Source organism: Anaeromyxobacter sp. (genome assembly GCA_016718565.1).
Lineage (GTDB): Bacteria > Myxococcota > Myxococcia > Myxococcales > Anaeromyxobacteraceae > JADKCZ01.
Genome location: JADKCZ010000002.1, coordinates 624,559 through 680,867, shown reverse-complemented (window position 1 = coordinate 680,867; position 56,309 = coordinate 624,559). Strand labels below are relative to the sequence as shown.

The following is a 56,309-nucleotide window of genomic DNA, read 5'->3' as shown; positions in this document are numbered from 1 at the left end:
AGGACCGGCACGGCTTCGTGTCGGGTGGCTCGGCCGGGTCGAAGCCCCGTCCCAGAGACGTTCGGAAGCCCGGAAGCCCCGTCCCAGAGACGTTTCCGCGGACCCTCTGGTCCGCGGCGCGGACCAGCAAGCGCCAGCCATCGCTCCAACCCATCTGAACCACTCGGGCTGGCCTCCGGTACGCTCCGTGCGATGCCGAAGGTACATGACCGCACCGCGACAAGTGCTGCCCGGCGTCACCTACCTCATCTCGCGACGCTGCTTCGGCCGGATGCTCCTGCTCCGGCCGTCGCCGCTGGTGAACGCGGTGTTCGAGTACGTCCTCGCCGCCAAGGCGAAGGAGTACGGGATCCTGCTCCACGCCTACGTGGTCCTCTCGAACCACTGGCACTGCGTCCTCACCGACCCGCGCGGCCTGCTGCCGGAGTTCCAGCGGGACCTGGGCTCCACGGTGGCGCGGGCGCTCAACGCGGCGCTCGGGCGGTGGGAGTCCTTCTGGGCGCCCGGGTCCTACAGCGCCGTGGCGCTGCAGTCCGCCGAGGACGTGCTCGACAAGATGGCCTACGTGCTGGCGAACCCCGTGGCGGCCGGCCTGGTGCGGCGAGGGGCGGAGTGGCCCGGGCTGTGGTCGGCGCCCTCGACGGTCGGGGCCGGTACGCGAGAGGTGAGGCGCCCCGACCACTACTTCCGCAAGGAAGGACCAGCGCCCAGGACCGCGCCGCTCAAGCTGGTCTGCCCGAAGGGACTCGGATCGGTCGAGGCGCTGCGGCGACGCCTCGCCGATGCGCTCACCGAGCGTGAGGACCGCGCCGCCCGTGAGCTGGCCGAGGCGGGACGGTCGTTCATGGGGGCGCGAAAGGTGCTCGCCCAGAGCCCGTTCGCGAGGCCGGCGCCCGGCGAGCCGCGGCGGGGACTGAAGCCGCGCGTGGCCAGCCGGGACAAGTGGAAGCGCCTGGAGGCCATCGGGCGGCTCAAGGCCTTCCTGGCGGAGTACCGGGAGGCCTGGAGAGCCTTCAAGGCCGGCGCGCGGGAGGTGGTCTTCCCGGACGGGACCTACGGGATGCGCCAGTGGTGCGGGGTGGCCTGCGCATCGAGCGCCTGACGGTCCAGGTTCCGGACCTGCACAGCATCATGAGGCGAAGCGCCGCTGCGCCTCGCCTGGTGGTGCTGGCGCAGCCCCGCCAACGGCGGAGGCTCCAACGGGAATCGGTCGAGCGAGGACCCGCTTCGCCGCCGCATGGTGGCCTGAGGAGCCGCGCCCCGGTTGGTCGGTGGCCTCCCGGCGCACGATACGTTCGGTGTACGCGGGCGTGCCGGGTGCGCTACGACAACTTCTCTGGGACGGGGCCTCCCTGGGACGGGGCCTCCTGGGACGGGGCCTCCCGGGACGGGGCCTCCACTTCTCTGGGACGGGGCCTCCAGTTACTGCTTCGTCAGGACGAAGGCCTCGTCGAGCACCGTGGGCCGCAGGGCCGGGGTGCTGCCGTCGTTGGCGCCGCTCGAGTCGCCCGTGTAGAGGAGATCCGGGGTGGCGGCCGTGTCGACGTAGACGAGGTCGTAGAAGGTCCCGACGCCGGTGGTGGCCGTGAGCTCGTAGGCCGTGACCGGAGCGCCGCCGAGGAACGTGGTGAGGGCCGCACCGAAGGCGAGGGTGCCTGCGCCGGAGCCCTCTTCGGTGCCCGTGCCGGTGCAGGTCTCGTTGGCGTAGGAGCGGGAGGACTGGGTGAAGCCGCTGCCGCTGACCACCAGGCCGATCTTGTAGGAGGTGCCGAAGCCCACCTCGCACCTGCTCCAGTTGCCCTGCATCGCCGCCCGGAGTGCGCCGCCGGCGGCGTCATCGCCGCCGCCTCCACAGGCCACGGCTCCCACCATCGCCGCTGCCGCGCACATCGCCACGAGTTGGTTCGTCGGCCTCATTTGGCTCCCCCACCGAGGTGGTGGCCTGCCAGGCAGGTTCACGATCGGTAGTGGATTGCGGGATGGTGGGTCAAGCGCGGTCGAACCCGCGACCGTTCCGTGCCCGGTGGACGGAGGTGGATTGCCGCGCCAGGCCAGTGCCGGTACGGGTACCGCGGCCAGGCCCAGGTTCCCTTGGCCGGCCCGGCTGGCGGCAGTTCACACGCACGAAGCGATATCGCTTCGGATGTGTAGGGCGGGGGAGCGTGCAGGCGGTCCGAAGCCGAAGCCTGCCCCTTCCGCGAGAACCCTATTGGCCAAGCTGCCGCGACTTGTCCTCCCACCTCGGCCACGGCCACACTGGCACTCTCAGTCTCAGTGAGGTTCCATGACGTCGATGCGGGTGCTGCGGCGCCGCTGAGACACCCACTGGCCGGCAGGGGGCACTCCATGGTCGGGCATCGCGACACCGGACACTCGAGGTGGCGGCGGATCACGGCGCTCGCCTGGGCGCTCGCCTGTGGGGGAGGGTGCGTGGGCGGCGAGCAGGACGAAGGGCGTTGCACGGGCGTGACGTGCGCGCCCGCGGGGCCATGTCACGCGGCCGGGCGCTGCGATCCTGCGACCGGCAACTGCAGCAGTCCGGCGCTTCCCGATCTCTCTCGTTGCGACGACGGAGATGCCTGCACGCTCGAGGACGCCTGCTTCCTCGGAGCGTGCCTGGGCGCTCGCCACGTGACCTGCGCCTCGGCCGACGCCTGCCACGTCGCAGCCACCTGCGACCCGGCCACCGGCCGCTGCGTCGGCGCCGCGCTCCGCGATGGGACCTCGTGCAGCGACTCGGACGCGTGCACGGAGGGAGACCACTGCGTGGCCGGCGCCTGCCGCGCCGGGGAGGCGGTCGTCTGCGCCGGCTCGACGGACTGCCTCGCCAGCGGCACTTGCAACCCCGCCTCCGGCCAGTGCGTGGCGACCGCTGCCGAGGAGGGCCTGGCCTGCGCCGGGGGAACGTGCGCCGCGGGCGCCTGCAGGTCGAGTGCCCCCCGGGAGGTCAGCGCGCGGGTCGACGCATCGCTCGGGGCCGAGCTGGTGGTCAGCGACGGCCTTGGCAACACCATCACGCTGATCATCCCGGGGTGGGCCCTGCAGCGCGCCACCTGGGTGACCCTCCGCGGTCTGGCCGCTGGCGCATCGGAGCTGTCGAGCTCGGTCGGCCCGGGCATCGAGCTCGAGCCCGCCGGCCTAGAGCTCGCACGGCCCGGGCGCCTGCGCGTCCGGTTCGCCGCTCCTCGCTCCCACCCCGAGCGGGCCGCGTTCGTCCGCACGTCCCTGGGTGGACCCCCAGCGCTCGTCGGGGCCCAGTCCGGCGGCCCCGACGGCGCGGAGACGAACCTCATCAGGCTGGGGCGGCACGAGCTCGTGGACGTCGCGGCCGCGCTCCTTGCAGGTGAATTCTCCTGGCCTCCCGCGGCACCGGCAGCCGCTGGTGCGCTGCTCGACCTGGCGTTCGGGGCGGAGACCCTCGCGGCCATCGCCTTCGCCGAGCCCTGCGCGGGCGCGCCCGGCTGCCACCTCGCCACTCCCGCGGTGTACCGCTCGCAGGCGAGACAGTACCTCGAGAGCGCAACCACTTCGCTCGTCGCGATGGGGGTTCCCGCAGACCCGGACCTCTTCCTGCGCGACCTCTACTCGGCCGAGTCCCTGGCCGCTGCGCTCGGCGCGCCCGACACGACCCTGGCGGGCGTCAAGGGTGCGGTGGGTGGCTCGGACGCCGCCACGGGTGGCCTGGCCGGAAGACGCTTCGCGGCCGAAGCGGCCTACTGCGCTCCTGCCGCCTGCGCCGTGGGTTGCAACGAGTGCCCCGACGTGGGTGCCTGGGCGGTGAGGTGGCTACACGCCTATGGCGGGACCGGCTCCTGGGACGAGGTGAACCCGGGCTACTGGACCAGCAACGTGACCGGCAGTTACTCGCGCTCGCATGACGGGTTCGCACGTGTTCACGCGGGATCTGGCTTCATGAGCGACATCTCCCTCGTCGGGAGCCAACGCTCGAGCCGCCACGAGGAAGGGAACTATGTCGTACCGCCCACTTGCACGGCCTCGGCCGGGTGGACCTCGGACCAGTCCCTGGCCTGCACCTTCTCCGAGGCGAAGGGCCTGGCAGAGGCCCTCTCGGCAGCCTTCGGCGGCGCGCTCCCCCTGGTGTCGCACCTCGCTGATCCCTTCCACCTGGCGGTCACCGACTACGGCTTTGGGTCATGCCATCAGGAGACCCACGCCCAGGGAACCTTCTGCTCCAGCTCTTGCGGGATGAACGAGTTCTACCCGCCCGAGACGGCCTGCAGCCCGTTCGAAGTTCACCAAGCCCCGCCGCCGGTGGAGATGGGCTTTGGACCGAGCGTCCCGGGACTCACCGCGACCCCCATGCTCCCCACCGGACCGGAGGGGCTCGCCTACGCGAAGTCCGAGCCCTACTTTGGCTTCATCGACCCAGGCGGCACGGTCCCCGCCTCCGGCGTCTGGCAGGTCGAGGCCGCCTGGGAGGGCCCGCCGCCGCGGAAGCGCTGTGGACCCTGTGCTCTGGCGACCGAGTGCACCACGGCCCAGGTCTGCAATCCTCGAACGGGGGCGTGTGAGGGAGGGGACCCTCGGCCGGGTCCGTGCCACAGCGACGACCGATGCGCCGCGTACTCCTGTCAAGCCGGCGCCTGCGTGCTGGGGCGAGTCAAGACCTGCCCCGGCACCGACTCATGCAACGCCGCCTTCTGCGACCCGGCATCGGGCGCTTGTCTGCGCGAGCCCTTGCCGGCGGGCGTCCCGTGCGATGACCGGAACAGCTGCACGTCGCCAGACACCTGCGATGGTGATGGCGGATGCGTCGGCCGGCCGGTGGCCAGGGGGGTGCCGTGCACCTCGGCCTCCGTCTGCAACGTATGCAACGGCGCAGGTGCCTGCGAGCGCCTCACCCAGCGAACGCTGGATTTCACCTGCCAGGGACTCATCGAGGCGACGCTGTCGAGGTGCCAGCCCAACGGGAACACCTGGCGTGTCGACGCTGTGCGCTCGAACGCCGACGGCAGCACCACCAACATGGTGGCCTGCGCCGCGACGGGCGGGGTCGTCGTGGAGGCGAATGCTCCGGGGGCGGCGGGGTGCAGCAACGCGGGAGGCAGCGGGTGCTCAGGCGCCGTGCGCTCGGAATCCGCCGCGTCGGACGTGCAGTGCGCCTCGGTCAGGGACCCGACCCAGGGCCAGTGCGAGGCCATCTGCACGGCCTGCGCGAAGCCCTGACCACCGGCCCCCGAGCGGCCTCCGTTCGCGGGCCTTTGGTCCACCTGTGGGGTATTCCACAGTACAAAAGGCCGGAACCCGTCGAGGAATCCCTCGCAAGTTCCGGCCTCGGAAGTGGCGCGCGGTACAGGATTCGAACCTGTGGCCTTCGGCTCCGGAGGCCGACGCTCTATCCAGCTGAGCTAACCGCGCGTGGAGCGGGGTATCTAGGGCATCCCTCCCCGAAAGGCAAGTCGGTTCGGGGGCATCCCTGGCCTGCCCGGCGGCGCCGCGGCGGGTCGCGCGGGCGCCCGCCTGGGGAGGGTGGCCGCACCGTGGGTCGCAGCCGGCAGGGGGCCGCCGACCCGCCCGAAACGGCTGCGCCTGCCCCGGTTCACGGTGCGTACAAACCCCAGCGCGCAAGCACCAAGAGGGTTGAACCCTCACGGACCTACATGCTACAGAACGCCGCACCGTGCACGAACTTCACTCCACCGAAGACGTCCTTCGCCTGGCGGCGCTCGTCTCCGCCCTGATCTCCATCGCGATCCTGGCCTGGTACCTGGTCAAGCGGCCGAGCCTGGGACGCTCCACCAAGATCGTCCTGCTCTTCGGCCTGGGGGTCATGCCCTTCGCCGTGGCCCTGGCGGGCAACATCGCCGGGTTCGAGTACACGCTGAAGCGCGAGTTCTGCGGCTCCTGCCACGTCATGCTGCCCTACACGCAGGACGCGGCCGACCCGACCTCCACCAGCCTGGCCTCGATCCACAGCCGGAACAGCACCTTCGGCCACGAGTCCTGCTACACCTGCCACGCCGACTACCAGATCTTCGGCGCCATCTCGACCAAGATGAACGGCATGAAGCACCTCTTCATGTACGTCACCGAGTACGGCAACACCGGCCCGCTCGGCGAGGGTGGCCCGCCCATCCACCTCTACAAGCCCTTCCAGAACAAGATGTGCACCCGCTGCCACTCCACGGAGGCCGTGAGCTGGCTCAAGGTCGAGGACCACGGGGGCATGCTGGAGGACATCCGCAAGGGCGACGCCAAGTGCATCGACTGCCACGGCGGCGAGAAGATCCACCCGCGCGCCTTCGCGCACGGCGGCAACGGCAAGAAGCCCGAGGCCCAGGCCGGCGACGCCGGCGAGAAGAAGGAGTAGGCCATGCTCGCCATCACCAAGATCACCATCCGCCGGCTGGTCCTCGTCTCCACCTTCATGACCCTGGTGTCCCTGGGCCTGATGGTGGCCTCCATCCTCTTCCCCGGCCCCTTCCTGCTGGTGCTGGCCATGAGCCTGGGGCAGTTCTTCGGCACCGCCTCGCTGGCCCTCTACCTGCTGGCCATCGCCTTCGACCTGCAGGGGTACGGCGAGCACGACGAGGTCGGCACCGAGGAGTGACGCCACCCGGGTGGACCCGAGTGCGCCGTTGCCTCGATCGGGGCCGGCTGGTAGGTATCGAGGCCGCCCGAGGTGAGGGGCGGCTGCTCCAGGGGTAAACGCATGGCAATTCGGGCGATCGCGGTCGAGGACGACGAGGCCGTCTCACGCCTCATCGCCCAGGTGCTGACCTCCCACGGGTTCGAGGTGGTCGGCACGGCCGCCACCGGCGAGGACGGCGTGGCGCTGGCTCGCCAGACCCGGCCCGACGTGGCGCTGGTGGACCTCGGCCTCCCCAAGATGAGCGGCGAGGACGTCATCGCCACCATCCGCCGCGACCTCCCCAAGACGGCCTGCATCGCCCTCACCGCGGTGGACATCCCGGCGCGGGTGCTGAACGCCATGCGCTGCGGCGCGGCCGGCTACATCCTCAAGCCCTTCCACGCCTCCGACCTGGCCCGCGCCGTCGAGGACGTGCTCTCGGGCGAGGCCGCCCCCATCAGCCCCCGCGCCGCCAAGGTGCTGCTCTCCGAGCTGCGCGGCGACGCCCCCGACCAGAAGCCCTCCGCCGGCCCGGCGCTCTCCAAGCGCGAGCTCGAGGTGCTGCAGCTGCTGGTCCACGGCCACACCTACGCCGACGTGGCGCAGGCGCTCGGCATCGCCGAGGGGACCGTGCAGACCTACGTGAAGCGCATCTACGAGAAGATGGACGTCTCGACCAAGGCCGAGGCGGCGCTCCTCGCGGTGGCGCGCGGGCTGGTCAAGCCGTAGGGCCGCGGGCGGCGTTTGACGCACCAGGTCACCCCGGTGGCCCGGCGCGCCTTGACTTGCGGGGGTCGCTCCCTATAATGAGCCCCCTTTACGCCCCGGAAAAGCAGCGCAAATGCGCGTCAATATTGATGAAATCAAAGAAGCCGGCCTGGACCGGCGCTGGGACGTGACCCGCCAGGACCTCGATTCCATGGTCCAGGGCGACCGGTCCGGCTGGCGTGCGCGCGGCGCGGCCCACGTCGACGTCCGCCTCGAGAAGGTGGAGCGGCGGGTGCTGGTCAAGGCCTCGGCCCGGGCCGAGCTGGCCGCCGAGTGCAGCCGCTGCCTCACCCCGGTGACCGCCGACGTGCCGGTGGAGTTCGTCCTCACCATGGTGCCGGCCGACGAGTACCAGGACGAGGGCGGGGCGGCGGAGGACCGGTCGCACCACCCGGTGGCGGGCAGCTTCGACGCCAAGGCGGCAGAGGAAGACGTCTACACCGGCAAGGTCATCGACCTCGACCCGGTGCTGCGGGAGCAGGTGCTGCTGGCGCTGCCGGGCTACCCGGTCTGCCAGGAAGGCTGCAAGGGGCTGTGCAGCGTCTGCGGGACGAACTTGAACGAGCGCGAGTGCGGCTGCGTCCGCAAGGTGCCGGACCCTCGGTGGGCCGGCCTCGCCAAGGTGAAGCTGCAGTAGCAGTCCATTCGAAGCATCGAGAACGAAGGAGCATCACGTGGGCGTTCCCAAGAAGCGTACTTCCAGCATGCGGCGCGATCGCCGCCGCGCGGCCAACTTCAAGCTGAAGGGGGTCAACGTCATCAAGTGCCCGAAGTGCAAGGAGCCTGTGCTCCCGCACCGCGTGTGCCCCTCCTGCGGCACCTACAAGGGCGCGCAGGTCACGGACGCGACGTAGCCCTCGATGAGCGAGCGCCTCGCGCCCGTCGCCGTCGATGCGATGGGGGGAGATCACGCCCCCAGCGCCATCGTGCAGGGTGCGATTAACGCAGCGCGCAAGGGCCTGCCGGTCGTGCTGGTGGGCCCCGAGGCGCTGGTGCGCCAGGAGCTGCACAAGCACCACGCGCCCAAGTCGCTCCCCATCACCGTGCACAACGCCACCGAGGTGGTCGACTTCCACGACCACCCCGGGCAGGCGATGCGCCGGAAGAAGGACAACTCCATCCGCGTCTGCTTCGACCTGGTCAAGGCCGGGGCGGCCTGCGGCATGGTGTCGGCCGGCAACTCCGGCGCGGTCATGGCGGGCGCCATCTTCGTGCTGGGCCGCCCGGACGGCGTGGAGCGCCCGGCCATCGTCTCGGTGCTGCCGGCCCTCAAGGGCACGCCGCTGCTGCTCGACATGGGCGCCAACGTGGACTGCAAGCCGGTCCACCTGGTGCAGTTCGCGCTCATGGGGGCGGTCTACTCGCGGCGCGTGCTCGGGGTGCAACGGCCCAAGGTGGCCATCCTCTCCAACGGGGAGGAGGAGACCAAGGGCACCGACCTGACCCGGGCCGCCTCCGCCGCGCTGCGGCGGTCCGCCCTCGACTTCGCCGGCTACTGCGAGGGGCGCGACCTCATGACCGGCGAGTTCGACGTCATCGTCACAGACGGCTTCACCGGCAACGTGGCGCTCAAGACCATGGAGGGCACCGCCAAGGTGGTCGGCGAGCTGCTCAAGAAGGCCATCATGAGCACCACCGCCAGCAAGATCGGCGGTCTCCTCGCCAAGAAGGCCCTCGAGGGCATGAAGCGCTCCATGGACTGGCGCGAGATCGGCGGCGCGCCCCTGCTGGGCGTGGCCGGCGTGGGCTTCATCTCCCACGGCCGCTCCGACGCCCTGGCCATGGAGAACGCCATCCGCCGGGTCCGCGACGCGGCCCGCTCGCACTTCACCGACGAGATCGCGTCGGCCGTGGCACCGGCCGAGGCGCTGCTCGCCCCCTAGAGAACGGGAGACTCGGACATGCGCTCGCTCATCGTCGGCACCGGCAGCTTCGCCCCGGCCAAGGTCGTCACCAACGCGGAGCTGGAGAAGCTGGTCGACACCACCGACCAGTGGATCCAGGAGCGCACCGGCATCAAGGAGCGCCGCGTCGCCGGGCCCGACCAGGCCACCAGCGACCTGGCGGTCGAGGCCGCCAGGAAGGCGCTGGAGATGGCCGGCCTGGCCGCCGCCGACGTGGAGTGCATCGTGGTGGGCACCATCACCCCCGACTACCCGTTCCCCAGCGCGGCCGCCGTGGTCCAGGGCAAGCTGGGCAACAAGAAGGCCTTCGCCTTCGACGTCTCGGCCGCCTGCGCCGGCTCGCTCTACGCCCTGGCGGTGGCCGACCGGTTCGTCGCCTCGGGGCGCGGTCAAGAACGCCCTGGTCATCGGCGTGGACACGCTGACCCGCATCACCAACTGGAAGGACCGCAACACCTGCATCCTCTTCGGCGACGGCGCCGGCGCCATGGTGCTCACGCCCACCGACGACCCGAAGCGCGGCATCTGCACCACCCGCCTGCACACCGACGGCTCGCTGGTGCACATCCTGCTGCAGCCGGGCGGTGGCTCGAAGGACCCCATCTCCGCGGAGATGGTGGCGGCGGAGCGCCAGTACGTCTCCATGAACGGCCGCGAGGTCTACAAGGTGGCGGTCCGCTCGCTGGTCGACAGCTGCAACGAGGTGCTGGCGGCCGAGGGGCTCACCACCACCGACGTCACCCACGTCATCGCCCACCAGGCCAACAAGCGGATCCTCGACGCCACGCTGGAGCGGCTCGCCGTCCCGGCCTCGAAGTGCTGGATGAACCTGGAGAAGTACGGCAACACCTCGGCGGCCAGCGTCCCCATGACGCTCGACGAGGCCAACCGGGCCGGCTGGTTCAAGCCGGGCGACGTCATCCTCACCATGGCCATCGGCGGCGGCATGGCCTGGGGCGCCTCGGTCATCCGCTGGTGAGCGCGGCAGGAGCGAGATCATGAGCAAGCTGGCATTCCTCTTCCCCGGCCAGGGGTCCCAGAAGGTCGGCATGGGCAAGGACCTGGCCGAGCGCTTCCCCGAGGCGCGCCAGGTCTTCGACGAGGTGGACGGCGCGCTCGGCGAGCCGCTCTCGACCATGTGCTTCGAGGGGCCGGAGGAGGCGCTCAAGCTGACCGCCAACACCCAGCCCGCCATCCTCACCGTCTCGGCCGCGGCCGCCGCGGTGCTGGCCAACTCGGGCGTGGTGCCGGACTTCGTGGCGGGCCACTCGCTGGGCGAGTACTCGGCGCTGGTGGCGGTGGGCGCCCTCTCGGTGGCCGACGCGGCCCGCGCGGTGCGCGCCCGCGGCACCTTCATGCAGGAGGCCGTGCCGGCCGGGCAGGGCGCCATGAGCGCCGTGCTGGGCCTGCCGCCGGCCGCGGTGACCGCCATCTGCGCCGAGGTGGCCGCCGAGACCGGGCTGGTGGTCTCGCCCGCCAACTTCAACGAGCCCGGGCAGACCGTCATCGCCGGGGCCGCTGCGGCGGTGGAGGCGGCCGGGGTCAGGCTCAAGGCGGCCGGCGCCAAGCGCGTCCTGCCCCTCCCGGTGTCCGCCCCCTTCCACTGCGCCCTCATGGCGCCGGTCAAGCCGCGCCTGCAGCAGGTGCTGCAGCAGGTGGCCTGGAGGCCGCTGCTCCGGCCGGTGGTCACCAACGTGGAGGCCACCGCCAACGCCGACGTGGCCCGCGCCCTGCCGCTGCTGGTGGAGCAGGTGACCGCGCCGGTGCGCTGGATCGAGTGCGTCGAGGCGCTGGCCCGCCTGGGCGTCACCCGGGTGGTGGAGGTCGGCCCGGGCACGGTGCTGGGCGGGCTGGTGAAGCGCATCGCCCCGTCCATCGAGGCGTTCGGGGTGTCGGACGCCGCCTCGCTCGAGAAGACCCTGGCCGCGCTGAGGGGGAGCTGATCATGTTCGACTTCAAGGGCAAGGTGGCGCTGGTCACCGGCGCCTCGCGCGGCATCGGGCGCGCCATCGCGGTGGAGCTGGCCCGGGGCGGCGCCTCGGTGGCCCTCAACTACGCCGGCAACGAGGCCGCCGCCGCCGAGGCCCTGGCGCTGGTGCTGGCCGCCGGCGCGCCGCAGGCGCGGCTCTACCGCTTCGACGTGGCCGACCCGGCCGCCTGCAGCGCCGCGGTCGAGGCGGTGGTGGCCGACCTGGGCGGGCTGCACGTGCTGGTCAACAACGCCGGCATCGCGGTGGACCAGCTCCTCATGCGGCTCAAGGACGAGGACTGGCAGCGGCAGCTGGACGTCAACCTGACCGGCGCCTTCAACCTGACCCGCGCCGTGACCCGCCCCATGATGAAGGCCAAGGGCGGCGCCATCGTCAACCTGTCGTCGGTGGTGGGCGAGATGGGCAACGCCGGCCAGTCGGCCTACGCCGCCACCAAGGCCGGCCTGATCGGGTTCACCAAGAGCGTGGCCCGCGAGCTGGCCTCGCGCAACGTGCGCTGCAACGCCGTCACGCCGGGGTTCATCGACACGGACATGACCGCGGCGCTGCCCGACGCGACCAAGCAGAAGATGAAGGAGGGCATCCCGCTGGGGCGCCTCGGCTCGGCCGAGGACGTGGCCCGGGCGGTCTGCTACCTGGCCAGCGACCAGGCGGGGTACGTGACCGGCGAGGTCTTGAAGGTCAACGGCGGGATGTACATGTAGCTGCGGGTCTCCCGCGGCGAAGCACCCCGGGGCCGGTGAGCGGCCTCGGACTCAACCACCGAGGAGGAAGCACCATGTCGGCATCGATCGAGCAGAAGGTGAAGGCCATCATCATGGAGAACCTGGGGAACAGCGAGGACGAGATCAAGAACACCTCCCGGTTCATCGAGGACCTGGGCGCCGACTCGCTCGACATCGTCGAGCTGGTCATGCAGATGGAGGAGGAGTTCGAGGTCGAGATCCCGGACGACGAGGCCGAGAACATCAAGACCGTCCAGAACGCCATCGACTTCATCGCCGCCCGCAAGAAGTAGGGGCGGTCGTCACCCCCCGGGATGCCCGGGGGCGCGACGAGCACGGGCCGGGGGCGCGCGCGGCGTGCCCCGCGGATCCCCTCTTTCGCCGCAGCAGGAGTCTCCATGAGCAGGCGCCGTGTCGTGGTCACCGGGATCGGCCTCATCTCCCCCGTCGGTGTCGGGGCGGAGGCCTCGTGGAAGGCGCTGCTGGCCGGCCAGAGCGGGGTCGGGCCCATCACCCAGTTCGACTGCTCCACCTTCCCCACCCGCATCGCGGGGGAGGTCAAGGGCTTCGAGCCGGGCGAGTTCATGGACAAGAAGGAGGCCCGCCGCAACGACCGCTTCATCCAGTTCGGGATGGCGGCGGCCGAGATGGCCATGCGCGACTCCGGCCTGGACATGGCCAAGGAGGACGCCGACCGGGTGGGCTGCATCGTCGGCGCCGGCATCGGCGGCCTCGGCACCATCGAGGAGACCGCCAAGATCTACGCCGAGAAGGGCGTCCGCAAGATCAGCCCGTTCTTCATCCCCAGCCTGATCATCAACCTGGCCCCGGGCCAGATCAGCCTGCGCTACGGGATGAAGGGGCCCAACTTCTCCCCGGTGTCGGCCTGCGCCACAGGCAACCACTCCATCGGCGACGCCCTCATGTACATCGAGCGCGACATGGCCGACGTGATGGTCACCGGCGGCTGCGAGTCCACCATCACGGCGCTCGGCATCGGCGGCTTCTGCGCGGCGCGCGCCATGTCGGAGCGGAACGACGCCCCGGAGAAGGCCAGCCGGCCCTACGACAAGGACCGCGACGGGTTCGTGGCCGGCGAGGGCGCCGGCATCCTCATCCTGGAGGAGTACGAGCACGCCCGGAAGCGCGGCGCGCGAATCTACTGCGAGCTGGCCGGCTACGGCGCCACCGCCGACGCCTACCACGTCACCTCGCCGGCGCCCGAGGGCGAGGGCGGGCAGCGGGCCATGCGGATGGCGCTCAAGGACGCCGGGCTGGCCCCGGAGTCGGTGGGCTACGTCAACACCCACGGCACCTCCACGCCGCAGGGCGACGTGGCCGAGTGCCAGGCCATCAACAAGGTCTTCGGCGCCCACGCCCAGGCCCCGGGCGGCCTGGTGGTCTCCTCCACCAAGTCGATGACCGGCCACCTGCTGGGGGCCGCCGGCGGCGCCGAGGCGGTCATCGCCATCCTGGCCCTGGCTCACGGCGTGGTGCCGCCCACCATCAACGTGGAGTCGCAGGACCCGGCCTGCCAGCTCGACGTGGTGCCCAACGTGGCCCGCCAGAAGAAGCTGGACGTGGTCATGTCGAACAGCTTCGGCTTCGGCGGCACCAACGCGGTGCTGGTCTTCAAGCGGGTCTGACCCGCGGGGCGGCCCGCCGCACCGGCCCCGCCCGAAACGGTGACGCCCCCGCCACGGCTCGTGGACGGGGGCGTCGGCGTCTCCGGCCCGGTGGTGGGGGAGTCGCCAGGCTGGTCAGCGGCCGGAGCCGCTGGAGCCGTGGTGGTCCTCGTCCCCGTCCCCGTCGTCGTCGTGCAGCACGCGGATGGAGGCCCGGATGTTGGCCAGGATGGCGCCCTGCGCCGTCGCGTCGGCCGGGTCGAGCAGGCTGCCGTCGGCCGCCTTGAACCAGCCCGACGGGTCCACGTCGAGGGTCACGTTGGCGCCGGTGGCCGGGTCCACCACGATGGCCCCCTCGCGCTTCTGCGCCACCTCCATGGAGGTCTGGAAGGTGAAGGGGGCGGTGACCGTGGCACCGGCCACCGTGGTGGTGCGGGTGCCATCCACCAGGATGGAGGCGTGGGCCTCCGCCATGGCCAGCAGGCCGGGATCGGCGCCGGCCTTGGAGGCGGGCAGGGTGTTCAGCTTGAACTTCAGCTCGTGGTAGGTGCCGGCCGGCACGTCGACCGCCGCCACCCAGTGGACGCCGCTGGCCAGGTCGGCGCCGGAGAGGTCCACCAGGAACGGACCGGCCTCGATCTCGCACCCGTCGCCGTCATCGTCACCCGAGTCGTCGGAGCTCCCCGACCCGCCGGAGCCGCTGCCCGAGCCGCCGTGCGCCAGGGCCTCGCCTGCGGCGCGTGCGGTGCCGGTGGGGCCGGTCGGCCCGGTCGGGCCGGTGGGGCCAGTCGGCCCGGTCGGGCCCGTGGGTCCGGTTGGTCCGGTCGGTCCAGTGGGTCCGGTTGGTCCCGCCGCGCAGGCCGCCGAGCCCTCGACCTCCACCTCACGCACCAGCAGGCGAAGCCGCTCGATGGTGAGGCCGTTGCCGGCGTCCACCGAGGCCACCGCCGGCCCGGTGCCGGCTGCGCCCGGACTCCGGCCGGTGGCGCTCACCGAGAGCCCCTTGCCCGAGTCGCCGCAGGCGGCCAGCAGCGCGGCGGCACCCAAGATGGCCAGCGCTGAATGTGGCATGGAACGCATCGCGTCTCTCCTTCTGCGGTGCCCGGTGAGGCCGGCGCCGCTGTGTGGTCCGTGTGCTTGACCCGCGACGCGGGCTGGCGGGCCACTCGGGAGGGGCGTCCGCCCCACCAGAGGGTCAGCGGGCGCTGACGGCCTGCGCCGGGCAGCAGGCGCCGGGCAGCAGGCGCCGGGCAGCAGGCGCCGGGGAGGCAAGGCGCCCCTCCTCCGGGGGCGACCGCGCGACCCGGGCGTGCCAGAATGCCCGCCTTCCCAGGAGGCAGGCATGGCGGATCGAGTGGTGGCTGCCTCGGACCACGCGGGGCTCACCCTGCGGGCCGAGGCCGTCAAGGCGGCGAAGGGCGCGGGCTGCGAGGTGGAGGACCTGGGACCCCACGCGGCCGACAGCGTGGACTACCCGGACTACGCCCGCCTGGTGGCCGAGGCGGTGGCCGGTGGCCGGGCGCGGCTGGGCATCCTGGTGTGCGGCACCGGCATCGGCATGTCGATCGCCGCCAACAAGGTGGCCGGGGTGCGCGCCGCGCTCTGCCGCACCGAATACGAGGCCCGCATGGCGCGCGCCCACAACGACGCCAACGTGCTCTGCCTGGGCGAGCGGGTCACCGGCGGCGGGCTGGGGGCCGCCATCGTGCTGGCCTTCCTGGCCACGCCCTTCGAGGGCGGCCGGCACGCCCGCCGCGTCGACCTGCTCGGCGCGCTCGACCGCCGCTGAGCCGCCCTACCGCTTGACCAGCGCCTTCGCCGCGAGCCGCACGGCCGCGGGGTAGGCGGTGATCTGCGGCACGAGCTGCAGCTCGTCGCGGGGGAGGAGCGCGAGCACCTTGTGGACCATGTCCGGCGTGAGGCGGGGGTTGGCCAGGAGCGCGCGGCGGACCTGGGGGACCTGCAGCCAGGCGGGGTTCCCGACGATCAGCTCGAGGAGGGGGCGGGGCAGAGTGCCCAGCCTGGCCAGGCGGGCCACCTCGGGGACGGTGACGTGCGTGTTCCTGAGCAGCGCCTCCCAGACGATCTTGCCGTAGAGCCGCTCCAGGACGACCCGCTCGGTGACGGAGCCGCCGCGGGCGACGCGCAGCTGCTCGGCCACCGAGAGGCCGCGGAGCCGCTCCTGGACGTTGGCCGGCGCGTGGTCCTCCCGGCCTCCCTCCACCTCCTCGTCGAAGGGCGCGGGCTCGGGCGCCGGGGCCGGGGCGGCCAGGTGGCGGACCAGCGCCTCGCGGTCGAAGGCCTCGAAGGCGAAGACGGTGCCGGTGTCGGAGGTCAGGACGGCGCGGGCCGGCACCGTCAGCCGCTGGCCCGAGGGGAAGACCAGATCGACGTCGCAGAAGGCGCCCCGCGCCAGGCCGGCCACGCCCGCGCCGACGACCGAGCCGCGCGTGAGGTTGGGCCGCTCGCGCTCGAGGTCGGCGGCGGTGAGGGTGACGACCACGCGGGGGTGCACCGGGCCATCCTAGCCGGGCCCGGGGCGGGGTCGAAGCCGGGGGTGAGGTCGAGGTCGGGGCCTCCCGGGACCGGCCCGTCCCGGGGCGCCTCGGGGTGCGGCGTTGTGTCGCCGATCGCCCTTTCGAGGGCGATTCCTGGGGCTGACTCCGCGGAGCGCTCGGGGGCCTGCCGTGAGGCCCGTCCGGCCCACGGTCACGGTCGGCCCGGATGGTCTAGAGTGCCCTGGTGTCTGCCAGCGCACACGCCAGGCGACCACCGGATGCGTCGAACGGCCCCGCGCCGTCGAGGGGGCCCGACGTCGCCAGCCGCTCGGTCCTGGTGGTCGGCGCGGCGGTCCTGGCGTACGTGGTGGCCCAGGCCGGCCTGGCCTATCACCTCGCCGCGGCGGCGCCCGACGGGGCCGTGCCGGCGCTCGGCTGGTACCTGGGGGGCGCCGCGCTCGGGCTGGTGCTCCTCGCCGGCGTGGCCTGGAGGGAGGCGCGCCGCCTGGCCCTGCGGCTCCGGAGGAGCCAGCTGGAGCTCCACGAGAGCGAGGAGCGGTTCCGGCTGGCCTTCAAGACCAGCCCGGAGCCACTCACGCTGACCCGGCTCGACACCGGGGTGCTGGTGGCCTGCAACGACGGCTTCCTGAAGCTGCACGGGCTCGAGGAGTCCCAGGTCGTCGGCCGGCGCACGGTGGACCTGGGGCTCTGGGTCGACCCCGCGGAGCGCGAGGCCGTCCGGCAGGCGGTCGAGCGCGGCGAGGTGGTCTCGGCCCGCGACGTCCGGGTGCGGGGCGCGGCCGGCGACGTCCGCATCCTGGCCTTCTCGGCCAGCGCCCAGGTCAGCGGCGGCGTCCGTCACATGCTGGCGCTCGGCCGGGACGTCACCGAGGAGCGCGCCGCCGCGGCCCGGCACGAGGCGCTCTCGACGGCGCTGCGACAGAGCGAGGCGCGGTACCGTTCGGTGGTCCGCAGCGTGCCGCTGGTGCAGTGGGCCATCGGCACGGACGATCGCTTCACGCTCTCGGAGGGGCGCGGCCTGGCGGGGCTGGGGCTCGCCCCGGGCCAGGTGGTCGGCCGCACGGTCCAGGAGGTCTACGCCGCCCACCCGGGCGTGCTGGCCGACTACCAGCGCGCCAAGGCCGGCGAGACCTTCATGGCGCTCAACGACTTCGGCTCGGTGGCGTTCGAGAGCCACTGGGCGCCACTCCGCGACGAGGCCGGCCGGATCATCGGCGTGACCGGCATCGCGCTCGACGTGACCGCCCGGCGAAAGGCCGAGGCGCAGCTGCTCCAGGCGCAGAAGATGGACGCGGTGGGGCGCCTGGCCAGCGGCATCGCCCACGACTTCAACAACCTGCTGGTGGTCATCCTGGGCGGCTGCGACTACCTGCAGACGCAGCCGGGCCTGCCGGCGGGCGTGACGGCCATGGCCGGGGACATGGCCGAGGCCGGCCAGCGGGCCGCCACGCTGGTCCGGCAGCTCCTGGCCTTCGGCCGCAAGGGGCGCGCCGAGCCGCGCCCGTGCACCCTGAACGCGGTGGTGGCGGGCTTCGAGCGGCTCCTGCGCCGCACCATCTCCGAGAACATCGCGGTCGAGGTCCGGCTGGTCGAGGCGCCCTTCACGGTGCGGATCGACACCCAGCAGCTGGAGCAGGTGCTGCTCAACCTGGCCGTCAACGCCCGCGACGCCATGCCCGGCGGCGGGACGCTCCGCATCTCCACCTCCAACCAGGACGACCCCGCGGGCGGTGGCCGCTGGGCCTGCCTGACGGTGGCCGACACCGGGACCGGCATGGAGCCCGAGGTGCGGGCGCACCTCTTCGAACCGTTCTTCACCACCAAGGGGACGCGCGGGACCGGCCTGGGGCTGGCCACGGTCTTCGGCATCGTGCAGCAGGCCGGCGGGCGCCTCGAGGTGGAGTCGGCGCCGGGGCGCGGCTCGACCTTCCACGCCCTCTTCCAGGCCGTGGACGTGGCCGCCGACGACCTCGTGCCGGAGGCCCCGGCGGCCGAGGTGCGCGGCGCCGGGCAGCTCGTGCTGGTGGTCGAGGACGAGCCCGGCGTCCGCCGCAGCACCGTCCGGATGCTCGGCGAGTGCGGCTTCCAGACCCTGGAGGCCGAGGGGGCGGAGGAGGCCCTGCAGCTGGCCCAGGCGCCCGGGGTGGCCCTGGTGATCACCGACGTGGTGATGCCCGGTATGCCGGGCACGGCGCTGGCCAGCTGCCTCGCGGAGCTGCGCCCCGGGCTGCCCGTCCTGTTCGCCACCGGGTACATGGACCGTCACCTCCACGAGGTGCCGCCGCAGGCGCTGGTGCTCGAGAAGCCCTTCACCCGCGAGGCCCTCGGCCGCATGGTGATGGCGGCCCTCCGGAGCCCGGACTGAGCGAGGGCGGTCCGTCCGGGCGGAGACGTCGCGCGCGTGGCCCGCCGGCACCGCTGCGCCGCCGTTGCCCATCCCGGGCCCGCCGCGCTATGAAAGCGCCCGTCCTTCCGCCACCTTGAGGAGCCCCCACCCATGATGCCCACCGCGCACCTCTCCGAGGCCGACCCCGACGTCGCCCGCCTCATCCGCGAGGAGACCCGCCGCCAGGCCGAGGGGCTCGAGCTCATCGCCAGCGAGAACTTCGTCTCCCCGGCCGTGCTGGAGGCGGCCGGCTCGCCGCTCACCAACAAGTACGCCGAGGGCTACCCGGGCAAGCGGTACTACGGCGGCTGCGAGGTGGTGGACCAGGTGGAGCAGCTGGCCATCGACCGGGTCAACCGGGTCTTCGGCTCCACCTACGCCAACGTGCAGCCGCACTCCGGCTCGCAGGCCAACATGGCGGCCTACTTCGCCCTGGGCACCCCGGGCGACACCGTGGTGGCCATGAGCCTCAACTTCGGCGGCCACCTGACCCACGGGTCGCCGGTCAACTTCTCCGGCAAGCTCTTCAAGATCGTCCCCTACGGGCTGAACCAGGCGGACGAGCGGATCGACATGGCCGAGGTGGCCCGCCTGGCGCGGGAGCACCGGCCCAAGATCCTGGTGGTGGGGGCCAGCGCCTACCCGCGCACCCTGGCGTTCGACCTGTTCGCCGAGATCGCCCGCGAGGTCGGGGCGTCGCTGATGGTCGACATGGCCCACATCGCCGGCCTGGTGGCGGCCGGCCTGCACCCCAACCCGGTGCCGGTGGCCCAGGTGGTGACCAGCACCACCCACAAGACGCTGCGCGGCCCGCGCGGCGGCCTCATCCTCTGCCGCGACGCCGACCTGGCCAAGAAGCTCAACAGCCAGATCTTCCCCGGCATCCAGGGCGGGCCGCTCGAGCACGTCATCGCCGCCAAGGCGGTGGCCTTCGGCGAGGCGCTGCGCCCCGAGTTCAAGGTCTACCAGCAGGCCATCCTCGACAACGCCCAGGTGCTGGCCGAGGGGCTGCTCGAGGCCGGGCTGCGCCTGGTCTCCGGCGGCACCGACAACCACCTGATGCTGGTGGACCTGCGCCCCAAGGGGCTCACCGGCAAGGTGGCCGAGGAGGCGCTCGGCAAGGCCGGCATCACCGTCAACAAGAACATGATCCCGTGGGACCCCGAGAAGCCCTTCGTCACCTCCGGGGTCCGCGTCGGCACGCCGGCGCTGACCAGCCGCGGCTTCGGCACGGCCGAGATGGCGATGGTGGCGGCGCTCATCGGGCGCGTCCTCGACGCCCCGGCCGACGAGGGCTCGCTGGCCCGGGTGCGCGCCGAGGTCAAGGCGCTGTGCGCCAGCTTCCCCATGTACGCCGACCGGCAGTGACGGCCCGCCGATGCGCTGCCCCTACTGCGGCCACCTGGAGGACAAGGTCGTCGACTCCCGCGAGGCGGGAGAGGGCCAGGCCACGCGCCGTCGCCGCGAGTGCCTGGGCTGCAGCCGCCGCTTCACCACCTACGAGCGGATCGAGGAGATCCTCCCGGCGGTGGTGAAGAAGGACGGGCGCCGCGAGCCGTTCGACCGGAAGAAGATCCTGGAGGGGCTGACGCGCGCCTGCCAGAAGCGGCCGGTGTCGGCGGCGCAGATCGAGTCGCTCATCTCGGCGGTGGAGCGGCAGGTGCAGGAGCTGGGCGAGAAGGAGGTGCCCAGCCGGGTGGTGGGCGAGGCCGTCATGGCGCGCCTCCGCGCGCTCGACCCGGTGGCCTTCGTGCGCTTCGCCTCGGTCTACCGGTCCTTCGAGGACGTGGGCGACTTCATGAGCGAGCTCGAGGGGCTGGCCGGCGGGAAGGGCGGCGCGTGAGCGGTCGCCGCGCCGGGCCGGACGCACAGCGCTTCATGCGGCTGGCCCTCGCCGAGGCGGCCCGCGGCCAGGGGCGCACCAGCCCCAACCCGGCGGTGGGGGCGGTGCTGGTCAAGGGCGGCCGGGTGGTGGGCCGCGGCCACCACGCCCGCGCCGGCGGGCCGCACGCCGAGATCGTGGCGCTGCGCGCCGCCGGGGCCCGCGCCCGCGGCGCCGACCTGTACACCACGCTGGAGCCCTGCGATCACCACGGCCGGACCCCGCCCTGCAGCGAGGCGGTGCTGGCGGCCGGCGTGTCCCGGGTCTTCGTGGGCTCGGCCGACCCCAACCCGCTGGTGAACGGCCGCGGGGTGCGCCGCCTCGAGGCCGGGGGCGTGGTGGTGGCCAGCGGCATCCTCGAGGCCGAGTGCGACGCCCTCAACGCCCCCTGGTTCACCTACATCACGGCGGGCCGCCCGCACGTCACGCTCAAGGTGGCCGCCACCCTGGACGGCCGGCTGGCCACCCGCGCCGGCGACTCGCGTTGGGTGAGCGGCCCGGAGGCGCGCGCCTGGGTGCACCGGCTGCGCGACCAGGTGGACGCGGTGCTGGTGGGCCGCGCCACCGCGGCGCTGGACGACCCGCGCCTCACCACCCGCCTGCCCGGCGGCGGCGGCCGGGACCCGCTGCGGGTGGTCCTCGACACCCGCCTCTCGCTCCCGCCGGCCCTCAGGCTGTTCCGGCAGCGCTCGGCGGCCGCCACCCTGGTGGCCCACGCCGCCGGGGCCGCCGCCCTGGCCAGGGCCAGGCGGGAGAAGCCCCGGGCCGAGCTGCTGGCCTGCCGCCGGGGCGCCGGCGGGGTGGACCTCCGCGACCTGCTCACCAGGCTGGCGGCCCGCGGCGTGACCCACCTGCTGGTGGAGGGGGGCGGGGCGGTGGCCGGCGCCTTCCTGGCGGCCGGGCTGGTGGACCGCCTGGCGCTCTTCCTGGCGCCGGTGGTGCTGGGCGACGGGCGCGGCTGGGGCCCGGCGGCGGCGCCGGCCCGCATGTCCGACGCCCTGCGGCTGGCGCAGGTCTCGGTGGAGCGGCTCGGCCAGGACCTGCTGGTGCAGGGCAAGCCCGTGCTGGCGCGCCCCCGCGGACGGGTCTAGGATCCCGCCCCCTATGTTCACCGGGCTCATCTCCGACGTCGGGGTGGTCGAGCGCCTCTCGCCGCGCTCCGGCGGCGCCCGCCTCACCCTGCGCCCCACCTCCCTGCCGGTCGACGACCTCGCCCTGGGTGAGAGCGTGGCCTGCTCCGGCGCCTGCCTCACGGTGGTGGAGCGCGGGGGCGGGCTGGTCTCCTTCGACGCCGTGCCCGAGACCCTGTCGCGCACCACCCTGGGCGGCTGGAGCAGCGGCACCCGCGTCAACCTGGAGCGGGCGCTGCGCCTGTCCGACCGGCTGGGCGGCCACCTGGTGGCCGGCCACGTCGACGCGGTGGGCGAGCTGCTGGCGCGGGTGGCGGAGGGGGAGGGGGCGCGCCTCACCTTCTCCCTGCCGGCCGCGCTCGGGCCGCTGGTGGCCGAGAAGGGCTCCATCGCCATCGACGGCGTCTCGCTGACGGTGGCCACGGCCGGGCGCGACCGCTTCGAGGTGGCGCTCATCCCGGAGACCCTGGCCCGCACCACCCTGGGCCTGGCGCGCCCAGGCACCCGGGTCAACCTGGAGGCCGACGTGGTGGCGCGCCACGTGGCGCGGCTGCGCGAGTGGGCGCCCCTGGGCGCCGAGGCGCTGGCGGGCTGGGGCTACGGCGGAGGTACGGCGTGAAGGTGGGGACGGACAAGTCGGTGGAGCGGGTGGAGCGCGCGCTGGAGTGGATGCGCGCCGGCCGCATCGTCATCCTGGTGGACGACGAGGACCGCGAGAACGAGGGCGACCTCTGCATGGCGGCCGAGAAGGTCACGCCGGCGGCGGTCAACTTCATGGCCAAGCACGGCCGCGGCCTCATCTGCCTGTCGCTGGCCGAGGAGAAGGTGGCCAGGCTGCGCCTGCCGCTCATGGTGGACGAGGGGGCCAACACCAGCAGCTTCGGCACGGCCTTCACGGTCTCCATCGAGGCCAAGACCGGCGTCACCACCGGCATCAGCGCCAAGGATCGGGCCCACACCATCCTGACGGCGGTGCGCGACGACTGCCGCCCGGACGACCTGGCCCGGCCCGGCCACGTCTTCCCGCTCAGGGCCCGCCGCGGCGGGGTGCTGGTGCGGGCCGGCCAGACCGAGGGCTCGGTGGACCTGGCGCGGCTGGCGGGCCTCAAGCCGGCCGGGGTCATCTGCGAGGTCATGAACGACGACGGCAGCATGTCCCGCCGGCCCGAGCTGGAGGTGCTGGCCGCCGCCCACGACCTGCCCATCGTCTCGGTGGCCGACCTGATCGCCTACCGCATGCTGAAGGACGCGCTGGTGCACCGCGCCGCCGAGGCGCCGCTGCCCACCGCCTGGGGCGGCTTCCGCGCCGTGGCCTACGAGAACGACGTGGACAAGCACCAGCACGTGGCCCTGGTGAAGGGCCGCTGGCGGCGGGGCGAGGCCGTCATGGTGCGGGTCCACTCCAAGTGCCTGACCGGCGACGTCTTCGGCTCGGCCCGCTGCGACTGCGGCCCCCAGCTGCACGCCGCCATGGCGCAGATCGAGAAGGCCGGCAAGGGCGTGCTCCTCTACCTCGACCAGGAGGGGCGCGGCATCGGGCTGGCCAACAAGCTCAAGGCCTACAACCTGCAGGACCAGGGGTTCGACACCGCCGAGGCCAACGTCCAGCTGGGCTTCAAGCCCGACCTGCGAGACTACGGCCTGGGCGCCCAGATCCTGCGCGACCTGGGGGTCCGCAAGATGCGCCTCCTCACCAACAACCCGAAGAAGATCGTCGGGCTGGAGGGGTACGGCCTGCAGGTGGTGGAGCGCCTCCCCATCGAGACCGCCCCCACCGCGCGCAACCGGGCCTACCTGCGCACCAAGCGCGACAAGATGGGCCACCTCCTCACACTCGAGCCGGCCCGCCCGGCGCGCCGGGCCACCCGCCCGGCCGCCAGGGCGCGCCACGGAAGGAAGCCATGAAGGTCCACGAGGGTACGCTGATCGCCACCGGCCTCAAGGTCGCGCTGGTGGTGTCCCGCTTCAACTCGCTCATCACCGAGCAGCTGCTGGCCGGGGCCGTCGACACCCTGCGCCGCCACGGCGCCGCCGACGCGGACCTGGAGGTCTTCCGCTGCCCCGGCACCTTCGAGCTGCCGGCGGTCCTGAAGCGGGTGGCGCTGAGCGGCCGCTTCGACGCGGTGGTGGCGCTGGGCGCCGTCATCCGCGGCGGCACCCCGCACTTCGACTACGTGGCCGGCGAGGCCACCAAGGGCGTGGCCCAGGTGGCCATGGAGGCCAGCTGCGCCGTCTCCCTGGGCGTCCTCACCTGCGACACCATGGAGCAGGCGCTGGAGCGGGCCGGGGTGAAGGCCGGCAACAAGGGGGCCGAGGCGGCCGCCGCGGCCATCGAGCAGGCCCAGGTGCTCCGGCTGGCCTCGGCCGGGCCGGCGCGCCGCGGCGCGGGGCGCGGATGATCGGCCGCCGTACCCGGGCCCGCGAGCGGGCCCTGCAGGCGCTCTACCAGATCGACGTGGCCGCGGCCGGCATCGACGAGGCGCTGGCCACCTTCTGGAAGAGCTTCGAGCCGACCGAGCGCGAGGTGCAGGGGCTGGCCGAGCAGCTGGTGCGCGGCGTGGCGGCCGACCGGCGCGAGGTGGACGAGGTCATCGAGGGGGTCTCCACCAACTGGCGGCTCGACCGCATGGCCAAGGTGGACCGCAACGTGCTGCGGCTGGCGGTGTGGGAGCTGGTCAAGGGCGACGCCCCGGTCAAGGTGGTCATCAACGAGGCCATCGAGCTCGGCAAGAAGTACGGCTCGGAGTCCACCGGCGCCTTCGTCAACGGCGTGCTCGACAAGGTGGCGCAGGGGCTGCCCCCGGCGCGCCGCGGCGAGGCGTGATGACCGGCCGCTGCCGGCGCGGGGCGCCCTGATGCGCCGGGTGGAGGTGGCCGACCTCTCGCTCGCCACGCTCGACGCCCTGGACGTCGACGCGCTGCTGCTGCTGGTCGGACCGGAGCGGCCGCTGCCCGGGCTGGCCGGGCTGGTGGACTGGCGCCTCTGCGGGGCCCTGACCCGGGCGCTGCAGGGCGGCCTCTACGCCGCCTCGCCGGGCGAGGCGCTGCTGGTGCCCACCGGCGGCCGCCTGCCGGCCCGCCGGGTGGTGGCGCTGGGGCTGCCGGCGCAGGCCGGTCCGGCCGAGTTCTCGGCGGCGGCCCGGCACGCCTGCCAGGTGCTGCACCGGGCCGGCAGCGCGGCCTTCGCCACGGCGCTGCCGCTCCTGGAGGGCGCCGACCAGGCCACCCTGGCCCGGCTCTGGCTGGCGGCCGGCGACGCGGCCCCGGGCAGCCGGCAGGTGCTGCTGGGCGACGCCCGGGCGCTCTCGGCCGCCCTGGCCGCCGCCCGCGACGCCGGCGGCGCGGCCGTCGAGCTGGCGTCCTTCACGGCGCGCCCCGGCCCGGTGCTACGATGAGCGACGGTCGCCACGGGGCGGCCGACCCGACTCATGGCCGACCGTTCCCAGAAGGCGCTCTCCGACTTCGTCTCCGAGGCACAGGAGACCATCGACGCGCTCGGCAAGGACCTGATGCGCCTGGAGGCGCACGGGGCCGAGCCGGATCCCGACCTGCTGAACGCCGTCTTCCGCGCCTCCCACTCGCTCAAGGGGCTCTCCTCGATGTTCGGGGTGGAGCGCATGGCGCGCCTGGCGCACGCGCTGGAGGACCTGCTCGACGACGCGCGCATGGGGCGGCGCCTGCTCGATCGTGGCGCCATGGACCTGCTGCTGGAGGCGCCAGAGGTCTTCTCGCGGATCATCGCCGAGGAGTCGGCCGGCACGCCGCCCACCACGCAGGACGCCGCGGTGCGCCTCACCGACCGGCTGCGGGCCGGCGAGCAGCTGGGAGCCGTGGTGGCCGAGGACCCGCTCGACGCGGTGGCCATCGGGCCCGAGGTCCGCAAGGTCCTCACCGAGTACGAGGAGCACCGGCTGCGCGCCAACGTGCTGAAGGGGCTGGACCTCTTCCGCGTGCGGGTGGCCTTCGACCTGGCCGGCTTCGACCGCGAGCTCTCCGAGCTGACCGCGAGGCTCAAGGCGGTGGGGGAGGTGGTCTCCACCCTGCCGTCGTCCGACGCCCACGATCCGGCCTGCATCGCCTTCGAGCTGCTCTTCGCCTCCAGGGAAGGGCACGCGGCCGTGGTGCTGGAGGCCGGCCCGGCCGCGGCGGTGGAGCCGGTGGCGCGGCTGCGCCCGGTGGCGGCCAGCGCCCCGCCGGTGCCTGGCCCACCCCCGCGCGCCACCCCTGCGCCCACCGCGCCCCCGGCGCGGACCTCGACCCGGTCTTCGGCCCCGACCTCGGCCCCGACCTCGGCCCCGACCCCGGCCCCGGCCCCGACCCCGACCCCGGCCCCGCCCCGGCCCCGGCCCCGGCCCCGGCCCCGGCCCCGGCCCCGGCCCCGTACCAGCCCCCGGGCCCCGCCTCCGTCCCCCCCGAGGCCCTGGCCGTGCTGGACCGCGCCGGCACGCTCGCCCCGCTGCCCGAGGCGCCCCAGGAGGTCGAGACCGGCTCGCTGCGCTCCGCCTCCCAGGCCGTGCGGGTGGACATCCACAAGCTCGACCGGCTCATGAACGTGGTGGGCGAGCTGGTGCTGGTGAAGTCCTCGCTGCTGGCCATCGCCGAGCGGCTCAAGACCGAGGGCGGCGACCCGGCGCTGACCGCCGAGCTGCACCGCACCAACCGCGGGCTGGAGCGGAAGCTCGACGAGCTGCAGAGCGGCATCCTCGAGGTCCGGATGGTGCCGCTCGACCAGGTCTTCGACAAGCTGACCCGCATGGTGCGCAAGCTGGCCCGCGAGGTCGGCAAGGAGATCGAGTTCGACGTCTCGGGCGGCGACGTGGAGCTCGACAAGCTGATCGTCGAGGACCTCTCGGATCCGCTCATGCACCTCATCCGCAACGCCATCGATCACGCCATCGAGGCGCCCGACGTGCGGGCCCGCCTGGGCAAGCCGCGCGCCGGCCGGGTCACGCTGAGCGCCAGCCAGCGGGGCAACCACGTGCAGATCGTGGTGGCCGACGACGGCGCCGGCATCGACGAGGACCGGGTGCGCGAGGTGGCGGTGGCGCGCGGCCTGGCCCGCCCCGAGGAGGTGGCGGCGCTGGGGCGGCGCGAGGTGCTCAACCTGATCTTCGTGCCCGGCTTCTCCACCGCCCGCCAGGTGACCAGCCTGTCCGGCCGCGGCGTGGGCATGGACGTGGTCAAGAACAACATCGCCAACCTCTCCGGCATCATCGACCTGCAGAGCGAGCGGGGGCGCGGCGCGCGCATCGAGATCACGCTGCCCGTGACCCTGGCCATCATCCGCGCGCTGGTGGTGTCGGTGGCCGGCCGCATCTACGCGGTGCCGCTCAACAGCGTGCTGGAGATCCTGGAGGTGCGGGCCAGCGAGCTGCGCACCGTGTCGCGGCGCGAGGTGCTCACCCTGCGCGGCGCCACGCTCCCCATCACCCGCCTGTCGCGCCACTTCGCCCTCTCCGGCGATCGGGCCGCCGAGCCCTTCTTCGTGGTGGTGGTCGGCCTGGCGCAGGAGCGGCTGGGCGTGGCGGTGGACGACCTGGTGGGCCAGCAGGACATCGTGGTCAAGCCGCTGGGCCGGGCGCTGCAGGGGGTGCGCGGCATCGCCGGGGCCACTGACCTGGGCAACCGGCGCACCGTGCTGGTGCTGGACGTGGGGGCCATCATCGAGGACGTGGTGGCCGGCGAGGGGACGCGGGAGGCGGCCGGGTAGCGCCGGCCCGCCATGTACCTCGAGCACTTCGGCCTGACCCGGAAGCCCTTCGCCAAGACGCCAGACCCGGCGTTCCTGTTCCCGTCCCGCCAGCACGCCGAGGCGCTGGCGCGGCTCTCCCACGCGGTGGAGGAGCGGGAGCTGGCGGTGCTCACCGGCGAGGTGGGGGCGGGCAAGACCACCCTGTCGCGGGCCCTGGTGGACGCCTTCGCCGACCGCTGCCGCTTCAGCTTCATCGTCAACCCGGCCCTGCCGCCGGCCCAGCTCCTGGGGGCCATCGCCGAGGGGTTCGGGCTGCCGCCCACCCGGCGCAAGGCCGACACCTGGTCGGCGCTGGCCGAGCGCCTGGGCGAGCTCGACGCCGAGGGGCAGTTCCCGGTGGTGGTGATCGACGAGGCCCAGCTGCTGGCCGGGCGCGCCGCCTTCGACGAGCTGCGGCTCCTCACCAACCTGGCGGCGGACGACCGGGCGCTGGTGGGGCTGCTGCTGGTGGGCCAGCCGGAGCTGCGGCAGCGGGTGCGCGACCGGGGCGGCGAGGCCTTCGCCCAGCGCATCGGCGTGGCCTACCACGTCGGGGCGCTCGACCTGGCCGAGACCGGCGCCTACCTGGCCCACCGCCTCGGGGTGGCCGGTCGCCAGGCCCCGCTCTTCACCCCCGAGGCGGTGGCGGCGCTGCACCACCACGGCGGCGGCGTGCCGCGCCGGCTCAACCAGCTGGCGGGGAGCGCGCTGCTGGAGGCCTTCGGGCGCGACGCCGACGAGGTGGGCGCGGCGGCGGTGGAGGCGGCGGCGGCCGATCTGGCGGCGTTTCTGGGCGGTCCAGGGGGGGCGCGGTAGACTCGCGGCCCGGCATGGACTTCCTCGAGATCAGGCGCAAGGCGAAGGAGCGGGCGGCGGCGCGCGCCGCCGCCGCGCGCCCAGCCGGCTCGCCAGGCGGGTCCGCGGACGCCGCCCCAGCCGGCGAGGGCGCCCCCGCGTCCCCGCACCGGGCGCTGGCCCTCGACCCGCTCCCGCTCCCCCCCGAGGCTGGTGCGGGCGGTCCGGCCGAGGGCGGCCAGATCCCGCCGGCTCGGGCCGAGGCCGGGCCGGCCTGGCCGGAGCGGCCGGAGGAGCTGCCTCCTTCACACCAGGAGGTGGAGGCGGCGCTGGCCTGGAGCGCCGGCCCGGCCGAGGGCCCGCTCTCCTCCCCGCCAGCCGAACCCATCGGGGCGGAGGAGGCGGACCGGCTGGCGCGGGAGGCCCAGCTCCGCGCCGACGAGCAGGCCCAGGCCGAGGCCGAGCTGGAGGCCAAGCTGCGCGACCTGCAGGCCGCGCCGGACGCCCGCTTCTCCACCTACCGCCCCCGCGGCGGCCCGCAGCCAGGGGCCGAGGTCGGCCTGGAGGGCGACCGCGCCCCCGGCCCCGACGCCGAGCCGGGTCGGGGGTGGGCCCAGGCGCCCGCCGGGGGCCAGGCGCTCGCCCCGGCGCCGCCGGCGGGCCTGGTGGCGCCCGCCACGCCGGCCGGCGCCGATCCCCTCGACGAGTTCTTCTACCGCCCCGACGAGCCCGGACCGGACCTGGGGTCGATGGCCGCGCCGGCCCAGGCCGCGGCGGCCGCGCCGGAGCCGGAGCAGCGGGTGGAGTACCTCACCTTCCTGCTCGGGGCCGAGGTGTACGGCGTCGAGATCGGCCGGGTGCGCGAGGTGATGCGCTCCCCGCCCATCACCGAGGTGCCCAGGGCGCCGGCCGACGTGCTGGGCGTCATCACGGTGCGCGGCGAGGTGGTGGCGGTCTTCGACCCCCGGGCCCGGCTCGGCCTGCCGCCCTCCGGCCCGAGCGAGGGCGGGCGGGTGGTCATCGTGGACGACGGGGCCGGTCCCTGTGGGCTGCAGGTGGACGCGGTGGCCAGCGTGGTGCGGCTCCTGCCGGGGGCCGTCGAGGCCTGCCCGCAGGGCATCGGCGGCGCCGCCGGCGACTGCCTGGAGGGGATCGGGCGGGACCGGGACCGCATCTTCACCATCCTCTCGGTGGCCGGGCTGCTGCGGGCCGGCCGCCGGCCGGCCGAGGCGAGGGGCTGATGGCGGCGACGAACGAGCCGACGGCCGCCGACCGGGGCGCCAAGCAGGTGCAGCTGTGCACCTTCCGCATCGGGGGAGAGGACTACGCCGTGGACATCATGCGGGTGCAGGAGATCGTCAACCCGCTCCCGGTCACGCCGGTGCCGCGCGCCCCGGCCTTCGTGGACGGCGTGGTCCGCCTGCGCGGCGAGGTGGTGCCGGTGGTGGACGTGCGCAAGCGCTTCGGGCTCCCGCCGGTGGCCCACGGCCGCAAGACCCGGCTGCTGGTGGTGCACGTGGCGGGGCGGCGCCTCGGGCTGGTGGTGGACGAGGTCTGCGAGGTGCTGCGGCTGCCGCGCTCCGAGATCCGGCCGGCGCCCTCGCTGGTGGACCAGGGCGGCCCGCGCTTCTTCCTGGGGGTGTGCGGGGGCGACGGCAGCCAGCCCACCGGCCGCCGCGGCGGCTCCGGGCGGCTCCGGCTGCTCCTCAACGTGAAGGCGCTGCTCGACCCGGTGGTGCCCGGCGAGGCCGAGGCGGCCAGGGCGCTGGTCGAGGCGGTGCGACAGCCATGACGCTGCCCGGCCACCCCGAGGCGCGGCTGGCCAGCGCCCGCCACCCCGACGAGGAGACCCGCTACCGGGCCGTCCTGGAGCTGGACGGCGCCCACCCGGCCGAGCTCGACGAGCTGTTCGCCCGCCTGGACGACGAGAGCTGGCGGGTCCGCAGCGCGGCGGTGGAGCGCCTGGGGGCCCTGGCCGAGCCCGCCCCGGCGCTGGCCCGGCTGGTGGCGGCGCTCACCGGCGCCGACAGCCCCGGCGGGCGGGCCGCCGCCGGCGCCGCCCTGGTGCAGCTGGGCGGGCTGGCCATGCCGGCCCTGGTGGAGCGGCTGGGCAGCGGCGACGTCGAGGTGGTCCTGGCCGTGGCGCCGGTGGTCGGGGCGCTGGGCGACCGGCGCGCCGTGCCGGCGCTGGCGGCCCGGCTGGCCGCCGCCGACCCCAACGTCCGCGCGGCCGCGGCCGCGGCGCTCGGCCAGGTGGGCGGTCCGGAGGCGGCGGCCGGGCTCCTGGCGGCGCTCGACTCCGACGACGTCACGCTCCAGGGGGCGGCGCTGGACGCCCTGGCGGGGCTGCGGGTGGCCCCGCCGGTCTGGCGCCTGACCCGCCTCATGGGCGACCGGGCGCTGCGTCCCGCCGCCTACCGCACCCTGGGCCCGAGCGACGACGCGGCGGCGCTGGAGGTGCTGGCCGGCGGCCTGTCGGAGCGGTCGCGCTCCGCCCGCGAGGCGGCCCTGGGCGCCATCGGCCAGCAGCGCGCTCGGCGCGGGCCGGAGGCCCTGGTCCGCCTGGCCGCCGGCGCGCGCGCCGCCGCCGCACAGGATCCGTCGGTGGCCGAGGCCTGCGTGGCCGCGCTGGCCTCGGAGGAGCCCTTCGTCGCGGCGGGCGCCCTGACGGTGCTGGCCTGGGTGGGCGACGCCCGCCACGGCCCGGCCATGGCCAGGCTGGCCGGCGACGACCGCCACCGGCCGCTGGTGGAGGAGGCGCTCGACGCCCTGCCGCGCGGCAGCGAGCTCCTGGCCGCGCTGGCCGGCGTGCTGCCGGAGCTCTCGCCGCTGGCGCGGGTCACCGTCCACGGGGCCCTGGCCGGCGCGGGGCAGGCCGAGGCGCTCCAGTCGCTGGTCTACGGGGCGAGCGACCTCGACCCGCAGGTCCAGGCCGAGGCCATCGCCGCCCTGGGCCGCCTGGGCGACGCGCGGGCCGTGCCGGCCCTGGGCGGGCTGCTGGGCGACGACCTGCCGGCGCTCTCCGGCGTGGCGGCCTCGGCGCTGAGTCGCATCGCCCAGCGCTCGCCGGAGGGGCGCAGCGCGGTGCTGGTGGAGTGCCGGACCCGCGCGGCGGCCAGCCCCTCGGCGGCCATCTATCGCATCCTGGGGGCGGCCGGCGAGGGCGAGGACCTGCGGCTGGTGCGGCAGGGGCTGGCGGGCGGCGCCGTGGTGCGGCGCATGGCGGCGGCCGGCGCGGTGGCGGCCATCGGCCAGCGCGGCCTGCTGCGCGGCGAGCACGTGCCGGAGCTGATCGACGCCCTGTCGGACCCCGCCTGGGCGGTGCGGGCCTCGGCGGCGCGCGCCTTCGTGGCGCTGGCCGAGGCCAACGCCGACCGGCGGCTCGGCGATCCGGAGGAGGGCGAGCACCCGCTCTGCGTCCACGCCATGGCGGCGCTCACCGTGGCCCTCACCGACCCCGAGCCGGCCGTCCAGGCCGCGGCGGTGGACGCCCTGGGCGCCTGCGGCCGGCCCGAGCACGCCGCCCGCATCGCCGCCGTGGTGACCGGGACGGCGCCACCCCAGGTGGTGGTGGCCGGCCTGCACGCCCTCTCGCGCTTCGGCCCGGCGCCGGTCGAGCTGGTGGAGCGCGCCCTGGGCCACGCCGACCCGGAGGTGGCGAAGGAGGCCGTGGCCGCGGCCGGGGGCCTGCCGGGCCAGGAGGGGCGCCGCCTGCTCGGCCTGGCGGCGGCCAGCCCGCGCTGGGACGTGCGCCACGCGGCGGCCCGGGCCATCGGGGCCCGCGGCGACGCCGGCCTGCGCCAGCTGGCGGCCCGGCTGGCCGCCGACGATCCGGATCCCCTGGTGGCCAGGGCCTTCGAGGAGGCCGTCCGGGCGCTGGCCGGGCCGCCGCGGGGATGACGCCGCCCCCTACGTCGGGCCTGGCCCCGGCCATGACCGAGGAGGAGTTCCGCCTCCTGCGCGACCTCATCCACGCGCACTGCGGCATCTGGTTCCGCGACGACCTGCGGTACCTGCTGGAGCGGCGGCTGGCGCCCCGGCTGCAGATCCACGGCCTGCCCAGCTACCTGGACTACCACCGCTTCGTGCGCTTCGACCCCCGCGGCCTGGGCGAGCTCGACGAGGCCACCGACCTGCTCACCACCAACGAGACCTACTTCCACCGCGAGCCCATGCAGCTGCGGGCCTTCACGCGCCAGATCCTGCCGGAGCTGGCGCGGGAGCGCGCCCGCGAGCGGAGCCTGCGCGTCCTCTCGGCCGGCTGCGCCACCGGCGAGGAGGCCTACACCATCGCCATCCTGCTGCGGGCCTCGGGCCTCTTCGAGGGCTGGGAGCTGGAGGTGGTGGGCGCGGACATCTCGCGGCGCTGCCTGGCCGTGGCGCGCGCCGGAGCCTACGGCGAGCACGCCTTCCGCAGCCCGGAGGGCAAGGCCATGCGGCGCTGGTTCCACCTGCGCAGCGGCAAGTGGGTGGTGGACGAGGCGGTCCGCCGCACCGTCCGCTTCACCGCCGCCAACCTGCTGGACGACCGGGGCCTGGCCGGGGTGGGGCGGGTGGACGTGGCCTTCTGCCGGAACGTCATGATCTACTTCGAGGTGGGCGCGCGGCGCCGCACCCTCAAGCGGCTGCACGAGCGGCTCCGCCCGGGGGGCTGGCTGCTGCTGGGCCACTCGGAGTCGCTGCTCAACGTCTCGGCCGACTTCGAGCTGGTCCACCTCGACGACGACCTGGTCTACCGCCGCCCCCAGGCGGCCGGCGAGGTGGGCCCGTGACCGGCCCCGGGCCCCTGGACGGCCTGCGCGTCCTGCTGGTGGACGACTCCGAGGCCAGCCGCGGCGAGCTGCGGCGCGTGCTGGAGGACGAGGGCGCCCAGGTGGTGGGACAGGCCCGCGACGGCGAGCAGGCGCTGCAGCTGGCGCTGTCGGCCCGGCCGGACGTGGTGCTGCTCGACCTGCAGATGCCCCGCATGGACGGCTTCACCTTCCTGCGCCTCCTCATGGCGCGCCGGCCCACCCCGGTGATCGTCCTCTCCTCGCTGTCGCGCAAGCAGGACGTCTTCAAGACCCTGGAGCTGGGGGCGCTCGACTTCGTGGCCAAGCCGGAGGGGGGCGGCCTGCAGGCGGTGCGCCAGGAGCTGCTGCAGAAGTTCGGCGTGGTGCGGGCGCTGCGCGTCGACAACCTGGCCACCCGCCTGGCCGCCGAGCACGATCCCGCCGCGCCCCTCCCGCCCATCGAGCCGCCGCGCCTGATCGTGATCGGCGCCTCCACCGGCGGGCCCGGGGCGCTGCAGGCGCTGCTGGCGGCCCTTCCCGGCGACCTGCCGGTGGGCCTGCTGGTGGCGCAGCACATGCCGGAGAAGTTCACCCGGGCCTTCGCCGACCGGCTGGCGCGCACCACCCCGTTCTCGGTGACCGAGGCCGAGGACGGCGACCTGGTGGCGGTGGGCCGGGTGCTGGTGGCGCCGGGCGGCAGCCACCTGGAGCTGCGGCGCGACCCCGGCCCGGACGGCGCGCTGCGGGCCCGCCTGGCCGCCCCGGATCCGGTCGGCACCCCCGGGCGGATCTGTCCGTCCATCGACCGGCTCTTCACCTCGGCGGCGCTGGCCTTGCCGCGCCGGCTGTGCGGCCTGATCCTGACCGGCATGGGGAGCGACGGCGCCGCCGGCATCCGCGCCGTCAAGTCGGCCGGCGGCCTGACCCTGGCCGAGTCCGAGGCGTCGGCCGTGGTATACGGCATGCCACAGGCCGCGCAGGCCGGCGGCGCGGTCGACGAGGTGCTGCCCCTCGAGGCGCTGGCCGCCCGCCTGATCCGCTTCGCCCGCGACACCTGACCCAGGCCCCCGCTTTGGCCCTCCTCCACGCCCTGGTCGTCGACGACAGCCCCTCCATGCGGCGGCAGCTCTGCTACGCGCTGGGGCGGGTGGACGGGATGGCCACCTCGGAGGCGGGCGATGGCGCCGAGGCCTGGCGCAAGCTGGCCTCGGGCCGCTACGACATCCTGCTCACCGACATCAACATGCCGGTGCTGGACGGGCTCAAGCTGGTGGGGCTGGTGCGCCAGGGGGGGGTGCACCAGCGCGTCCCCATCGTGGTCATCACCACCGAGGGGGCAGAGGCCGATCGGCGGCGGGCCATGGCGCTGGGCGCCAGCCAGTACCTGGTGAAGCCGGTGCAGGCGCCGCAGGTGGTCGAGGCGGTGCGGGCGCTGCTCGGGATGGGGTAGGCCGCCGGCCTACGGCGTGATGCGCTCCATCATGCGGGCGAACGGGATGGTCTCGCGGACGTGGTGCAGGCCGCAGATCCAGGCCACGCAGCGCTCCACGCCCATGCCGAAGCCGGCGTGCGGCACCGACCCGTAGCGGCGCAGGTCGAGGTACCACTCGAAGGCCTCCTTGGGCAGCTGGTGGTGGGCGATGGCCGCCTCCAGCGTGGCCAGGTCCTCCTCGCGCTGCCCGCCGCCGATGATCTCGCCGTAGCCCTCGGGGGCCAGCACGTCGCAGCCCAGCGCCACCTTGGGGTCGGCGGGGTCCTTCTTGAAGTAGAAGGCCTTCATCTCGGCCGGGTAGCGGTGGACCATGACCGGCCGGTCGTAGGCGTTGGCGATGACCGTCTCCTCGTCGCCGCCGATGTCGTCGCCCCACCGCATGGGGTGGCCGGCCTTCTGCAGCACCTCCACCGCCTCGGTGTAGGTGATGCGCGGGAAGGGCGGCTTGACGTTGCGGAGCTTCTCCACGTCGCGCTCCAGCACCGTCTTGAGCTCGACCTCGTGCTTGGCCAGCACCGCGCCCACCACCGAGGAGACGAACTGCTCCATCAGCTCCATGTCGCCCTCGAGGTCCATGAAGGCCACCTCCGGCTCGACCATCCAGAACTCGGTGAGGTGGCGGCGGGTCTTGGACTTCTCGGCGCGGAAGGTCGGCCCGAAGCAGTAGACCTTGCCGAGCGCCATGGCCGCGGCCTCCATGTAGAGCTGGCCGGACTGGGTCAGGTAGGCCTTGCCGAGGTCGAAGTAGGGCACCTCGAAGAGGTTGCTGGTGCCCTCGCAGGCGCTGGGCGTGAAGATGGGGGCGTCCACCAGCGTGAAGCCGCGGTCGTCGAAGAAGTCGCGGATGGCCTTGACCACCGAGGCGCGCACCTTGAGGACCACCGTCTGGCGCTGGGAGCGCAGCCACAGGTGGCGCTGCTCCATCAGGAAGGCCACCCCGTGGTCCTTGTGGCCCAGCGGGTACTCCTGCGACGGCCTGGCGACCACGGTGAGGTCGCGCACGTCGAGCTCGTAGCCGAGCGGGGAGCGCTCGTCCTTCTTGACCAGCCCCTTCACCGTGATGGAGGTCTCCTGGGGCAGGTGGTCGGCCTCGAAGAAGACCTCCGGGGTGACGTTGCCCTTGAAGACCACGCACTGGATGACGCCGGTGCCGTCGCGCAGCTTGAGGAAGTGCAGCTTCCCCTTGGAGGCGCGGTGGTGGAGCCAGCCGTGCAGGGTGACTTCCTGGCCTTCGTGCTTCGCGATGTCGGCGACGTGGACGGGCGGGAACATGGGGGCGCACGATAGCAGAGGGACGGCTCACGGGAACCAGATCAGCTCCAGGGTGAGGCCGCCCTGGAGCGCGGGCGTCAGGCCGGGGTCCCGGTCGGGCGGGTAGTGCTGGTGCTCGTCGAGCCGCCGCTCGGCCGCGGGGAAGACCGTCAGCCCGGCCGCCACCGCCAGCGCCAGGTGCGCCGACCGGTCGTAGAGGAGCCGCACCCCGGCGCCGCCGCCGTGACCCAGGACCGTGTTGTACTTGTAGCCGAGGAGGAGCCGGGCCTCGGAGCGCTCCCGGATCGCCAGCGGGACGCCCAGGTCGGCGCCCACCTGGAAGGCCGAGTAGCCGTTGAAGCGGATCGACCTGCTGGCGGTCCTGGCGTTGGAGAAGACCAGCACCGGCGCGTAGCCGGCCGTGACCCACCCCTTCACGGTCCGGCCCCCACCGCCGGCGATGAGGCCGGCGCCCGCCCAGGAGCCGAGGGTCGCGCCGACGCCGAAGGTGCGCTGGCCGCGGGGCAGGGCAGGGGGTGGGGCGGCCTCGGCCGGGGTGTCCGGGCCAGGCTCGGCGGTGGCCTGCCCCGCTGCGGCCTGGCCGGGCGCGGCGGTGGGCGCCTCGGCCACCTGGGCGCGGGCGCGTCCGGACGGCGCGGACAGCAGGAGGAGGGCGGCGACCGCGAGGTGGCGGGCGCGGCGGGTGGTGCGGGCGGGCATGTCGAGCTCCCTGGCGCCGGCCGGCGCGGTCGACGCGACCGACAGCCTGGTCCTGCCGGCGCCCGCAGGGAAGCGATTCCTGGCCGCAAGGCGCGCCGTCCGGCCACACGACGCAAATGGGTCGGAGCATTCCGGGCTGCGCCCTCCGTTCCCGGGGTAACCTCCGGGGTGCCTCACTCGGACAAGGGCGGACCCCATGCGCGTCGCCATCATCGGCTCCGGACCCGGCGGGTTCTACGCCGCCGAGCAGCTCCTCAAGCGGACGGAGGTGGCCGCCGAGGTCGACCTCTTCGACCGGCTGCCCACGCCCTACGGGCTGGTGCGCGGCGGGGTGGCCCCCGACCACCAGAAGATCAAGGCGGTGACCCGCGTCTTCGCCGGCACCGCGGCCCGCCCGAGCTTCCGCTTCCTCGGGAACGTGCGGCTCGGCACGGACCTCACGGTCGCGGACCTGGCCCGCCACTACCACCAGGTGATCTACGCCACCGGCAACGAGGCCGACCGCCGCCTCGGCATCCCGGGCGAGGGGATCACCCGCTGCACGCCGGCCACGGTCTTCGTCGGCTGGTACAACGGCCACCCGGACTACCGCGCAGCCCGCTTCGACTTCTCGGCGGAGCGCGTGGCGGTGGTGGGCAACGGCAACGTGGCCGTGGACGTGGCCCGCATCCTGCTGCGGTCGCCGGCCGAGCTGGCCCGGACCGACATGGCCGCGCACGCCCTGGAGGCGCTCCGGCAGAGCCGGGTGCGCCAGGTGTTCCTGCTGGGACGGCGTGGCCCGGCCCAGGCGGCCTTCACGTCGGGCGAGCTGGAGGAGCTGGGCAAGCTGGAGGAGGCCGACCCGGTGGTCGACCCGGCCGACCTCGAGGGGCTGGACGCGAAGGACGCCAACCTGGACCTGCTCCGCCAGTTCGCGGCGCGGCCGCTGCGGCCGGGGGCGAAGCAGATCCACTTCCGCTTCCTCCGCTCCCCCACCGAGGTGCTGGCCGGCCAGGACGGCGGCGTGGCCGGGCTGGTGCTGGAGCGGAACCGGCTGGAGCCGCGGCCAGACGGGGCGCCAGCCGCCCGTGGCACCGGCGAGACCGAGCGGCTGGAGGTGGACATGGTGCTGCCGGCGGTGGGCTACGCCGCCGACCCCATCCCCGGCGTGCCCCACGACGAGGAGCGGCGGGTCATCGCCAACCAGGACGGCAGGGTGGTCGACCCGGTGACGCGCCAGGTGATCCCCCACCAGTACGTGGTGGGCTGGGCCCGCACCGGGCCGCAGGGGCTCATCGGCGAGCACAAGCGGGGCTCGGGCCAGGTGGTGGCCCACCTGGTGGCGGACGCGGCGGGCCTGGAGGCGCGGGAGCTCCCGCCGCGCCAGGCCATCGACGAGCTCCTGCGGCAGCGCGGCGTGCGGCCGGTCACCTTCTCCGACTGGAGCCGGCTCGACCAGGTGGAGGTGGAGCGCGGCGCCCGCCGCGGCGCCCCGCGCGACAAGATCGTCGACGTCCAGGCGATGCTGGAGCTCCTGGGCGGCTGACCCCGGGCCGCCTGGGCGGCTGGCGATCGTCGGGTGCCTGGCCGCGGCCGCCCGCCCCGCCGGCTGCCACCGGACACGGGCAAGCCGCCCGGTTCTCGGCTAGAATCCGCGCCCCCTATGAGCATGAACGAGCGCTACGAACCGCTGGAGATCGAGGGCCGCTGGCAGCGCCGATGGGAGGAGGCCGGCACCTTCCGCGCCGGCCGGCACCCCCAGGCCGAGCCGCGCTACGTCCTGGAGATGTTCCCGTACCCCTCGGGCGCCATGCACATGGGGCACGCGCGGGTCTACACCATCGGCGACGCCCTGGCCCGCTACCTGCGCATGCGCGGCCACGACGTGCTGCACCCCATCGGCTTCGACGCCCTGGGCCTGCCGGCCGAGAACGCCGCCATCAAGGACGGCCGCCACCCGGCCGAGCGCACCGCCGAGAACATCGTCTCGTTCCGCGCCGAGATGAAGCGCATGGGCTACGCCTTCGACTGGGAGCGCGAGGTGGTGACGTCCGACCCCTCGTACTACCGGTGGAACCAGTGGTTCTTCGTCAAGATGCTGGAGAAGGGGATCGTCTACCGTCGCCAGGGCAAGGCCAACTGGTGCACCGGCTGCCTGACGGTCATCGCCAACGAGCAGGTGGTGGACGACAACCTGTGCGAGCGCTGCAGCTCGCCGGTGCTGGAGAAGGTCATCCCGGAGTGGGCCTTCCGCATCACCGCCTACGCCGAGCGGCTGCTGGCCGGGCTCGACGGGCTGACCGCCTGGCCCGAGCGCATCACCACCATGCAGCGCAACTGGATCGGCAAGAGCACCGGGGCCGAGGCCGACTTCGCGCTGGTGGGCGGCGCGGCCAGCATCAAGGTCTTCACCACCCGCCTCGACACCATCTACGGCTGCACCTACGTGGTGCTGGCGCCGGAGCACCCGCTGGTGGCCCAGGTCACCACCCCGGCGCAGCGCGCCGAGGTGGAGGCCTTCGTGGCCCGCATGCGCAAGACCGAGGCGGTGGAGCGGACCGGGGAGGGGGCGCCCAAGGAGGGCGTCTTCACCGGCGCCCTGGCCGTCAACCCCTTCACCGGGGAGCAGGTGCCGGTCTGGATCGCCAACTTCGTGCTGGCCGAGTACGGCACCGGCGCGGTCATGAGCGTGCCGGCCCACGACCAGCGCGACTTCGAGTTCGCCAGGAAGTACGCCCTGCCCATCCGCACGGTCATCCAGCCCGCGGCCGGGGAGCGCGTCCCGGCCGGCGACCAGCTGCAGGCCGCCACCACCGAGGACGGCGTCACCGAGGCCTCCGGCCCCTTCACCGGCCTGCCCTCGGCCGAGGCGCGGGCTCGCATGGGCGCCCACGCCGCCGCCGGCGGCTTCGGCCAGGCCACGGTGCGCTGGCACCTGCGCGACTGGGGCTTCTCGCGGCAGCGCTACTGGGGCACCCCCATCCCCATCATCCACTGCGAACGGCACGGGGCCGTCCCGGTGCCGCTGGACCAGCTGCCGGTCAAGCTGCCGCCGCAGGCCCTCATCACCGGCACCGGCGAGCCGCCGCTCGCCAAGGTGCCCGAGTTCGTCGACACCACCTGCCCCACCTGTGGTGGGCCGGCGCGGCGCGAGACCGAGACGATGGACACCTTCGTCGACTCGGCCTGGTACTACGCGCGCTACCTCTCGCCGAAGGACGCGACGCAGCCGTTCGACCCGGCCATGGCGCGCCGCTGGCTGCCCATCGACGTGTACGTGGGCGGCCCCGAGCACGCCGTGATGCACCTGCTCTACTTCCGGTTCTGGCACCACGTGATGCACGAGCTCGGCCTGGTTCAGGAGCCGGAGCCCTGCCAGCGGCTGGTCACCCAGGGCATCGTCAACGGGCCGGACGGCCGCAAGATGTCGAAGCGCTGGAACAACGTGGTGGCGCCCGGCTACATGGTGGACAAGTTCGGCGCCGACACGGTCCGCATGTTCATGCTCTTCGCCGCCCCGCCGGAGAAGGACATCGACTGGTCCGACGAGCAGGTGGACGGCCTGTTCCGCTTCCTGACCCGCGTCTGGCGGCTCTTCGTGGCCCGGCAGGCCAGCTTCGGCGCGCCGGAGGCCGCCCTGGCGCAGGCGGCCGGGCCCTGGCTCGAGCTGCGGCGGCGCACCCACCGGACCATCAAGCGCGTCTCGGAGGGCATGGAGGGCGACCTCAAGTTCAACACCGCCATCGCCGCCCTGATGGAGCTGGTGAACGAGCTGCAGGGGCTGGAGCCCGCCGCCGACGCCGAGCGCGCCGCGGTGCGCGAGGCGCTGCTGGCGCTGGCGACGCTCATGGGCCCGTTCGCCCCGCACGCCGCCGAGGAGCTCTGGCACGAGGTGCTGGGCCCCGCCGCGGGGGCGCGGCTGCTGGCCGACGAGCCCTGGCCGGCCTTCGACGCCGCGCTCTGCCTGTCCGACACCGTGACGGTGGCGGTGCAGGTGAACGGCAAGCTGCGCGGCACGGTGAGCGTGGCGGCCACCGCCGGCGAGGCCGAGGTGCGGGCCGCCGCCGAGGCCGACGAGAAGGTGGCCGGGTACCTGGCCGGCAAGGTGGTCAAGAAGGTGGTCTTCGTGCCGAAGCGGCTCCTCAACTACGTGGTGGCGGGGTAGGTCGGGTGGCCCGGACCCTCCAGCGGGCGCCTGCGGCGCCGCCGCGTTCCCCCGGGCGGGGCTCCGGTCCGGCCCGGCGCGCCCTCGCCGCGGGCCTGGCGCTGGCGGCGGCCGCCCTGGCGCCGGCGACGCCGCTGGTCCTGGCCGGCGCGCTGGGCGGCTGCGGCTACGCCGTCTCGGCCGGCCTCACGCTGAAGGGCGGCGCGGCGCGGGCGGCGGTCCGGCCCTTCGAGGACCTCTCCTCGGATCCAGGGGTGGGCGCCGAGGTGGCGGCGGCGCTGCGGCGGGAGCTGGCGCGGCGCGACGCCGAGGGCGGCGAGGGGGCGGTCCTGGAGGGCGAGGTCCGCACCGGCGCGGCCACCCCATCGCTGCCCGGCGGGGCCATGCTGCGGGTGGCGCTGACGGTGACGGCGCGCCTGACGGTCGGCGGCGCGGTGGTGGCCGAGCGGACGGTGCGGCGCGAGGCGGATCACCTCGGCGGCGCCGACGCGCTCGAGGGCGAGGCCCGCCGGGCGCAGGCGCTCCAGCGGCTCGCGGCCGAGGTGGCCCGCGAGCTGGTGGACGGCTTCGAGGAGTGAGGTGGAGCGGCCCGCGCCCCCTCGGGGAGGGCAGCGGGCGCGGCCGGCGGAGCGGCTAGGCCTTGGGCGCGGCGAGCTTCGCCACCGCGTGGGCCAGGCGCCCGATCTTCCGGGAGGCGGCGTTCTTGTGGACCACGCCCTTGGAGGAGGCCTTGCCGATGGTCCGCTCCGCGGCATGCAGCAGGGTCTTGGCGGTGGCGCCGTCGCCCTTCTCGATGGCCTCGCGGACCTTCTTGACGGCACTCTTCATGCCGGTGCGGACCTGGACGTTGCGGGCGCGACGCTTCTGCGCCTGCCGGTTGCGCTTCGTGGCTGATGCGGTGTTCGCCAAGACGGACTCTCCCTGCGTGTTTGGGGCGCGCTATGTACCGCCCGTGCCGAGGAGAGTCAAGGGGTTGCGAGACCACCCGCGGCCGCCTGCCAGCGGGGCGCCCACCCCGCCCGCGCGGGACGTGCGCGGCGCGCCTTAGAGCGGTGGGGCCGCGCGACACGCCCGCTCGGCGAAGGCATGTCCGGCAAGGGGTCGCGGAGCGGCCATCCCGCAGGCCCTTGTGTTTCAAGCGACCGGGGGCTCTCTGCGCCGCAACGCCGCGCCGCAGAAGCCCCCGGCAATCCGTGTGCCCGGACGAGTTATCCACCGGGAGGCGATCTGCGACTGACCCGGTCGGGATCCGGTGGAAGACCTGTGGATAACCATGTGGACGGGATCGGTCAACCAGCTGGAACAACAGAAGAAAGTGATGAGAGCCCAGGTTTCAGGCAGGTGTCGGGCTCGAAACGGTGCCGCTCCGCGGCAGGGGCTCGACAGAGTTATCCACCATCTTTCCCCGGCGGCGGGGGTACCTCTCCTGACGGGGCGGAAGCGGCCGATTTCGCTTGACGCTCCAAACGCTTCGCCTCGTCCCAGAGTCCGTCCATCTCGGCCAGCGTGGCGCCGCCATGCGGCACGCCGCGGCGCGCCAGCTCGTCCTCCACGAAGGTGAAGCGGGCCACGAAGCGGCCCACCGTGGCCCGGAGCGCCTCCTCGGGGGCCACGCCCAGCTTGCGGCCCAGGTTGGCCAGGGCGAACAGGGCGTCTCCCAGCTCGTGCTCGATCTCGGCGCGGCCGCCGGCGGCGATGGCCTCGTCCAGCTCGCCGATCTCCTCGGCCACCTTGGCGCGCGCCCCGGCCGCGTCGGGCCAGTCGAAGCCGATGCGGCTGGCCTTCTCGGTGAGCCGGTCGGCCCGCGCCAGGGCCGGCATCTGGCGGGGCACGCCCTCCAGCACGCTCTTGCCGGCGCCCTTCTTCAGCCGCTCCTCTCGCTTCAGGGTGGCCCACTGCCGCAGGACGCCCTCGGCGTCCTTGACGTGGCCGTCGCCGAAGACGTGCGGGTGGCGCGACACCAGCTTGTCCGAGATGGCGTCGGCCACGTCGGCGAACTCGAAGGCCCCCTCCTCCTGGCGGAGCTCGGCCTGGAAGACGATCTGCAGCAGCAGGTCGCCGAGCTCCTCGCGGTGGCCCGCCACGTCGCCGGCGTCGATGGCCTCCAGCACCTCGTAGGTCTCCTCGAGGGCGTAGGGGCGCAGCGAGGCCAGGGTCTGCTCGCGGTCCCAGGGGCAGCCGCCCGGGGCGCGCAGGCGGTGCATGATGGAGAGCAGGCGCTCGATGGACTCGGAGGCTCGCGACATGACCGCTCCTTAGCGCGAGCGGGGGCGTGCTACCATCCGCTTCTCGCGTGCCGACCCGGACGACGCCCCTCCTCACCATCACCCTCTGGCTGGCCGCCGCGCCGGCCCTGGCCCAGATCCAGGCGCCGACGCCGGTCGACGAGGGCGAGCCCACGGCCGCCGAGCAGGCCGCGCCGCCGCCGCTCGAGCCCGGCCGCCAGCCAGCCGCCAGGCCAGGTGGGCGCCCCTCCGCCACCGAGCGCGACCCCTCGCCCGACCCCGGGCCGGCGCCCGACCCGTCCAGCCTCGGCGCGCCGGACACCCTGCCGGCTCCGCCGGCGCCCCCGGCCCCCCCGCCGCCGGAGCGCCCGGCCGCCCGGGCCATCGAGCCGGTCACCGCCAGCTACCCGGCGCTGCTCGAGCACTGGGCCGCCCGCCGCCGCGCGCTGCGCGAGCAGGATCCGGCCGGCGCCAGCGCGGCGGCCACCGCCATCCTGGACGCCAAGCGCCAGCTGGCCATCGAGAACCTGTTCCCCATGGCCGCCAGCGAGGCCCGCCAGGCGGCCCGGTCGCTGGGCGCCAACCTCCCGGGCGAGGCGCTGGCCCACGCCGAGGTGGCGGTGCGGCTGGCCCCCGACCTGGCCGACGCCCACCTGGCGCTGGCGCGGTCCCGCCTGGCCCGGGCTCCCGGCGACCCGGGGCCGGCGCTGGGGGCGCTGTGGGACGCGGCGGGGGCCGCCGTCCGGGAGCCACACACGGTGCGCGCCTTCCTGGGCGACCTGGCCAGCGCGCTGCTGGCGGCGCTCTTCACCGCCTCGGCGGCCACCCTGCTCCTGCTGGCGCTGCGCAGCCTGCGGCTGGTGCTGCACGACTTCCACCACCTGCCGCTCCTGCGCGGCTCGGCCGGCGTGCAGGCCGCCTTCCTCGGCCTGGTGCTGCTGCTGGCGCCGGTGGCCTTCGGGCTCGGCCCGTTCCTGGTCCTGGCCACCGCCCTGCTGGCCGCCTGGCTCTACCTCTCCACCTCGGAGCGGGTGGTGGCCTCGGTGGCGCTGGCGCTGGTGGCGGCCCTGCCCTGGGCCGCCGAGGGCGCCGCCCGCCTGACGGCCTGGACCGGCACCGCCGCCGAGCAGGTGTACGAGCTGGAGCACGGCGCCCTGGACGACGCCGAGGTGGCGGCGCTGGTGGCCGAGGCCGGGGAGGCCCCGCCGCCGGACCTGGCGGCCGCCCTGGGCCGTCACTTCAAGCGGCGCGGCGACCTGCCGGCGGCCCTGCGCTGGTACGGACTGGCCTCGCGCGGCGAGGACCGGGGCGGCGAGGTGCTGGTCAACGTGGGCAACGTGCGCTTCCTGCAGGGTGACCTGGAGGGCGCCAAGGCGGCCTACCTGTCCGCCAGCGACCGGGCCGGCGCCGACCTGACCGTGCAGGCGGCGGCCCACTACAACCTCTCCAAGGTCTACCTGCGCGGCTCCGACATCGAGCGGTCCAGCGCCGCCCGCGACCGGGCCGAGCAGGAGGACGGCGCCTTCCTGCGCCGCTACGGCGCCGACGACGACTTCTCCGCCAACCGCTACCTGGTGGACGTGCCGGTGCCCGGCGCCCGGCTGCGGGCGCTGGCGGCCCTGGATCCGGCGCCGGCCCTGATCCGCGGCGCGGTGCTGGGCCGCCTGGCCGGCCCGGTGCCGCAGGCCGCCTGGCCCTGGCTGCCCCTGGGCCTGCTGGCGGCGCTGTGGGGGCTGGCCCTGGGGGCGCGCCTCCTCGTCCCATCCCGCGCCTGCGACCGGTGCGGCCGCCCCGCCTGCCGCCGCTGCGACGCCGGCGGCGGGCCGCTGTGCGGCCAGTGCGTCAACGTCTTCGTGAAGAAGGGCGTGGTGGACGCCCGCGACCGGCTCCGCAAGGAGTCCCAGGTCCGGCGCCACCGCCAGGCCCGCCAGGCGATCACCCGCATCCTGGCGCTGGTGGGCGGGGGCGCCGGGCACGTGGTGCACGGCCTGGCCGGGCGCGGCCTGGCCGCGCTGGTGGCGCTGCTCTTCGCCGGCTTCCTGGTCTGGTTCTGGCGCGGCATCCTGCCGCCGCCGCAGCCCTCGCCGTACGTGCTGTGGGGCAAGCTGGCGGTGGCGCTGCCGCTGGCCCTGGTGGTCTACCTGCTGGTCGTGCGGGACGCCTTCCGCCGGACCAGGGGCTGAGGAGGCGACGTGGCGCTCAAGGGCACCCTCGAGGACTTCGGGATCGCCGAGATCCTCCAGCTCATCGGCCAGCAGGCCAAGAGCGGGGTGCTGCACCTCGAGTCGCGCGACGACGTCATCCACATCTCCATGGCCGACGGCAACGTGGTGCGCGCCGAGTCGGCCGGCCGCAAGGCCCGCGAGAAGCTGGGCACGCTGCTGGTGCGGGCCGACCTCATCACCGAGCAGGAGCTGGCCGAGGGCCTCGACATCCAGAAGCGCACCCTGCGCCGCCTGGGCGACATCCTGGTGGAGCAGGGCGCCGTGTCGGTGGCCGACCTGCGCGAGATGACGGCGCTGCAGACCACCGAGACCGTCTACAAGCTCTTCCACTGGAAGAGCGGCACCTACGCCTTCGAGCCCGGCGACGTGGAGTGGGATCCGGAGACGGTGTCCCCGCTGCGCGCCGAGTCGGTGCTGATGGAGGGCTTCCGGCAGGTGGACGAGTGGCCGCTGGTCCGCAAGCGGATCACCTCGCTGGCCATGACCTTCCAGCGGCTGCGGCCGCTCGGGCCGGAGCGGCGCGGCCGCAAGGAGGGCGAGGTCACCAACGAGATCGAGGGCGCCTTCGCCGCGCTGGAGGCCGGCCAGCAGGGCGGCGGGGGAGAGGGCGAGGGCGGCGGCAAGGCCGACGCGGCGGTGGGGCGCGCCGAGCGGCGGGCCTACGAACTGGCCGAGCCGGGGCGCCCGGTGGCGGACATCGTGGACCTGTCGCGCCTGGGCGAGTTCGAGACCAGCAAGGCGCTCCTCACCCTGGTCAACCAGGGCTACCTGGCGCCGGCGGCCCCGGCGCGAGACCGGCCCGGCGCGGTGGGGGCCTACGCGCGCGACTGGCAGCAGCGGCTGCGCACCCTGGCCACCCGCCTGGTGGCCACCCTGGCCATCGCCGGCCTGCTGGCTGGCCTGGCGGCCTGGGTGGACGAGCGCGGCGTGGCCTGGGGCGAGGGGCCCGGCGCCGCGGCGGTGCGCGACAACGCCCCGCAGCGCTTCCTGGCCCGCTCCCAGGTGGCCCGCCTGCGCGGGGCGCTGGAGGTCTTCCGGCTGGAGCAGGGCCGCTACCCCGACCAGCTCGACGAGCTGGTGGGCGCCGGGCTGGCCAGCCCGCGCGATCTCCGCTACCCCTGGACCGAGCAGTACCACTACCGGCGCGTGCCCGAGGGCCGCTTCGTGCTCCTCCCGCCGGTGGAGTGAGGCCCCCCGCGTGTCCGAGCCCGCCCCCCGCCCGTCCGTCCGCCTCGACTTCCCCGACAACGATCGCGTGCGCGCCCTGTGCGGCGTGCACGGCGAGCACCTCAAGCTGATCGAGCGCCGCCTGGGCGTGCAGGTGGGGCTGCGGGGCGGCCAGGTCATCGTGGCGGCCGCCGACGCGGCGCGGCTGGAGGTGGCGGAGCGGCTGGTGCGCCAGCTCTACGGCCTGCTGGAGGAGGGCTTCCCGCTCCACCTGGAGGACGTGGACCAGGCCACCAAGCTGGCGGTCCAGGGCGTGGCGCTGCGCGACGTCTTCGGGGACACGGTCTTCGTGTCGGCCCGCCACCGGATCATCACGCCCAAGGGGCTGGCGCAGAAGCGCTACGTCCAGGCCATCCGCGACCAGGACATCGTCTTCGGCATCGGCCCGGCCGGCACCGGGAAGACCTACCTGGCCATGGCCATGGCGGTGGCGGCGCTGGTGGAGCGCAAGGTGAAGCGCATCGTCCTGACCCGCCCCGCGGTGGAGGCGGGCGAGAGGCTGGGCTTCCTGCCGGGCGACATCGCCGAGAAGGTCAACCCGTACCTGCGGCCGCTGCACGACGCGCTCTTCGACATGGTGGACGACGACAAGGCCAACGCCTTCATGGAGCGCGGCACCATCGAGGTGGCGCCGCTGGCCTTCATGCGCGGGCGGACCCTCAACGACGCCTTCATCATCCTGGACGAGGCGCAGAACACCACCACCGAGCAGATGAAGATGTTCCTGACCCGGCTCGGCTACGGGTCCAAGGCGGTGGTCACCGGCGACGTGACGCAGGTGGACCTGCCCTCCGGGCGCCCCAGCGGCCTGCTGGAGGTGCAGCGGGTGCTCAAGGGCGTGGAGGGCATCGCCTTCTGCGGCTTCACCGAGGTGGACGTGGTGCGCCACCCGCTGGTGCAGGAGGTGGTGCGGGCGTACGAGGCCTTCGAGGCGGACAAGGCCAGGCTGGCGGAGGAGCGGGCGGCGGCCCGGGCGGGGGAGCGGGGGAAGGAGTAGGGGAGGGGTCGCCTCGGCCGCGACCCGTCCCCTGCACCCAGGCCGTTGCCTTTCCCCGATCCCGGTGACAGGCTCCCGCCGTGCCCGCAGCACCCCCGTCCCCGCCCGCCACCGGAGCGCCGGCGCGCCCCGCCCTCCCGGCGCACCGGTTCGCCAGGCGCCCCGTGCGCCCGGGCCGCCTGCTGGCGCTGCTGGTGCTGCTGGCCGCGGTGGCCGCCGCCGCCGCCGCGCTGCTCGGCCCCGCCCCGGCAGGGCACCTGCCCGGCCCCGACGACCTGGGCCGGCCCGCCCCCGTCACGGTGCGGGCCGACCGGGACCACGATCTCGAGGACCTGGAGGCCACCGGGCGGCGCCGCGCCGCGGCCGCGGCCGCCGAGCGGCCGGTGTACGACGAGGACGCCGGCGCTGCCGACGAGGCGGCCGCCCGCATCCACGCGGCCTTCGCCCTGATGCGGGAGGAGGAGGAGGCCCTGCGAGGCCAGCGCCCGGTGGTCGACGCCGCCGAGCTGGGCCGCCGCTACGCCGCGCAGCGCGACGCCTTCGTGGCCCGGCTGCAGGTGCTGGTGCGCGACGAGGACCTGGCGGCCCTGGCGGCGGCCCGCTTCTCCGAGGTGGTGGAGCGCGAGGCGGCGGCGCTGGCGGCCAGGGGGCTGGAGGGGCTGGTGGTGGGCGATCGGGCCCTGCTCCCCGCCGCCCGCGAGCCGGGGCTGACGGTGCGCACCCTGCGCGACGGCGAGGTCACCGGGGAGCGCGTGCTCACCGACCTGGCGCTGGTGCGCGATCTCGCCACCGCCCGCGGCGAGGTGGCCGGCGCCGCGGCGGCGCGGCTGGCCGGCCAGCCGCCGGCCCTGCGCGCCGCCGTGCTCCACCTGGCGCTCGGCGCCAGCAGGCCCACCCTGGTCCACAACCAGGGGGAGACCGAGCGCCGCCGCGCCGAGGCGGCGGCCCGGGTCCGGCCGGTGGGGTTGGCGGTGCACCGCGGCGAGCGGATCGTGGTGGCCGGCGAGCGCCTCGAGCCGCGCCACCTGGCGGTCTTCGAGGCCATCCGGGCCCGGGCCCGCGCCGAGCAGCCGGACCTGGTCCGGCTGGGCGTGGCCGCCCTGGTGGCCCTGCTGGCGCTGGCGCTCTGGCGCTACGCCGCCGCCGCCCTGCCCGGCTTCCACCCGTCCGTGAAGGACGCCGCGCTGCTGGCGGCGCTGCTGGTGGGCGGCGTGGCGCTGGCGGCGGCCGGCCAGCAGGTGGCCGACCTCCTGGGCGACCGCCTGCCGGGTCTGCCGCAGGCGGCGGCGCTGGCGCTCCTGCCCCTGGCGGCGGGGGCGGTGGTGGCCCGCCAGGCGCTGGGGGCCGAGGCCGCCCTGGTGCTGGCGGTGGCCACCGGACTCGGCGTGGGGCTGGCGGCCGGGGCCTCGCTGCCGCTGGCCCTGCACGCCACCGTCACCTCGCTGGCCGCGGCCGCGGTGGGTGGCCGCTGGCGGCCGCGCGCCGGGCTGCTGCGCGCCGGGGCCGCGGCGGGCCTGTCCGGGGCGCTGCTGGCGGCGGCCACGGCGCTGCAGGCCGGCCGGAGCGGCACCGAGGTGGTGGTGCTGGCGGGCGCGGCCATGGCCAGCGGCCTGCTGCTGCTGCCGCCGCTGGCCTGGCTGGCGCTGCAGGTGGCGGCCGGCCTCCTCGGCTACCTCAGCGACGGCCGGCTGCGCCAGCTGGCCAACCTGAACCACCCGGCGCTCAAGGAGCTGATCGTCCAGGCGCCCGGCACCTACCACCACGCCATCCTGGTGGGCTCGCTGGTGGAGGCCGGGGCGCGGGCCATCGGGGCCGACGACCTGCTGGGCAGGGTGGGCGCGTACTACCACGACCTCGGGAAGATCAAGAACCCGCTCTACTTCGCCGAGAACCAGCGCGGCCGCAACGAGCACGACGGCCTGGCCCCCTCCATGAGCGCGCTGGTGGTGAAGCGCCACGTCGGCGACGGGCTGGAGCTGGCCAGGCGGTGGCGGCTGCCCCGGGCGGTGGCCGAGATCATCGCGCAGCACCATGGCACGCGGCTCATCGGCTACTTCTGGGCCAAGCAGCAGAAGCTGGCCGAGGCCGGCGAGGCGGCCGGCCCGGCCGACGAGGCCCTCTTCCGCTACGCCGGGCCCAAGCCGCGCAGCCGGGAGGCGGCGCTGGTGATGCTGGCGGACGTGTGCGAGGCCTCGGCCCGGACGCTGGAGGCGCCGTCGGTGGCGGCCCTGGAGGCCATGGTGCAGCTGCGGGTGCGGGAGGTGGTGGCCGAGGGGCAGCTCGACGAGTGCGAGCTCACCCTGGGCGAGCTGACGGCGGTCTCCCGGGCCCTGGTGGACGGGCTGGTGGGCTTCCACCAGGCCGGGCAGCTGGTGGGGCCTCCGCCCGAGGCCGCGCCGGCCCGCCCGGCCGTGCACCTGGTGGGCCGCCCGTGAGCCGCCGCACCCGGGCGGTGCCGCGCCACGCCGCGCCGCCCGCGCCAGGGCCGGACCGGGCCGGCCAGGCGGTCAGCGTCGACGCCCGCAGCCGCCACCCCGACGGCGCCGCCGCGGCCCGCCGGCTGGCCCGGACGGCGCGGCGCTACCTGGCGGCCCTGGGGCGCCACCCGGCCGAGCTCTCGGTGCTGGTGGTCACCGACGGCATGATCCGCGGCCTCAACCGGCGCTGGCGCGGGAAGGACCGGGCCACCGACGTGCTCTCCTTCCCGCTCACCGAGCCACCCGGGAGTGGGACCCACCTGGGCGACGTGGTAGTCTCTCTCGACACGGCCACGCGCCGGGCGAGGGGCGAGCGGCGGTCGCTCGCGGCCGAGCTCGATCGCTACCTGGCCCACGGCCTCCTCCACCTGCTCGGCCACGACCACGAGCGGCCGGCGGACGCCGGGCGGATGGCCGCCGCCGAGGCCGCGCTGGTGGGTGGCGAGGGGCTGGTCGGCGCGGCGCGCATGGTGGGCAGGAGCGGATGGATCCCTACGCGGACATCGACCTCGACTCGGAGTCGGTCTGGCTCGACGGCGCGTGGCACACGCGCGAGGCGCTGGCCCGCCGCATCAAGCAGATGATCGAGTCGGGGGACTTCCGCGTCTCCCGGCCCAGCCAGGCCCTGGAGCGGCTGGAGGCCGCCCTGGGCCAGGCGCAGGTGGTGGCGGTGCGCATGCCCGCCGACCTGGCGGAGGCCGCCGCCTCGACCGCCGCCCGCCTGGGCCGGCCCATGGGCCACCTGGTGCGCGAGGCGGTGGCCTACTACCTGGCCGCCGCCGCCGCCTACGGGGCCGCCCAGTCCGCCAAGGCGAGCCAGGCCGCGTCGTCGCAGCCCGCCACCTCCGACGCCGGGGCGGGCGCCGCCGCCCGGGCCGCCGCCGCGCCGGCCGGGAAGGCGCCGTAGCCCCTCCGCGCATGCGCCGCCTCGCCCCGCTGCTCCTGGTCGTCGGCTCGGGCCTCCTCATGGCGCTGGCGCTGCCGCTGGTGGTGCCCTGGATCTCGCTGCGCCAGCTCGATCCGGCCGGCCACCTGGAGGTGGTGGCCTGGGTGGCCCTGGCGCCGCTGCTGCTGGCGCTGGAGCGGGCCCGCTCGGCCCGCGGCGCCTTCACCCTCGGCCTCGTGGCCGGCCTGGCCTACTTCTTCGCCGCCATCCACTGGGTCAGCCACGCCATGACGGCCTTCGGCGGGCTGCCGTTCGCGGTGGCGTTCCTCGGCCTGACCTTGCTGGTGGGCTTCATGGCCTTCCACTGGGGGCTGGCGGCGGCCGCCACCTGGGCGCTGCGCACCCGCCTGGGCTGGCCGCTGGCCCTGGCCGCGCCGCCCGCCTTCACCGCCGCCGAGCTCCTGCGCAACTACCTCTTCACCGGCTTCCCCTGGGGCAACCTCGGCTACACCCAGGCCCGCACCCTGCCGGTGGCCCAGCTGGCGGCGCTCACGGGGGTCTACGGCATCGCCTTCCTGGTGGTGCTGGTCAACGCCGCGCTGGCCGACGCCCTCTCGGCGCGCCTGGCCGGCCGGCCCCTGCCGCGCCGGCCACTGGCGGCGGCGGCGGCGGCGCTGCTCCTCACCACCGCCGGCGGCGCCTTCCGGCTGGCGGCGCTGCGGCGCGAGCTGGCCGCGGCCCCGGTGCTCACGGTGGCGCTGGTGCAGCCCAACCTCGATCAGGGCCAGAAGAACCGGGCCCGAGATCACGTGGCCTACGTGCTGGACCGCCTGGTGCCGCTGACCCAGCAGGCCGATCGCGAGGGGGCCGACCTGGTGGCCTGGCCCGAGGCGGCCTTCCCGGCCTACCTGCGCCCCGGCACCACCACCCTCGACGGCGGGCGGGCCCGGCTGCCGCACCTGTCGCGGGCCCACCTGCTGCTGGGCGCGGCCACCCTGGAGGAGGTGCGCGGCGGGCCCGGCGAGGCGCGCTACCGGGTGGAGAACTCCAGCTTCCTGGTGGCGCCCGACCTGTCGGTGCTGGGGCGCTACGTGAAGCACCACCTGGTGCCCTTCGGCGAGTACGTGCCGCTGGCCGACTGGCTGCCCTTCCTCACGCAGGTGGTGCCGGGCCTGGCGCCCTCCAGCCCGGGCGGCGCGCTCACCCTGCTCACGTTCCCGGGCCCGGACGGGCGGCCGGTGCGGCTCGGCTCGATGATCTGCTTCGACGCCATCTTCCCCGAGATCGGGCGCGGCTTCGCGGCCCAGGACCCGGACCTGCTGGTGAACCCCACCAACGACGCCTGGTACGGGTACTCCTCCGGCCCCTACCAGTTCCTGGCCATCGTGCGGCTGCGCGCCGTCGAGACCGGCCGCTCCATCGCCCGGCCGGCCTACGCCGGTGTGTCGGCGCTGATCCTGCCCACCGGCGAGCTCCTGCCCGGCGCGCTGGAGGTGGGGCCGGTGGACCCGGCGCTGGCGCCGGACCCGCCCGAGCCTCCCGGGCTGCTCATGGGCCGCCTGCCCATCTGGCGCGGCCGCACCCCGTTCACGAGCATCGGCGACCTCTTCGCCCTGGCCTGCGCCGCGGCCACCCTGGCCGCGCTCGCCGTCGCCTGGCGCCGCCGCCCGGCGCCCCCGCCCCCCTGACGCCCCCGCACCCCTGACGCCTCCGCCTCCCTGACGCCCCCGCTCCCCTGACGCCCCGAGGTCCCGCCCCATGGCCGCCCCCACCGCCGAGCTGCTCGCCGACCTGTCCACCCGCCTCACCGGCCTCCGGGGGTCGCTTTGACGTCGAGCGGAAGCGCCAGCGGGTGGCCGAGATCAGCGCGCTCTCGGGCTCGCCCGAGTTCTGGGGTGACGCCGCCAGGGCGCAGGGGCTGCTGAAGGAGAAGTCGCAGCTGGAGCAGGTGGTGGCGGCGGTGGACAAGGTGGCCGCCGCCCTGGGCGACGCCGCGGCGCTGCACGAGCTGGCCGAGGAGGCGCGCGACGACGCCACCCGCGCCGAGGCGGCCGAGGCCGGCGCCGCGGTGGCCCGCGAGGTGGAGGGGCTGGAGTTCCAGAAGATGCTCTCCGGCACCCACGACCGGGCCGGCGCCATCGTGGAGGTGAAGAGCGGCGCCGGCGGCGTCGAGGCCATGGACTGGGCCGCCATGCTCTACCGGATGTACCAGCGCTACTGCGAGCGCAAGGGCTGGGCGGTGGAGCCGGCCGACATGGTGGCCGGCGAGGAGGCCGGCATCAGCCAGGGCTCCTTCTTCGTGCGCGGCGAGTTCGCCTACGGCTTCCTCAAGGCGGAGAAGGGGGTGCACCGGCTGGTGCGCATCAGCCCCTTCGACCAGAACGCCCGCCGGCAGACCAGCTTCGCGGCGGTGGACGTCACCCCGGAGATCGACGACGACATCGTCATCGACATCAAGGAGGCCGACGTCCGCATCGACACCTACCGGTCGTCCGGCGCCGGCGGCCAGAAGGTCAACAAGACCGACTCGGCGGTGCGCATGACCCACCTGCCCACCGGCATCGTGGTGGCCATGCAGAACGAGCGCAGCCAGCAGAAGAACCGCAACATGGCCTGGAAGATCCTGCGCTCGCGCCTCTACGAGTACGAGGAGAAGCGCCGCCAGGTGGTGCTGGACGCCGCCGAGGCGCAGAAGAAGGACATCGACTTCGGCTCGCAGATCCGCAGCTACGTGCTGCAGCCCTACCAGATGGTGAAGGACCTGCGGACGGGCGTGGAGACCGGCAAGGTGGAGGACGTCCTCGACGGGGATCTCGAGGGCCTCATCCGCCCCTGGCTCATGGGCGTGCGCCGCACCGACCGGGTGGTGGACGAGTAGGGGAGGGGGAACGCCCAGGACGCTCCTGCGCCCCGGGCGCCCCTGCGAGCCCGCGGCTCCAGTCACTCGATGAGGATCTCGGCGGCGCGGACGTACACGTCGGAGGGGACCATCCCCCCGACGACCAGCCAGGTGCCGTCCTGCAGCATCACGGCGCCCGCACCGTTGCCGTGGTCGTCGATGGTCCGCGGCCCCGCGGCCCACGCGCCGGTGGCCGGATCGTAGCGCTCGGACCGGGTGCCGGTCCCGCTCCAGTACCCTCCACCGACGACGAGGACGTCCCCGTCGCCGAGCAGCAGCGCGACGTGGTCGGTGTGCCCGTCGGTCAGCGCGCCGGTCAGGCTCCACGTCCCGGCGGCGCCGGCGGCCGGGTCGTACAGGCTGGCGCGCTTCTCGTGGATCTTGTCGCTCCTGCAGCCGCCGGCCCCGTCGTAGCTCCGGCAGCCGCCGGCGACCAGCACCGTGCCCGCGAGGAGCCGCGTCGCGCTGTGGCTCATCACCGGATACGCCAGCGAGCCGGCGCTGGTCCATGCTCCGGTGCCCGGGTCGTAGAGCTCGGCCGAGCCGGTCGAGCTCGTGCAGGGATCGCCGCCGACGCAGCCGCCCGTCACGAGGACCTTCCCGGAGGCGAGCACCGTGGCGGTGTGCCAGTAGCGGGCCGTGGTCAGGGCCCCCGTGGGCGTGAAGGTGTCCGTGGCCGGGTCGTAGAGCTCTGCCTCCGCGGTGCTGGCCGTGGTCGGCCCGTTCAGGCCACCCGCCACGAGCACCTTGCCGGAGCCAAGCAGCGTGCAGGTGCTCCCCAGGCGCGCCGCGCCCATGGGCTCCGAAGTGGGCGTGAAGGTGTCGGTGGCCGGGTCGTACAGCTCGGCGGTGTCGAGCGACAAGGTGGTCGGATTGCCTCCGCCGGCGACCAGCACCTTGCCGGACGGGAGCAGCACTGCACAGGGGGCGTTGCGTGGGGTGTTCAGGGGCGTCGCCGCGGTCCAGAGCCTGGTGGCCGGGGCGAAAAGATCGACCGCGGCGGTCGCCCAGTTGGGATCGAAGTCGGGCTGCCCGCCTGCGACGAGCACCTTCCCGGACTGGAGCACCGTGATCGCGAAGTAGGAGCGAGGCAGGACCAGCGAGCCGGCCTGGCTCCAGCCCTTGGCAGGCTGGGCGTCGGTCCCGCCGCCGCAGCCCGCGGACGACAGGAGCGCCGCCGCGAGAATTCCCATCGAGTTCCTTCGCATCATGACGTCCTCCCGGCGGGCTCGGGCGCCCGCGAGCCGCATCGACCCGTTCACATCGCTCGAAGCCAGCGTCCACCTCCACTCAGGGTCCGGCAAGGGCCCCGATGTCCCAGCCCGGCGGGGCCACCTCCCCTTGGTGACACGGCCCGGGTGCGGCGGAGCGTCGGCCGCCTTCTCCAGGGCGCCGCGTGGGCCTGCAGCTAGGGACGCCGCTCCTCGCACGGCTCGGCCTCCCGGGAGGTGGCCAGGGCAAAGCGCGGATCGCGGTGCTCCCGATCGCCGACCACCAGGTGCCCGAGCTCGTGGATGAGGACGCCCGGGAGGCACCGGGTCGCCGGGTTCACCGCGGCGGCGATGACCGCCCGGTCGAGGCGCGCGCAGCCGTAGGTCCAGCACGCGGAGTCCCCGCTCCCGCAGAGGAACCAGCCCCCGCAGTAGCTGATGGTCCAGCCGCGCAGGTAGTCGCTGGGAACGACCCCCCACACCTCGCCGGCGATCTCCAGGGCCCGCTCGGTCCGCTCCACGACGCCGGTGAGGTCGGTGACGGGGTACTCGCAGGTGGGGACGGGCGGGGCGGCGAGCGTCGCGCCGGCCACGCAGGCGAAGGCCCCCTCGGCCGACGGGCAGGGGGTCGGCTCGCGGCCGCAGCCCGCCGCCAGCACGAGCGCCAGGGTGCAGCGAGCGGCGTGGAGCCTCCAGGTCGGACGCGTCATGGCGAACCTCTCGGAGAGGGGGTCGCGGCGCCTCGGCTGGTGGTGGGGCGCCATCCTCTCCGCCGGAGTGACCGAGCCCGCGGGCGGGCTGGAACAGCGCCCGAGCCGTCCAGGCGGGTCCGAGGGCCTGGCCTGTCGAAGGTCGACGCTGCGTCGAAGCGACGCAGGGTGCCGACCCATGAGGGCGCCAGCGGCGGTGTTCCTTTTTCGAGGTCGGGGCGGTCTGATCAGGAGGGCCAGAGCCAGCCTCGAGGAGGGGACCCCGCTGCGAGCGACGCCGACAGCCCTGGGCCTCGGCCTCCTGGCGGTCGCCGCGTGCGGCCGGCTGGCGGGCGGGGACTACCAGCCGCCGCCGATCGCCACCCTCCGCGGGACCCTGACGCTGCCCCAGGGCGTCGCGCCGGGCCCGGATGGCCTGGTCCACGTCCTCCTCTCTTGGCAGCAGGCCGGCTGGGTCGCGGACCCGGGCGACGCGGCGTGGCAGGGGAACCCGCTGACGGGCAGCCTCACCCCTTCCTGCGAACGCGCCGCACCATCGTGCGACGCCTCCGGTCCGGCGGGCTGCACCGTCCGATACGGGCTGGCCGACGCGGTGGCGACGATCCGCTACTCGGCCGGCGCCGTGGCGTTCGAGGCGCCCATCTACGAGCTCCCTCCCGCCGACGCCCGGCAGGACCTCGCTCCACGGGGCGGCTCGGGGACGGTCGCCTTCGGCGCCCTGCTCTTCGTGGGGAGCTCCACGGGAGCGGGTGCCGGCGCCCCGGTCCTCGCGAACGCCGCCTTCAACGGCAAGGCGACGTCGTCCTCGAGCAGCTTCCGGACCTCGGCCTGGCTGGTCCACCTGGACGGCGAACCCGGGCCGCCGACCTGCGGGGCCGGGTGCGACTGGGCCGACCCCGGCATCCTCTCGCGCCTGGACCAGGGCTTCAGCCTGGTGCTCAAGATCGAGGAGGTGGACCCGCAGAACCGCCGTCGCCCCGTCTCCCTCTCGCAGGTCCCGGTCGACGTGGGGCTCGCGGTGGCCG

The 56,309-nt window shown here is 74.8% G+C and carries 50 protein-coding genes, 1 tRNA gene and 2 pseudogenes (1 of these 53 running past the window's edge); 43 read left to right on the top strand and 10 right to left on the bottom strand.

The annotated features are described in order from the left end of the window. The first annotated feature begins 205 nt into the window (after positions 1-205). On the top strand, positions 206-1,102 hold the full coding sequence (locus IPO09_09830; GenBank protein MBK9517634.1) for a hypothetical protein: 897 nt from the start codon (positions 206-208) through the stop codon (positions 1,100-1,102). Between the two features lie 320 nt (positions 1,103-1,422). Here IPO09_09830 and IPO09_09825 read toward each other — a convergent pair whose 3' ends face one another. Continuing rightward, the gene (locus IPO09_09825) at positions 1,423-1,860 is read right to left on the bottom strand and encodes a hypothetical protein (protein ID MBK9517633.1); all 438 of its coding nucleotides are present in this window, start codon (positions 1,858-1,860) and stop codon (positions 1,423-1,425) included. Between the two features lie 906 nt (positions 1,861-2,766). Here IPO09_09825 and IPO09_09820 point away from each other — a divergent pair. Further along, a complete protein-coding gene (locus IPO09_09820) occupies positions 2,767-5,187 on the top strand; it encodes a hypothetical protein (GenBank protein MBK9517632.1) in 2,421 nt (806 codons plus the stop codon). Positions 5,188-5,302: 115 nt separating this feature from the next. Here IPO09_09820 and IPO09_09815 read toward each other — a convergent pair. Then, a tRNA-Arg gene (locus IPO09_09815) sits at positions 5,303-5,379 on the bottom strand. A gap of 262 nt (positions 5,380-5,641) precedes the next feature. On the opposite strand from IPO09_09815, the gene IPO09_09810 reads away from it, so the two are divergent. The 11 genes and pseudogenes from IPO09_09810 (at position 5,642) to fabF (ending at position 13,626) form a co-directional block, all read left to right on the top strand. Then, positions 5,642-6,331, top strand: coding sequence for a NapC/NirT family cytochrome c (locus IPO09_09810; protein ID MBK9517631.1), 690 nt, complete (start codon positions 5,642-5,644; stop codon positions 6,329-6,331). A 3-nt stretch (positions 6,332-6,334) separates the two neighbouring features. After that, complete coding sequence (locus IPO09_09805) at positions 6,335-6,571, top strand: hypothetical protein (protein MBK9517630.1); 237 nt, start codon at positions 6,335-6,337, stop codon at positions 6,569-6,571. A 102-nt stretch (positions 6,572-6,673) separates the two neighbouring features. Further along, the gene (locus IPO09_09800; protein MBK9517629.1) at positions 6,674-7,321 is read left to right on the top strand and encodes a response regulator transcription factor; all 648 of its coding nucleotides are present in this window, start codon (positions 6,674-6,676) and stop codon (positions 7,319-7,321) included. Positions 7,322-7,433: 112 nt separating this feature from the next. Next, positions 7,434-7,997, top strand: coding sequence for a DUF177 domain-containing protein (locus IPO09_09795; GenBank protein ID MBK9517628.1), 564 nt, complete (start codon positions 7,434-7,436; stop codon positions 7,995-7,997). Positions 7,998-8,034: 37 nt separating this feature from the next. Then, complete coding sequence (rpmF, locus tag IPO09_09790) at positions 8,035-8,214, top strand: 50S ribosomal protein L32 (GenBank protein MBK9517627.1); 180 nt, start codon at positions 8,035-8,037, stop codon at positions 8,212-8,214. 6 nt (positions 8,215-8,220) lie between these two features. Next, on the top strand, positions 8,221-9,243 hold the full coding sequence (plsX, locus tag IPO09_09785) for a phosphate acyltransferase PlsX (protein MBK9517626.1): 1,023 nt from the start codon (positions 8,221-8,223) through the stop codon (positions 9,241-9,243). 18 nt (positions 9,244-9,261) lie between these two features. Further along, a pseudogene (locus IPO09_09780) lies at positions 9,262-10,243 on the top strand (ketoacyl-ACP synthase III). Between the two features lie 19 nt (positions 10,244-10,262). Beyond that, complete coding sequence (gene fabD, locus IPO09_09775; protein ID MBK9517625.1) at positions 10,263-11,207, top strand: ACP S-malonyltransferase; 945 nt, start codon at positions 10,263-10,265, stop codon at positions 11,205-11,207. A gap of 2 nt (positions 11,208-11,209) precedes the next feature. After that, entirely contained in the window at positions 11,210-11,959 is a 750-nt protein-coding gene (gene fabG / locus IPO09_09770) for a 3-oxoacyl-[acyl-carrier-protein] reductase (protein MBK9517624.1), read from the top strand. 74 nt (positions 11,960-12,033) lie between these two features. Further along, positions 12,034-12,273: an acyl carrier protein gene (acpP, locus tag IPO09_09765; GenBank protein ID MBK9517623.1), complete on the top strand. Its 240-nt coding sequence runs from the start codon at positions 12,034-12,036 to the stop codon at positions 12,271-12,273. Positions 12,274-12,378: 105 nt separating this feature from the next. Continuing rightward, positions 12,379-13,626 (top strand): beta-ketoacyl-ACP synthase II, encoded by a 1,248-nt coding sequence (fabF, locus tag IPO09_09760; protein ID MBK9517622.1) that lies wholly within the window; start codon positions 12,379-12,381, stop codon positions 13,624-13,626. A gap of 114 nt (positions 13,627-13,740) precedes the next feature. On the opposite strand, the gene IPO09_09755 is transcribed toward fabF, so the two are convergent. Then, positions 13,741-14,685, bottom strand: a complete 945-nt coding sequence (locus tag IPO09_09755; GenBank protein ID MBK9517621.1) for a hypothetical protein — start codon at positions 14,683-14,685, stop codon at positions 13,741-13,743. Between the two features lie 262 nt (positions 14,686-14,947). Between IPO09_09755 and rpiB the strand changes: the two genes are divergently transcribed. Beyond that, complete coding sequence (gene rpiB / locus IPO09_09750; GenBank protein MBK9517620.1) at positions 14,948-15,394, top strand: ribose 5-phosphate isomerase B; 447 nt, start codon at positions 14,948-14,950, stop codon at positions 15,392-15,394. A 6-nt stretch (positions 15,395-15,400) separates the two neighbouring features. On the opposite strand, the gene IPO09_09745 is transcribed toward rpiB, so the two are convergent. Then, positions 15,401-16,120, bottom strand: coding sequence for a hypothetical protein (locus IPO09_09745; protein MBK9517619.1), 720 nt, complete (start codon positions 16,118-16,120; stop codon positions 15,401-15,403). Between the two features lie 227 nt (positions 16,121-16,347). On the opposite strand from IPO09_09745, the gene IPO09_09740 reads away from it, so the two are divergent. From IPO09_09740 to IPO09_09660, 17 genes are all read left to right on the top strand, one after another. Then, complete coding sequence (locus tag IPO09_09740; GenBank protein ID MBK9517618.1) at positions 16,348-18,489, top strand: PAS domain S-box protein; 2,142 nt, start codon at positions 16,348-16,350, stop codon at positions 18,487-18,489. A 132-nt stretch (positions 18,490-18,621) separates the two neighbouring features. Further along, positions 18,622-19,878, top strand: coding sequence for a serine hydroxymethyltransferase (locus IPO09_09735; protein MBK9517617.1), 1,257 nt, complete (start codon positions 18,622-18,624; stop codon positions 19,876-19,878). 10 nt (positions 19,879-19,888) lie between these two features. Further along, on the top strand, positions 19,889-20,353 hold the full coding sequence (gene nrdR / locus IPO09_09730) for a transcriptional repressor NrdR (protein MBK9517616.1): 465 nt from the start codon (positions 19,889-19,891) through the stop codon (positions 20,351-20,353). 35 nt (positions 20,354-20,388) lie between these two features. Further along, on the top strand, positions 20,389-21,483 hold the full coding sequence (gene ribD, locus IPO09_09725; protein MBK9517615.1) for a bifunctional diaminohydroxyphosphoribosylaminopyrimidine deaminase/5-amino-6-(5-phosphoribosylamino)uracil reductase RibD: 1,095 nt from the start codon (positions 20,389-20,391) through the stop codon (positions 21,481-21,483). Between the two features lie 13 nt (positions 21,484-21,496). Beyond that, positions 21,497-22,141 (top strand): riboflavin synthase, encoded by a 645-nt coding sequence (locus IPO09_09720; protein MBK9517614.1) that lies wholly within the window; start codon positions 21,497-21,499, stop codon positions 22,139-22,141. Positions 22,142-22,191: 50 nt separating this feature from the next. Continuing rightward, entirely contained in the window at positions 22,192-23,427 is a 1,236-nt protein-coding gene (locus tag IPO09_09715; GenBank protein MBK9517613.1) for a bifunctional 3,4-dihydroxy-2-butanone-4-phosphate synthase/GTP cyclohydrolase II, read from the top strand. Beyond that, positions 23,424-23,921 (top strand): 6,7-dimethyl-8-ribityllumazine synthase, encoded by a 498-nt coding sequence (locus IPO09_09710; protein MBK9517612.1) that lies wholly within the window; start codon positions 23,424-23,426, stop codon positions 23,919-23,921. Before IPO09_09715 ends, IPO09_09710 begins: the two co-directional genes overlap by 4 nt. Then, a complete protein-coding gene (gene nusB / locus IPO09_09705; protein MBK9517611.1) occupies positions 23,918-24,346 on the top strand; it encodes a transcription antitermination factor NusB in 429 nt (142 codons plus the stop codon). Before IPO09_09710 ends, nusB begins: the two co-directional genes overlap by 4 nt. Positions 24,347-24,374: 28 nt before the next feature. Further along, positions 24,375-24,917 (top strand): peptidase M17, encoded by a 543-nt coding sequence (locus IPO09_09700; protein MBK9517610.1) that lies wholly within the window; start codon positions 24,375-24,377, stop codon positions 24,915-24,917. Further along, complete coding sequence (locus IPO09_09695; GenBank protein MBK9517609.1) at positions 24,914-27,232, top strand: chemotaxis protein CheW; 2,319 nt, start codon at positions 24,914-24,916, stop codon at positions 27,230-27,232. Before IPO09_09700 ends, IPO09_09695 begins: the two co-directional genes overlap by 4 nt. 12 nt (positions 27,233-27,244) lie before the next feature. Then, positions 27,245-28,069 carry an AAA family ATPase gene (locus IPO09_09690; GenBank protein MBK9517608.1) on the top strand — a complete coding sequence of 275 codons (825 nt, stop codon included), beginning with the start codon at positions 27,245-27,247 and terminating at the stop codon, positions 28,067-28,069. A gap of 14 nt (positions 28,070-28,083) precedes the next feature. Beyond that, complete coding sequence (locus IPO09_09685; protein ID MBK9517607.1) at positions 28,084-29,289, top strand: chemotaxis protein CheW; 1,206 nt, start codon at positions 28,084-28,086, stop codon at positions 29,287-29,289. After that, the gene (locus tag IPO09_09680; protein ID MBK9517606.1) at positions 29,289-29,840 is read left to right on the top strand and encodes a purine-binding chemotaxis protein CheW; all 552 of its coding nucleotides are present in this window, start codon (positions 29,289-29,291) and stop codon (positions 29,838-29,840) included. Before IPO09_09685 ends, IPO09_09680 begins: the two co-directional genes overlap by 1 nt. Then, the gene (locus IPO09_09675) at positions 29,837-31,948 is read left to right on the top strand and encodes a HEAT repeat domain-containing protein (GenBank protein ID MBK9517605.1); all 2,112 of its coding nucleotides are present in this window, start codon (positions 29,837-29,839) and stop codon (positions 31,946-31,948) included. Before IPO09_09680 ends, IPO09_09675 begins: the two co-directional genes overlap by 4 nt. Before the next feature lie 32 nt (positions 31,949-31,980). Then, positions 31,981-32,820, top strand: a complete 840-nt coding sequence (locus IPO09_09670; GenBank protein MBK9517604.1) for a protein-glutamate O-methyltransferase CheR — start codon at positions 31,981-31,983, stop codon at positions 32,818-32,820. Between the two features lie 14 nt (positions 32,821-32,834). Then, the gene (gene cheB / locus IPO09_09665; GenBank protein ID MBK9517603.1) at positions 32,835-33,878 is read left to right on the top strand and encodes a chemotaxis-specific protein-glutamate methyltransferase CheB; all 1,044 of its coding nucleotides are present in this window, start codon (positions 32,835-32,837) and stop codon (positions 33,876-33,878) included. Positions 33,879-33,892: 14 nt separating this feature from the next. Beyond that, positions 33,893-34,270 (top strand): response regulator, encoded by a 378-nt coding sequence (locus tag IPO09_09660; GenBank protein ID MBK9517602.1) that lies wholly within the window; start codon positions 33,893-33,895, stop codon positions 34,268-34,270. A 9-nt stretch (positions 34,271-34,279) separates the two neighbouring features. Here the strand turns inward: IPO09_09660 and asnS are convergent, their stop codons facing one another. Together asnS and IPO09_09650 are read right to left on the bottom strand one after the other, a co-directional pair. Continuing rightward, on the bottom strand, positions 34,280-35,584 hold the full coding sequence (gene asnS, locus IPO09_09655) for an asparagine--tRNA ligase (protein ID MBK9517601.1): 1,305 nt from the start codon (positions 35,582-35,584) through the stop codon (positions 34,280-34,282). 27 nt (positions 35,585-35,611) lie between these two features. After that, a complete protein-coding gene (locus IPO09_09650) occupies positions 35,612-36,283 on the bottom strand; it encodes a hypothetical protein (GenBank protein MBK9517600.1) in 672 nt (223 codons plus the stop codon). Between the two features lie 196 nt (positions 36,284-36,479). On the opposite strand from IPO09_09650, the gene IPO09_09645 reads away from it, so the two are divergent. From IPO09_09645 to IPO09_09635, 3 genes are all read left to right on the top strand, one after another. After that, positions 36,480-37,808, top strand: coding sequence for an FAD-dependent oxidoreductase (locus tag IPO09_09645; GenBank protein MBK9517599.1), 1,329 nt, complete (start codon positions 36,480-36,482; stop codon positions 37,806-37,808). Positions 37,809-37,925: 117 nt separating this feature from the next. Next, a complete protein-coding gene (locus IPO09_09640; protein ID MBK9517598.1) occupies positions 37,926-40,427 on the top strand; it encodes a leucine--tRNA ligase in 2,502 nt (833 codons plus the stop codon). 5 nt (positions 40,428-40,432) lie between these two features. Beyond that, positions 40,433-41,005 carry a hypothetical protein gene (locus IPO09_09635; GenBank protein ID MBK9517597.1) on the top strand — a complete coding sequence of 191 codons (573 nt, stop codon included), beginning with the start codon at positions 40,433-40,435 and terminating at the stop codon, positions 41,003-41,005. Positions 41,006-41,060: 55 nt separating this feature from the next. Here IPO09_09635 and rpsT read toward each other — a convergent pair whose 3' ends face one another. After that, the gene (gene rpsT / locus IPO09_09630) at positions 41,061-41,336 is read right to left on the bottom strand and encodes a 30S ribosomal protein S20 (protein ID MBK9517596.1); all 276 of its coding nucleotides are present in this window, start codon (positions 41,334-41,336) and stop codon (positions 41,061-41,063) included. Between the two features lie 479 nt (positions 41,337-41,815). Then, on the bottom strand, positions 41,816-42,673 hold the full coding sequence (gene mazG, locus IPO09_09625; protein MBK9517595.1) for a nucleoside triphosphate pyrophosphohydrolase: 858 nt from the start codon (positions 42,671-42,673) through the stop codon (positions 41,816-41,818). 47 nt (positions 42,674-42,720) lie between these two features. Here mazG and IPO09_09620 point away from each other — a divergent pair, with 47 nt between their 5' ends. From IPO09_09620 to prfB, 8 genes and pseudogenes are all read left to right on the top strand, one after another. Beyond that, positions 42,721-44,835 carry a hypothetical protein gene (locus IPO09_09620; GenBank protein ID MBK9517594.1) on the top strand — a complete coding sequence of 705 codons (2,115 nt, stop codon included), beginning with the start codon at positions 42,721-42,723 and terminating at the stop codon, positions 44,833-44,835. A gap of 9 nt (positions 44,836-44,844) precedes the next feature. Beyond that, on the top strand, positions 44,845-46,065 hold the full coding sequence (locus IPO09_09615; protein MBK9517593.1) for a DUF4388 domain-containing protein: 1,221 nt from the start codon (positions 44,845-44,847) through the stop codon (positions 46,063-46,065). Between the two features lie 10 nt (positions 46,066-46,075). After that, positions 46,076-47,101: a PhoH family protein gene (locus tag IPO09_09610; GenBank protein ID MBK9517592.1), complete on the top strand. Its 1,026-nt coding sequence runs from the start codon at positions 46,076-46,078 to the stop codon at positions 47,099-47,101. Between the two features lie 179 nt (positions 47,102-47,280). After that, complete coding sequence (locus IPO09_09605) at positions 47,281-49,536, top strand: HDIG domain-containing protein (GenBank protein MBK9517591.1); 2,256 nt, start codon at positions 47,281-47,283, stop codon at positions 49,534-49,536. Between the two features lie 17 nt (positions 49,537-49,553). Next, complete coding sequence (ybeY, locus tag IPO09_09600; GenBank protein MBK9517590.1) at positions 49,554-50,162, top strand: rRNA maturation RNase YbeY; 609 nt, start codon at positions 49,554-49,556, stop codon at positions 50,160-50,162. Further along, positions 50,063-50,392: pseudogene (locus IPO09_09595) on the top strand (hypothetical protein). Before ybeY ends, IPO09_09595 begins: the two are co-directional and overlap by 100 nt. Positions 50,393-50,496: 104 nt before the next feature. Further along, a complete protein-coding gene (gene lnt / locus IPO09_09590; protein ID MBK9517589.1) occupies positions 50,497-52,152 on the top strand; it encodes an apolipoprotein N-acyltransferase in 1,656 nt (551 codons plus the stop codon). A gap of 47 nt (positions 52,153-52,199) precedes the next feature. After that, positions 52,200-53,342 carry a peptide chain release factor 2 gene (prfB, locus tag IPO09_09585; protein ID MBK9517588.1) on the top strand — a complete coding sequence of 381 codons (1,143 nt, stop codon included), beginning with the start codon at positions 52,200-52,202 and terminating at the stop codon, positions 53,340-53,342. 62 nt (positions 53,343-53,404) lie between these two features. Here prfB and IPO09_09580 read toward each other — a convergent pair whose 3' ends face one another. Together IPO09_09580 and IPO09_09575 are read right to left on the bottom strand one after the other, a co-directional pair. Then, the gene (locus IPO09_09580) at positions 53,405-54,613 is read right to left on the bottom strand and encodes a hypothetical protein (GenBank protein MBK9517587.1); all 1,209 of its coding nucleotides are present in this window, start codon (positions 54,611-54,613) and stop codon (positions 53,405-53,407) included. Between the two features lie 158 nt (positions 54,614-54,771). Further along, entirely contained in the window at positions 54,772-55,284 is a 513-nt protein-coding gene (locus IPO09_09575) for a hypothetical protein (protein MBK9517586.1), read from the bottom strand. Between the two features lie 592 nt (positions 55,285-55,876). Between IPO09_09575 and IPO09_09570 the strand changes: the two genes are divergently transcribed. After that, a protein-coding gene (locus IPO09_09570) for a hypothetical protein (protein MBK9517585.1) crosses the window boundary here: on the top strand, positions 55,877-56,309 show its start. 1,262 nt of this gene lie beyond the right edge of the window; 433 of the gene's 1,695 nt are visible here — the first part of the coding sequence; its start codon is at positions 55,877-55,879; its stop codon lies beyond the right edge, outside the window.

What these genes read in the sequence shown, in the direction of transcription:
- IPO09_09830 (MBK9517634.1), top strand. Translation starts at nt 206, where the DNA reads ATGACCGCACCGCGACAAGTGCTGCCCGGCGTCACCTACCTCATCTCG.
- IPO09_09805 (MBK9517630.1), top strand. Translation starts at nt 6,335, where the DNA reads ATGCTCGCCATCACCAAGATCACCATCCGCCGGCTGGTCCTCGTCTCC.
- IPO09_09800 (MBK9517629.1), top strand. Translation starts at nt 6,674, where the DNA reads ATGGCAATTCGGGCGATCGCGGTCGAGGACGACGAGGCCGTCTCACGC.
- IPO09_09795 (MBK9517628.1), top strand. Translation starts at nt 7,434, where the DNA reads ATGCGCGTCAATATTGATGAAATCAAAGAAGCCGGCCTGGACCGGCGC.
- plsX (MBK9517626.1), top strand. Translation starts at nt 8,221, where the DNA reads ATGAGCGAGCGCCTCGCGCCCGTCGCCGTCGATGCGATGGGGGGAGAT.
- fabD (MBK9517625.1), top strand. Translation starts at nt 10,263, where the DNA reads ATGAGCAAGCTGGCATTCCTCTTCCCCGGCCAGGGGTCCCAGAAGGTC.
- fabG (MBK9517624.1), top strand. Translation starts at nt 11,210, where the DNA reads ATGTTCGACTTCAAGGGCAAGGTGGCGCTGGTCACCGGCGCCTCGCGC.
- acpP (MBK9517623.1), top strand. Translation starts at nt 12,034, where the DNA reads ATGTCGGCATCGATCGAGCAGAAGGTGAAGGCCATCATCATGGAGAAC.
- fabF (MBK9517622.1), top strand. Translation starts at nt 12,379, where the DNA reads ATGAGCAGGCGCCGTGTCGTGGTCACCGGGATCGGCCTCATCTCCCCC.
- IPO09_09755 (MBK9517621.1), bottom strand. Translation starts at nt 14,685, where the DNA reads ATGCGTTCCATGCCACATTCAGCGCTGGCCATCTTGGGTGCCGCCGCG.
- rpiB (MBK9517620.1), top strand. Translation starts at nt 14,948, where the DNA reads ATGGCGGATCGAGTGGTGGCTGCCTCGGACCACGCGGGGCTCACCCTG.
- IPO09_09735 (MBK9517617.1), top strand. Translation starts at nt 18,622, where the DNA reads ATGATGCCCACCGCGCACCTCTCCGAGGCCGACCCCGACGTCGCCCGC.
- nrdR (MBK9517616.1), top strand. Translation starts at nt 19,889, where the DNA reads ATGCGCTGCCCCTACTGCGGCCACCTGGAGGACAAGGTCGTCGACTCC.
- ribD (MBK9517615.1), top strand. Translation starts at nt 20,389, where the DNA reads ATGCGGCTGGCCCTCGCCGAGGCGGCCCGCGGCCAGGGGCGCACCAGC.
- IPO09_09720 (MBK9517614.1), top strand. Translation starts at nt 21,497, where the DNA reads ATGTTCACCGGGCTCATCTCCGACGTCGGGGTGGTCGAGCGCCTCTCG.
- IPO09_09715 (MBK9517613.1), top strand. Translation starts at nt 22,192, where the DNA reads ATGCGCGCCGGCCGCATCGTCATCCTGGTGGACGACGAGGACCGCGAG.
- IPO09_09710 (MBK9517612.1), top strand. Translation starts at nt 23,424, where the DNA reads ATGAAGGTCCACGAGGGTACGCTGATCGCCACCGGCCTCAAGGTCGCG.
- nusB (MBK9517611.1), top strand. Translation starts at nt 23,918, where the DNA reads ATGATCGGCCGCCGTACCCGGGCCCGCGAGCGGGCCCTGCAGGCGCTC.
- IPO09_09695 (MBK9517609.1), top strand. Translation starts at nt 24,914, where the DNA reads ATGAGCGACGGTCGCCACGGGGCGGCCGACCCGACTCATGGCCGACCG.
- IPO09_09690 (MBK9517608.1), top strand. Translation starts at nt 27,245, where the DNA reads ATGTACCTCGAGCACTTCGGCCTGACCCGGAAGCCCTTCGCCAAGACG.
- IPO09_09685 (MBK9517607.1), top strand. Translation starts at nt 28,084, where the DNA reads ATGGACTTCCTCGAGATCAGGCGCAAGGCGAAGGAGCGGGCGGCGGCG.
- IPO09_09680 (MBK9517606.1), top strand. Translation starts at nt 29,289, where the DNA reads ATGGCGGCGACGAACGAGCCGACGGCCGCCGACCGGGGCGCCAAGCAG.
- IPO09_09675 (MBK9517605.1), top strand. Translation starts at nt 29,837, where the DNA reads ATGACGCTGCCCGGCCACCCCGAGGCGCGGCTGGCCAGCGCCCGCCAC.
- IPO09_09670 (MBK9517604.1), top strand. Translation starts at nt 31,981, where the DNA reads ATGACCGAGGAGGAGTTCCGCCTCCTGCGCGACCTCATCCACGCGCAC.
- asnS (MBK9517601.1), bottom strand. Translation starts at nt 35,584, where the DNA reads ATGTTCCCGCCCGTCCACGTCGCCGACATCGCGAAGCACGAAGGCCAG.
- IPO09_09650 (MBK9517600.1), bottom strand. Translation starts at nt 36,283, where the DNA reads ATGCCCGCCCGCACCACCCGCCGCGCCCGCCACCTCGCGGTCGCCGCC.
- IPO09_09645 (MBK9517599.1), top strand. Translation starts at nt 36,480, where the DNA reads ATGCGCGTCGCCATCATCGGCTCCGGACCCGGCGGGTTCTACGCCGCC.
- IPO09_09640 (MBK9517598.1), top strand. Translation starts at nt 37,926, where the DNA reads ATGAGCATGAACGAGCGCTACGAACCGCTGGAGATCGAGGGCCGCTGG.
- mazG (MBK9517595.1), bottom strand. Translation starts at nt 42,673, where the DNA reads ATGTCGCGAGCCTCCGAGTCCATCGAGCGCCTGCTCTCCATCATGCAC.
- lnt (MBK9517589.1), top strand. Translation starts at nt 50,497, where the DNA reads ATGCGCCGCCTCGCCCCGCTGCTCCTGGTCGTCGGCTCGGGCCTCCTC.
- IPO09_09580 (MBK9517587.1), bottom strand. Translation starts at nt 54,613, where the DNA reads ATGCGGCTCGCGGGCGCCCGAGCCCGCCGGGAGGACGTCATGATGCGA.
- IPO09_09575 (MBK9517586.1), bottom strand. Translation starts at nt 55,284, where the DNA reads ATGACGCGTCCGACCTGGAGGCTCCACGCCGCTCGCTGCACCCTGGCG.